This is a genomic window from Lactococcus garvieae subsp. garvieae (assembly GCF_029024465.1).
Taxonomy (GTDB): domain Bacteria; phylum Bacillota; class Bacilli; order Lactobacillales; family Streptococcaceae; genus Lactococcus; species Lactococcus garvieae.
In genome coordinates, this window is the sequence record NZ_CP118950.1 from 1034745 (window position 1) to 1092415 (window position 57671).

Below are 57671 nucleotides of genomic sequence, written 5' to 3' on the forward strand. Positions count from 1 at the left end.
CTATTAATTTAACTTAAGACAAAAAATTATAAGTAGAAAGAATAGAATGAATAATACTACTCTAAAAATGTCACAGCAAGAAATTATGTACGAAATGAAATATGCTTGGAGCAGACAAAAACCCATTCGTATACGCTTTTTGGAAAATTCACAAGAAACGACTTCTCAGGGTAAAATTTTTGGTATTGACTATGATTTGCTTTATATTAAAGAAGGAAATGTGGTGCGGAGAATCGCTTTAGATGACATTTTAAGCATAAGCATGTAATTTTTACATAAATATATTTATGTAAAAATTACATAATAATAAAAACCTCCATTAATTTAGAGGTTTTTATTATTACATTTTTTCAATGATTTGGCTTAAGTCTTCTAATGCTCGCTCAGCAACCTTAGTATAACGTTCTTTTTTATCACGAATACGTGGACCGTCAAGTTCTTTGACAATACCAAAGGTCACATTCATTGGTTGGAAATGTTTACTGTCCGTATGTGTAATGTAATAGGGGAGGGCACCAATAGCTGTTGTTTGTGGGAATATAATCTCTTCTTCACCATTGAAAAGGCGAGCAGCGTTTATTCCAGCAACCAAACCACTTGCTGCTGATTCAACGTAACCTTCTACGCCAGTCATTTGACCTGCAAAGAAAAGATTTTCTTGTTTTCTTGATTGAAAAGTTTGCTTGAGCAGGTTAGGAGAATCCATGTATGAATTGCGATGCATTACCCCATAACGTACAAACTCAGCATTTTCTAGCCCAGGAATCATTTGGAACACACGCTTTTGCTCACCCCATTTAAGATGAGTTTGGAAGCCCACAATATTATACAAAGATGCTGAAGCATTATCTTGACGCAGCTGTACAACAGCATAAGGCGTTTTAAAATCACCATCCCGTGGCCCTGTATATGAATCAGGATATTCTAACCCAACAGGTTTCATTGGTCCAAACAACATTGTTTTATAACCACGTTTAGCCATTTCCTCGATTGGCATACAGCCTTCGAAAACCTTTAAATCCTCAAATGAGTTGAGTGGTGCTTCTTCAGCAGTAATTAAGGCTTGTTGGAAGTTATTGAACTCTTCCTTTGTCATTGGACAATTGATATAGTCTGCTTCTCCTTTATCGTAACGAGATTTTTTATAAACCTTGTCGTAATCTATTGTATTTGCATCAATAATTGGAGCTGCAGCATCATAGAAATAAAAACCATCTCCGCCATTAAACGCATGAATTTTTGCAGCTAAAGCGTCACTTGTTAAAGGTCCAGTTGCAATAATCGTAATCTCTTCATCTAAGTTAGGTAAATCTGTAATCTCACCACGGATCACCTCAATCAAAGGGTTTTCCGAAACAGCTTGGGTAATAAAAGCTGAAAACTCTTCACGGTCAACGGCTAAAGCCCCACCAGCTGGAACTTGTGTTTTTTCTGCAGCTTGCATCATAACAGAATCTAAACGACGCATTTCCTCTTTCAGTAGTCCCACAGCATTTGTAATTGCTGCTCCGCGGAAAGAATTCGAACAAACCAGCTCTGCGAATTTGTCGGTTTTATGCTGAGGAGTTGCTTTAACGCCACGCATTTCGTAAAGTTTGACAGGAATACCGCGTTTTGCAATTTGATAAGCAGCTTCAGAACCCGCAAGACCTGCGCCAATAACGTTTATATGTGTTTTATTCATTATAACTTTCTATATTAAACATAAAATTAATTATGTAAAGTGCTTTTATTTTTGTTTTTCTTCTTTGTAGTCACAAGTTTCATTGCTACATACAACTTGTTTGCCACCGCCACGTACTTTCTTTTCTACCAAATAGTGCTCACATTTTGGACAAGAACGCCCAACAGGTTTATCCCAGCTTGTAAACTCACATTCTGGATATCTGTCACAACCATAGAAAAGACGGTTTTTCTTTGTCTTACGCTCAATGATTTGCCCTTTGTGGCAACTTGGACAAGTTACGCCAATTTCTTTCACAATGGCTTTAGTATTGTGACATTCTGGGAAATTACTGCATGCATAGAATTTACCATATCGTCCCAACTTAATCACCATTGGATGCCCACAAACATCACAATCAAAACCAGCCGGTTCGTCTTTAATGACGATTTTTTCCATTTCAACTTCGGCTTTTTCAAGTTCAACGGCGAAAGGTTTATAAAATTGATCAACAACATCAACCCAACGGCGCTGTCCTTCTTCTACTTTATCCAGATCTTTTTCCATTTCAGCTGTAAATTCCGTATTTACAATGTTTGGGAAAAATTCAACCACAAGTTTATTTACAATTTCACCTAGTTCAGTCGGTTCAAAACGTTTGGCCACTAAACGGGCATAATAACGTTTTTGGATTGTTTCAAGCGTTGGTGCATATGTTGATGGGCGGCCAACTCCATTTTCTTCCAACACTTTAATCAAGGTTGCTTCACTGTAACGTGCAGGCGGTTGAGTAAAGTGTTGTTCAGGTTTAAGATTTGCTTTCTTAACAACATCTCCAGCGGCCATATCAGGAAGCATGTTGTTTTTCTCAGAGTCATTATAGATTGCTAAATACCCATCAAATTTAACTTGTGAGCCATTGGCAATGAAAATCACACCATTTTGCGAAAGGTTAACTTTCATTGTGTCAAAAATAGCAGCAGTCATTTGACTTGCAACAAAGCGATTCCAAATTAAAGTGTAAAGCTTTAACTGATCTTTGTCTAGATATTTCGCAATTGCTTCGGGTGTATTAAGGACATTGGTGGGACGAATTGCCTCATGGGCATCTTGAGCACCAGCTTTATTAGAAACTTTTGAAGAATGTTTGCTATACTTAGCGCCAAAACGATCTGTAATGAAATCTGCAGCCACGCCTTGCGCCACTGGAGAGATACGCGTTGAATCGGTACGCATATAGGTAATCAGCCCTTGATGACCTTGTACCCCCAATGTGAGCCCCTCATAAAGCTGTTGGGCAACCATCATGGTTTTCCGTGTACGGAAATTAATTTTATTCGCTGCATCTTGTTGCATGGAGCTTGTTGTGTATGGCAGCGGCGAATTTCTCCGACGTTCCTTTTTCTCTACTTTATCAACATCGAAATCTGGACCAGACAACCGTGACATCACTTCCATAACATCATCGTTGTTATTTAGTGCTCGCTTCTTGCCGTCAACACCCCAGAAAGCAGCTTTAAACTTTTTAGCTCCTTTTTTAAATTCACCATCAATTGACCAATATTCTTGGGGGATGAAAGCATTGATTTCGTTTTCTCGATCCACAATCAATTTAAGGGCGATAGACTGGACACGGCCAGCCGATAATCCTTTTTTAACTTTTTTCCAAAGGATTGGACTGATTGAATACCCCACTAAACGATCTAAAATACGACGAGCTTGTTGTGCATCGACCAAATCAACATCAATACTGCGGGGTTCTTTAAATGCATTTTTAACGGCATCTTTAGTGATTTCGTTAAAAACAACCCGATTTTTATCTTCCAAAGGAAGACCTAAAATATGTGCCAAGTGCCAAGCAATGGCTTCTCCTTCTCGGTCCGGGTCACTTGCCAGATAAACAGCTTTTGCGGCTTTGGCCTCTTTTTTAAGAGAATTGATCAGTGGCGCTTTTCCACGGATATTAATATATTGTGGCTCATAATCATTGTCGATGTCTACGGACATTGTTGATTTTTTCAAATCACGTATATGACCAACAGATGCCACAACTTTATAGTTTCGTCCTAAATATTTTTCAATTGTTTTTGCTTTAGCAGGTGACTCAACAATTACGAGATTTTTGCCTTTAACAATTTTTGTTTTCTTTTTACTCGCAGTTTTTTTACTGCTCGTTTTCTTTTTTGTAGTTGTTTGTTTTTCACTTGCTTTCGCCATATATTTACCTATTTTTTCAATTTTCAATAGTCTAATAATATAGGCTTTTAGGTCAGATGTCAAGTAATAAAATAAAAAGTGTTTTTCTTATAGGAGAATTAAACATTTATTAAAAGATAAAAAGTGCTTTTAATCGTTGTTTTTACTCATTTTATATGGATTTATAAATTTTCAATTTTTATAAAAAATTAAGGAAGGAAATTACCCTCATATAAATAAAATTCATCCAAAATATCTTGACCATGAGTGATAAGCTTGGCTGCACCTTGCTTGATTAATTGATTACAGCCAGAGGCATTTCTGTTCAAAATATCTCCAGGTACAGCAAAGACTTCTCTATTTCCCTCTAAGGCATAACGACTTGTGATGAGGCTACCGCTACGTTGCTTTGCTTCAACAACGACAATTCCACGAGAAAGACCCGCAATGATTCTATTTCTCTCTGGAAAATGAAACTTAAGGGGCGGCTCTCCTACAAGGTATTCTGATAAAACCAATTCATGAGTTGCTAAATACTCTTGTAATTTACGATTTTCTTTTGGATAACTAATATCTAAGCCGTTACCAATGACAGCAATGGTTGGTGTTTATTGCTTTATAGCAGCTACATGACTAGAAGTGTCAACACCGCGTGCTAACCCGCTCACTATAACAAAGCTTTGTTTTAATTCCTCAATAAGTTTGTATGTAATTTTAGGTGCTTCTTTAGACATCTCACGGCTCCCGACAAATCCGAGTTTAGGGAAATTAAGCAACTTAAGATTTCCTTGATAAAAAAGGAGAGTCGGGGGATTATACATTTCTTTCAGCCATTCAGGATAAATGTCGTCTAAGATGGAAAAGGAGGGGAAGGTCTTATATTGCTCTCGAAGTCGTTTCACATCCTGACTCTTGTAACTCTCAATAAAATTAGGAACAGCTTTGACTTCTGCAATCCTCGCTAACTGTCGTAAAGTAAGTTTTGCTTCATGCCTCTCTTGATAGTCAATCAGTTTCAAAATCCCTAGATTCGACATTCCTGCTTTTTTCAAACGCAATATTTCAAAATTTCTAATCATGAAGCCTCCATTTTTGGTGTTATTCATTAATTAATACGCAAAAAATGGAAACTTTTCACATAAAAAAACTGCATTTCTGCAGTTTTTTTATTCCGCTTGCTCAATATCTTTTTTGAGTTGTTCAAGATTAAATTTGGCTTGGAGGAAATTTTGTGATTTTGTTGGGAAGTTTTGCTCCAAGGCGTCCACCTGGCCTATTTCTATTTTTCCGGAAAAGCCCGTAAATCCTAAAATATGGCCACCAAAATTGCAGGAATCAGCAAGAAAATGCAAATGGTAACCAGCAACACTTACACCATGAAACATTTCGGGTGTCCAAAAGCCTACAATAGTTCCCACGACTTGATGTTCCTTATATTCAGGTTGATTTTCTGCTACTTTAGCAAAGGGTTCTCCTTCCGCTGCGCCTGGGGCCATGCGCACATGCATCATATCAAAATCACCAGTCATTTTAATCGTATAAAAGGTATTTTCACTATTAAACTCATTTTCAATTTTTTCAAAGAGTTCTTCGCTGCCAATTTTTTCTTCTTGTTGGAAAGAAAGTGTTGCATCATGATGCGCTACGGCAGCATAAGGGACAGTTTCATTATCTTCTACTTGTCGTACTTTTTTGTCGCCTGTTGCAATATAAGCTTTGCCGTCCAAGACAATCAACTCGCCATTGATACCTGACAAGGTCCCGATACCAAAGTCACCTTTTTTCAATAGCTCTCCAATCGTTAAAGTCCCTTCATAAAGTCCTGACATCAAAGCTGCAAGGGTGTTGTGTTGAAATAATTTCATTTTTCTTTCCTTTCAAATTTTGGAATTTTCAATACTCTAATTTTACCATATTATCACTGTCACGATAAAAATACGGATTATTTTTTAGGACATCTTCTAAAAAAGACTAAGCATATTGCTTAGTCTTTAATGAACTATGTATTAGTCTTCAAACCATTTATCAACTTGTTCTTTATGAGATTTAATCCATGTTGCTGCTGCTTGTTCTGGTGTTTTACCATTTTGAACATCAAGCATTACAGATTCCATATCTTTTTGAGACCAGTTAAACTTGTCTAATACTTTATAAGCTTCAGGATTATCTTCTTTAAGTCCTTTACGTACAATGGTGTTGATGTCTTCAGCTTTACCCATTGAGTTTTTAGGATCTTCTAAATATTTCAAATCATATTTATTAAACATCCAGTGTGGTGACCAACCTGTGATTACGATATCTTTATGTTGTTTGATAGCTTCACCAAGGGCAACAGTCATCGCACCTGAAGACGATGGTACCAAGTTCCAATCTTTCAAGTTATCATAATCTTTCAGGGCTTTTTCTGTTGCGGCCATAACACCAGCACCAGGTTCAATACCGATAATAGATTTATCCGCTTGATCTTTAAGGTCTTCAATAGAGTTTGCTTTCATGTAGCTTGGAACAACAAGACCAACTTTAGCTCCCTTGAGGTTAGGGCCAAGCAATTCAACAGATTTGCTGAATTTCTTCCATTGTGTTTCATGGGTGTTTGGCAGCCAAGCAGAAACCATACCGTCAGCTTGACCGTTCGCCACAGTTTGCCAAGCAACTGTATTATCTAAAGCTGTCTTCTTAACATCAAACCCATGTTGCTCCATAGCTTGACTCAACACGTTAATAGATGCAACTTCTGAATCCCAATTCATATAGACAAGCTCAACATTTTTATCTGCTGCTGTTTTTTTAAGTGTAACACCAGAAATTCCACCAATGATCAGAACGATAAGAGCTACCAGCGCTCCTCTTTTCTTCCATTTTTTAAGCTGTGGATTGCCTTGTTTTTCAGTTGGGGCAACGTTAAGTTTTTGAGTGAAACGGTCAATGATAATAGCTAAAATAACCAAAGCAATACCGTTTACAAAACCTTTACCGATATCCGCAGATTGAACAGCCGCTAAGACGCCGCGTCCAAGTCCAGGTGCACCGATCATTGAAGCAATAACAACCATTGAGAGTGCCAACATAATTGTTTGGTTAACACCTGCTAAAATTGTTCCTTTTGCCAAAGGAAACTCTAACTTAAAGAGTTTTTGTCTTGGTGTTGAACCAAAAGAATCTGCTGCTTCGACCAATTCAGTTGAAACTTGACGAATACCCAAGTTTGTCATACGAACTGTTGGAGGCAAAGCAAAGATAACAGAGGCAAATACACCAGGAACCACACCGATACCAAAGAAAGCAACGGCCGGAATCAAGTAAACGAAACCGGGCATGGTTTGCATGAAGTCCAATATTGGTTGCACAATCTTAGCAACAAGTTCGGACTTAGCCATCCATATACCTAAAGGAATACCGATAATAATAGAAACTAAACTAGAGAGCAAGACCAATGTTACTGTATTCATCAAGTCTGTCCATAAACCTTGATTGGCAATAAGAACTAAACCTAAGAATGTAAAGATAGGGAAGGCAATTTTACGTCCTGAAACTAAAACTGCCAAGAATGTAACCACAATAATCATTAACCAAAAGGGTACAGCTGTAAGTCCTGCAGTTACTGTATCCATAATTGCTGTACCGGATTTTTGAATAATATCAAAACCAGCACTTAAATTACTTGTAATCCAATCTGTTGCAGTCGAAACCCAATCTGCTAAGGGTATCTTACCTATTGCTAACTCAATCATTATTTACCTCCTCATCGTCTACGTCTGCTAAAGCTTCAAGTACTCGTCCGCGGATGAGAATACCTTTGAGGAATCCTTCATCATCTACCACGGCAACAGGTGTTGGAGAGTCGTATATGATAGGTAAGATATCACTTACTAATGTTTCTTTACCAACTTGTCCAACATCTGTCATGAGAACTTCGCGAAGAGATTTATTTGCTTGTTTTGCTTGAACTGCTGCTTCACTGGTAATAACCCCATAAAATTGACGCTTTTTATCGACAGCCATTAGAGAACTTACTTCTTCTGTTTTCATCTTTTTAAGCGCAACACTTGGACCGTCGATGTCAATATTCGTTGTTAAGGCAGGAATCATAATATTCTCTGCTGTAATAACTTTTGCACGATCAACGTCTTCCACGAAGGTTTTAACGTAATCATTAGCAGGATTAGTAAGAATTTCTTCACCTGTACCAATCTGCATGATTTTACCATCTTTCATGATGGCAATACGATCACCGATACGTAACGCTTCATTAAGGTCATGCGAAATGAAAATAATTGTTTTTTGGAATTTCGCTTGAAGTTCCAAAAGTTCATCTTGCATTTCACGACGAATCAACGGGTCCAAAGCTGAGAAAGCTTCGTCCATCAGAAGGATTTCTGGGTCATTAGCTAAAGCGCGCGCTAAGCCGACACGTTGTTGCATCCCTCCTGAAAGTTGGTTCGGATATTGATTCTTAAAATCAAGCAGGTTGGCATTGTCTAAAGCTTTTTCAGCACGCTTGCGACGTTCTTCTTTTGGTACATTTTGTACTTCTAAACCATATTCTGTATTTTCAAGAATAGTTCTATGAGGGAAGAGACCAAAATTTTGGAAGACCATACTCATCGTTTTACGACGCACTTTCAGCAAATCTTCTTTATTTAACGTCGCAACATCTTCACCATCAATGAAAATCTTGCCACTTGTTGGCTCAATCAAACGATTAAGCAAACGTAATAGTGTGGACTTCCCTGAACCAGAAAGTCCCATAATAACGAAAATTTCGCCTTCATTTACTTCAAAGTTGGCATCGTAAACACCGACGCTCGCACCTGTTTTTCTTAAAATTTCATTTTTCGAATCACCCTGCTCGACCATTGCCAAAGCAGTTTTTACACGTTTACCAAATATTTTGGTTAAGTGCTCAATTTTAATTTTTACTGGCAAAATATTCTCCTTTACTCTTAATAATTAAATACGTTTCATTATTTAATATTCATCAAAGTGACCATTCCATAATAACAAGGTATTGTCACTTTGTCAAATAAGTAAACTTACAAATATCTTAAATCGTCCAAATATGAAAAAAATCCCTCTATAGCACCAGACCTTATTGTAGGTCTCTATAGAAAGATATATTTCAATGTCAAAACTAACTTTTATAAAAGAAATTTTGAATAATTTGTAAAGAATCTGCTCCACCAACAAAATACAAAGTATCGTATTGATTCAATGTTGCATAAGGTCCTGGCGAAATAATTAACTCGTCATTCTGTAAGATGGCAATAACAGTTGCGCCTGTATTTTGCCACAAATTCATTTCTCCGATAGTTTTACCTAAGTTTTCGGAGGGTTCATTGAGCTCAAGTTCAATCGGAGTCATGGGGTTGGATTTTTGAAAATGCGCTGTTTGTCCAACGAGTTTGTCTAAAGTAGATGAGAAGTTGGCAAGTTCCTTTTGCTGACGTGCAACACTTTTCAAAATATCAGCTTGTAAGTCCTGAATTGACTTAACTTCTTGATGTTGGGTCAAAAACTCTTGCGCTTTTTGACGTGAAGCAATAACAACCCCACTTCCATGGATTGAATCCACAATCCCTAAATCACTAAGAATACTCACTGCTTTTCGTGCGGTTTCGGGAGAAACACCAAAAGTTGTTGCTAAGGTGGATCTTGCATAAATTTTTTGACCAATTTTTAATTCGTTGCGTACAATATTTTCCGCAATTAATATGGCAATTTGCTGATATTTCGGTTGTCTAACCTCTTTCACTTCTTCCTCCTTTTTTATTTATCCGTATACTATCATCATATAAAAATGCATTATGCCTTCTATTTTAATGTAAAAATACAAAAAAAGATAGTAAAATTATTTTTAAAGTGTAAAATTTCGAATATATCCTAGTTTGTGTTTTGTCGACTTGTATGATAAATATGTTTCGTGTAAGTAATCTATGATATAATAGTCGGAAAAGTTTAAAAATAGAAAGTGATAATATGAACTGGATTTTTCGATTGATTAAAGGAATGATTATTGCTCTTGGCTTCATTCTTCCTGGTGTTTCTGGCGGGGTTCTTGCAGCCATTTTAGGGATTTATGAACGTATGCTTCATTTCTTGGCTCATATTCGTCAGGATTTCAAGAAGAATTTTCTTTTCTTCCTTCCTGTTGGTATTGGTGGAATTTTAGGCTTAGTTCTCCTTAGTCGACCTCTTGAGTGGGTTTTGGCTCATTATCAGATAATTGTGTTGTGGGGCTTTGCTGGTGCAATTTTAGGGACTCTTCCTTCTCTCTTTAAAGAAAGCACACGTCAAAAAGCTCGTGATAAAAGTGATACTTTTACTTTAATCCTCACATTTATTTTGTCAACACTTATTTTATATATGTTACCTGCCAACGCAGGAACGGTTCCGGCAAACTTCTTTGGCTTCTTCCTTGCAGGTGTTTTAATTGCCTTGGGTGTTTTAGTACCTGGACTTAGTCCATCAAACCTTCTTTTGATTCTTGGACTTTTCTCTCCGATGCTCGAAGGTTTTAAAAACCGTGACATTTTCGGTGTGTTTCTTCCTATTGCCATTGGTGGATTATTTGCTCTGGTAAGTTTTTCAAAATTAATGGAGAAACTTCTGATTAATTTCCACTCCAAAGTTTACAACTTTATCATCGGTTTAGTGCTCTCGAGCACATTACTGATTGTAGTACCTACACAAAGTGCTGAAGCTATCAATTATGCTGGAGCAACAGTTTCAACCTTCTTTATGAGTGCCCTACTCTTTGTAATTGGTCTTGTCTTAGGTCTATGGATGAGTAAGTTGGAAGAAAAATATAAATAAAGATTAATTTCAAAATAAAAAAGACTGGTTATCAACCAGTCTTTTTGTATTAGTCTGTTTCAATTAATCCAATATTCTTATCGGCACGTCGATAAACGACACTTGTACGATTCGTATAGGCGTCCAAGAATACATAAAAATCATGGCCAAGCATATCCATCTGAAGTACTGCCTCTTCCGCATCCATCGGTTTAAGATCAACATGTTTCGTCCGGACGATTTTTACAGTATCTTCATCAATCTCATCTGTGGCGTCTAATGGAGCAAATTCGTCACCAAAGGCTAATCCAGTAGGGACATTCATTTTTGATTTGCGGTTTACACGCGTTTTATACTTACGAATTTGTCGTTCTAACTTTTCTTCTACTAAATCAATAGCTGCAAGTACATCTAAAGTAGTGTTTTCAGCTCTTAAAGTTACATTTTTAGCTGGCACAGTTACTTCAACCTTATTACGCTTATCGGAATAAGATTTAATATTCACGTAGGCCGTAACCTCATGTCCATCATTAAAGTATTTATTTAATTTACCAATTTTATCTTCGATATATGAACGAATTGCATCTGTAATTTCCACATTTTCAGCACGAATACTAAATTTAATCATAAGGTTGTTCCCATGGCATTTCAAAGAAATGCTCTTTCTTTTATTTATTTCTTATTTAATTTTAATATAAAAATAAATATGGGTCAACTAATATCCGAGATTTTCTAGAATTAAAACTCTTGTGCTGCTTTTTCTACTTTACCAAGGAATTCAGCCAAGAATTCTTCCGCTTTTTCAGGTTGGTAAGCATGCCCTTCAACACTAAGTGAAGAGAAGTCTGTACCAATGAATTCAAAGATTGTCTTCATGTACTGGCTACCTGTATCTTGACCATTGTACATCCCACCGCTTGCTTGCAAATGCATAACTTTCTTATCGGTTGCCAAACCTTTTGGTCCTTCTGCTGTGTAACGGAAAGTTTTACCAGCAACATTGACTGTATCAATCCATTTTTTAAGGCTAGCAGGAATCATAAGGTTCCACAATGGACTTGCAATGACTACCTTGTCTGCTGAGAGAAATTGTTCTGTAAAGGCACCAAAACGTGCAACTTTATCTTGTTGTGATTCAGACAAGGCAGTAAAGTCTACACCATTTTGCATCGCAATAAAGGCAGAGGCCATGTCTTGATCAATTTCAGGAATGTTGGCAGAGAAAACATCGAGCACTTCTACTTCATCATCTGCATTTGCAGTCTTATAGGCTGATACGAAAGTATCCAAGCCTTTGATTGAGAAGCTGTCCTCAGCTGTCAAGGGATGTCCTTTTACAACAAGTAATTTAGTCATTAATAAATCCTCCAAGATTTTATTTAATTTACATTTGTAAACAATTTTTACTTTAATATTATAGCAAAAACATTTTGTGAATGCTACAATTTTAGTACGTGAAACTTAGCACAAACTCAAGAGATAATAAAACCATCTTGAGACATTACAAGATGGTTTTAGTTTTAGTGACGAATGATATAGTCAAAGGCACCTAGCGAAGCTGTTGCACCACTTCCCATAGCAATTACAATTTGTTTATAAGCTGAATCTGTACAATCCCCTGCAGCAAATACACCAGGTACATTAGTAGCCCCTTGCTTATCGACAATGATTTCGCCTCGTGAGTTACGCTCTACTACTCCCTCAAGCCACTCTGTATTAGGGACAAGACCGATAAGAATAAAGACACCTGATAATTCGAGGTTTACTTCTTTTTGAGTATCACGCTCGACATAATCTAGACTTTCAACTTTATCTGTCCCATGAATAGCTTTTGTTTCTACATTAGTTAGAACGGTAACATTATCCAAGGAATAGAGTTTTTCTTGTAAAACTTTATCCGCTTTAAGCTCTGGTAAAAATTCTAAAACAGTCACATGTTCAACTACACCAGCTAAATCAATGGCTGCTTCAATCCCAGAGTTTCCTCCCCCAACTACGGCAACTTTTTGACCTGCAAAGATCGGGCCATCACAATGCGGACAATAAGCAATTCCTTTGTTTTTGAATTCCTCCTCGCCCGGGATACCGAGTGAACGCCAACGGGCTCCCGTTGATAATACAACTGTCTTTGATTGAAGGACTGCACCGTTTTCCAGTGTCACTTCAAGCAGATCTTTTTTCTCTAATTTGACTGCCTTTTGCGTTTTCATAATGTCGGCTGGATAGGCTTTCACATGCTCTTCCAGTTGGGCAGCCAACTTAGGACCTTCAGTATAAGTTGTACCGATAAAGTTTTCAATACCTAGAGTTTCTAATGGCTGACCACCGAATTTTTCTGCTAAAATCCCTGTATGTATCCCCTTACGGGCTGCATAAATTGCCGCACTTGCACCTGCAGGACCCCCACCAACAACAAGAACATCATAAGGATCTTTGTCGTCAAATTCTTCACTTCCAGCTTGACCCACGAGTTTATTTAATATTTCTTCAAGACTCATGCGTCCACTTGAAAATTCCTCACCATTAACAAAAACTGTTGGTACAGCCATTACACCACGGGATTTGACTTCGTCTTGGAACATGCCCCCTTCAATCATCGTGTGGGTAATATTTTCGTTAAGAACACTCATGATATTCAAGGCTTGGACAACATCTGGACAGTTGTGACACGTCAAACTGACGTAAGTTTCAAAATGATAAGGCTTATCGATAGCTTGAATACGTTTTTTGAGGTCTTCTTCAATCTTTGGTGCACGACCACTTACTTGTAAAAGTGCCAACACAAGCGAGTTAAATTCATGACCTAAAGGAATACCAGCAAAAGCAATGCCTCTCATTTCTCCCTTGCGGACGACAGAAAAGCCAGGTGCTTTGACTAATTTAGCTTCTTCAACACTTATGCGTGGGGACATTTCAGCAATTTCATTAACAAAATCCCGTACTTTTTTACCATTGGCATCTTCAGGATCTGCTTTGACGCGTAATGCAATATCATTTTCTAAAAGCTCTAAATATTGCTTGAGTTGTGCTTTAAGATTTTCTTCTAACATTTTATCTTTCCATTCTTTTTAGCTTAATAAGGCGAGTAATCTACTTCGCCTTATTAAATTAAATTTTACCAACTAAGTCTAAACCAGGTGTTAGAGTTTCCGCATCTTCTTTCCATTTAGCCGGGCAAACCTCACCTGGGTTTTTGCGAATATATTGTGCAGCACGCACTTTATCTACTAATTGACTTGCATCACGACCGATACCATCTGCAGTAATTTCTACAGCTTGGACAACGCCATCTGGGTCAATGATAAATGAACCACGTTGTGATAAACCAGATTCTTCATCCAATACATCAAAAATACGAGAAATCTTTTGTGAGGGGTCAGCTAGCATTGGATAATCTACTTTCCCAATAGCTTCACTGTGCTCATGCCAAGCAGCATGGACGAAATGTGTATCAGTAGAACATGAATAAACCTCTACACCTAAGTCTTTAAGAATACCGTATTGCTCTTGTAAATCTTCCAATTCTGTTGGACAAACAAAAGAGAAATCCGCAGGATAAAAGACAATGACGTTCCATTTTCCTTTAAGATCATCTGAATTTACTGTCAAGAACTTGCCGTTTTGATAAGCTTCAGTGACGAAATGTTCAACTTCTTTTCCGATTAATGACATGATTTTCATCTCCAATTTTTCTATTAATTTTTATTGCTTCTTTAATAATTATCACAAAATGAATAATGTTAGTCAAAAGATATGTTCAAATTTTCAGAGAAAATAAAGCGCTTAACACTTCTAAATCGTTACACTTTTGGTTTAGGATGCTCAGTACTCCTGTTCAGCCTCATAGAAGATTCTTTCACAGGTTCAAAATATTCCTCCAATAATATATCCAATAATATATAATTAATTTTTAATTGAAAAAATTCTCAACTCTTTCTATTTAAAAATAAAAAAAGCCTGATTGGGCTTTTTATTTTGCAGTCAAAGCTAACGTTTTATCCAGCATAAAGGGACGTAGATAAGCTGTTGCACTACTTGTTGGAAGAATTTCATCACAGAGTGTAATCCCTAATTCCTTTTGAATATAAGCGCGTCTGTTTTGCACGCGCGCCCAAATGTCAGGATATGCTTCCTGTATTTCTTTTCTTAACGATTCATCTGCCATGAAAATTCCACTCTCACAGCTTACACCACCATAACCAGGAACAGATGGAATGATATCAATCTGGAATAGCATACCGCTCTCGATACGTTCTGTTGACTGTGGGTAAACGGGTGAGCTCATCCATTCCTCATCAGCGGAAAGATGACCAGGGTTTAGCGTCCATCCGTATTTTTCTTGTGGTAAAACTTCTTCTATTTTGTTATACAGCTCTTGGCCTTGCATCCCTATTTTTATCGTTTCCAGCCACGTTTTTACAGCATTAAAGTAAGGTTGTGCGACAGCCGAGAGATAATCTTTCTCTTCCTCTGGTAACTCCGAAGCTTGGCTCACAGCATAGCCTCCTCGACTTTGAAGTCCTCCTTTATACCCTGTCGTTAGGGAAAGTTTGTCTCCCCTTTTAATAACTTTATTGCTTGGGTAGATATTGGCCTTTACAAAACGTTCCCCTGTCGCCATTATTGTAACGACATTATGTGCTTGTCCGAGATCAGATAATGCTCTTGCGACTTCCATTTCGGTTTTTCCAAGCGCTATCTGATTCATGGCTTGTAACATGCAGCGGCCTGCTAAGGCGGCACCAAATTCATAATGGGCAAATTCGTTTGCATTATTTGTTGTGCGAACGCCTTTTTCCCCAATAAAGAGCCGTGTCGCATTTTCTAGCTTGGCTTTAGGACATAAGCTTTGGATAGCATGAACTAAGAAATGAGGTAAATCAAAAAGCTGATCATTGTTCTCTTTTGTGCTGGTAAAATTTTTCCAACCCACCAGACCAATCTTTTGCGCGCGCTCTAGGTCACATTGACTTAAGATTTCTTCAACAGTTTCTTGTCGATGCATAGGCTGATTAGGTAGAGAAAAATGTGGCATATGTACAGCTTCTGCCTTTATTCTTGCCTTATCTGCTTTATTTAGGTTTTCATTACCTAAAACAAGATAGGCTTTCCCATCTTTATGAAGTACAAGCAAGGCTTCTTCAAAACGCGGGAGAAACCCTGTAAGGTACTCAAAGTTACTGCCATGTTCCAGGTCCGCATAGATAATTAAGCGCTCAAAATTCTCCTGATTCATTTTATCAAGTAGATTTTGCTTTCTTTGTCTCATTGTTTCGTCTGTCAGCACAACTGGTCTTAAGTTTTCTTCAAGCGTTGGGGGCTTAATTTTTGTGAGTTGAATCATCTTTGGCTCCTTTTGTCAAAATAAGAACTGCCGCTTTAGCAATTCTTATTTCTTACTTTATATTCTATTAATTTTTTAACTCTTGGACAACGGCTTTTAAGCGTGAAAACTGAGAAGGTTCAGATAAAGAAACGGTCATTTCCCAGGCCTTGCTTCCCTCCTCAACCGCTAAAGTCAGGAAAAAACGCTGAAAATAGGATAAGCGATCTGACTGTTGCAGATATTCAATATCATCTTGTGTCAAATAGATTTGATCACGCTGGATAGCTTTATTCAAATAGCGGAGCCAGAGCCTCGCATTTCCTCTTGATTTTTGAGCCGCAGCTTCAAAATATTCTTTCCAATTCATTTATAATAGCCTCAAAAGTTCGGGATTTTCTTTTAAATAATTTTTTAATGCTTCTTCGCCATAAGCGAGACCGTAAGCTTCTAAAACAACTGCAGGATCAGAAGTCCCTTCGGAATAGCTGTTGAGCAAATCAAGGAGTGTATCTGGACGCTCAATGTTTAGCTTCTTCATAATCTGAGCAATATCAGGAATATCTTTGGCTCTTCCGACTTGAATTTTGTCAATCAATACGGACTGCAAGGAAGACAAATAGACGTCGAGATGACTTGCCTCAAAGATTAAAACTTTATCCTCATCAGAAAGTGACATGATATGCCCGATAGAATGACTTAGCCAAGGTTCATTAGCAGTTCCGACATGAAATTCTTGCCCAATCTCAGCAATAATTTCCTCAACTTTCGCAGTGGAGTCATAAAAGGCATCAATATCTTCTGTAGCTTTTAGTCCATGATACTCCAAGACAAAACCACCCACACACTGTAAGCTTAAATGGATATCATTTTCTGCTAATTTTTCATTCAAACGTATAAACAACTTATTGTAATTCATAAATTATATACTTTCTTTTGAAATCTCTCTTCTTGATTATAGCATACCGTGTCTTATAAAAAAAGAGTTTTTCCTCTCTTTTACATAATAAAAAAACACCTCATGGTGTTTTAAGAGTTCATTTTCTCAAAAGCCTTACTCAAGTCTTCCAATAAATCATGGATATCTTCGATACCTGCAGATAGGCGAATCAGTCCATCCTTAATGCCCGCTGCTTCACGAATGTCTTTCGGTATTGAAGCATGCGTCATCACTGCAGGTACTTCAATCAGACTTTCTACACCACCGAGGGATTCAGCTAAAGTAAAGTATTCTAAAGCTTCGACAAAGTCTTTGACTTTACGTTCATCCTTAAGCTCGAAAGAAAGCATTCCTCCAAAACCAGACATTTGTTGGGAAGCAATCTCATATCCTGGATCTTGCGGGAGACCTGGATAATAGACTTTGCTCACTTCCTCTGATGCTTCAAGATATTCTGCAATTTTTTGAGCATTTTTAGCATGAGCCTCCATACGAAGTGCCAAAGTTTTGATTCCTCTTTGAACCAACCAGCTATCTTGAGGACCTAAAACACCACCAATTGAATTTTGCATGAAGGCGATACGTTCAGCCAAATCTTCTTTATCTGTTGTGACAAGCCCTGAAACAACATCGGAATGTCCACCAAGGTACTTCGTGCCGGAATGCAAGACAATATCCGCACCTAAACTTAAGGGACGTTGGAAGTAAGGTGTGGCAAAAGTATTGTCAACGATTGTCAGTAGATTATTTTCCTTAGCAATATCTGCAAGTTTTTGGATATCTAAAACAGTCATCAGAGGATTGGAAGGCGTTTCAAAATATATGGCCTTGGTTGAGGCTTTAATCTTATCTTTTAAAGCAGCAATGTCTGTCAAATCCACCAAATCATATTCTAAACCAAAATTAGACATGACTTTATCCATTAAGCGGAAAGTTCCCCCATAAACATCATTACCTAAAATCAAGTGGTCCCCCGATTTAAAAATAGAAAGAACGGCATGAATACCAGCTAAACCTGAGCCGAAAGCAAAGCCCTGCACCCCCCCCTTCTAAGTCGGCAATAAGTTTCTCTAAAGCATGACGCGTAGGGTTCCCAGATCTTGAATATTCATAGGCTTTGGGCTGACCTAGACCATCTTGCTTATATGTCGACACTTGATAGATAGGAACAGAAACCGCTCCGGTTGTAGCATCTTCACTGATGCCACCGTGAATCATCTTTGTTTTTAATTTCATCTCACGCATATTTCACCTCTTTTTAATTGTTTATTTATTATAATGCAGATTATCTTTCACTGACTTTATGTAATTTTATATCGGACTTTTAATTTTTTTATATCAAGCGGAGATGTAGAATTTATAAGAGAAAAGCCCTTTAAATAAGGGCTTTTAACTTATAGTTTCACTTCATTTGCTGGAGCAAAAAGATCATTTAAAGCTTCACTCATAGTGGGATGTGTGTAAATATGATCTCTTAACATGGTGTAAGGTAATTTTGCTTTTATCGCAAGAGACAAAATATTTATTACTTCATGTGATTCTTCAGCATAAAGAGTTGCACCTAATATTTCTTGTGTTTCTGGGTCTACGAGTGCTTTAAGTAGTTCTTTACTTTGTCCCAGCACAGCAGACTTTGGAATCGCTGTAGCTTCTAAACGGAACAAACGGTACCTGGTACCCTGAGCTTGGGCTATTGTTTCGGTTAATCCTATATTAGACAAGGTTGGTGTGATGAAAACACTGCTTGCCAGTTCACCTCGATTACTTAATGTTCGAGATTTATCGCCATAAAGTTGACTTTCAATGATGCGAAAATCATCCAATGAAGTATAGGTAAATTGTGGTCCACCATGTACATCCCCCAAAGCCCAAATATTTGGAACTGAAGTTTCAAGCTTTTCATTCACTAAGATATGTCCAGCCTCGCCTACCTTGATCGAAGTATTTTCTAACCCTAATCCAGAAGTATTAGGCTTACGACCTGTAGCAAGTAGAATTTTATCTCCATGTATTTCTTCTGCTTGACCCTCTCTTGTAATGTTGAGGATGCTTTCTTCATTACGATCAAAAACACCATTTATCTCATAGCCGAGTTTGAAGACTGCACCGGCATCTTCTAAATCTTGTTTTATGCGCTGCGCAACATCTCTATCTTGTTGTGGTAAAAACATACTGTGGGAGTCAATGATCGTTACTTTTGACCCATAAGACAAAAACATGGATGCGAATTCAAGTCCAATATAACCAGACCCCACAATAAGAAGACGTTCAGGCTTTTCTTGTAAGTCCATCAGCCCTGTCGATGTCACAAGATTTTTACTCTCCGACATACCAAGAATCGAAGGCAGTATAGCACGCGCGCCCGTATTAATAAAAATACGTTCAGCTTGAACCAGCATTACCGGCTTTCCTTCTTCTGAAACCTCCACCTCATGATCAGAAAGAAATCGTGCTTTACCATCAATTACAGTTGCATTGGGCTCATCCGCAATCATATGGTAATTCTTTTTATTCAGCTTTTCAACAAGGCTGAATTTTTGAAGGACTGCCTCAGTGAAAGCTTCACCTTTTTGGCCATTTACAATTAGAGATTTAGACGGAATACAGCCGATATTAATACAAGTCCCCCCGTACATCCGCGTAGATTGCTCGACAATTGCTACGGATTCCCCTTTATTGGCCAATGATTTAGCAAGGGTTTTCCCTGCTTTTCCAAAACCAATAATCAGATTCTTAAATGTCCTTTTCTCCATATTAAAGCTTTCCTCTATAGTCTACGATGAGAAGATTGTGGCTCAAATATTCTCCGTCTGTTTTCAAAGCAATAAGGTTGTAGCTGCCTTCTACTTTAGCATGTAAATCTTGGGCACTCCAGAACATTTCTCCCCATTTTTTGAAGTAAACAGGGCCAAATTCTGAATCCATATGTGCATCAAAAGCCTCTGGCAACTTGCCTTTGTCTATAGCAAGGATACGGTAACGTGAGATGCCGCCCGCACATGCGTCAATAGCTTCATTCTTTTCACTTAACTCGTGGTCGAAATCCAATACAAAATCTGCATTTTCAAATTTTTCTAATTTTTCGCTTACTGTTTTGTCAAATATAATTTTCATGCTTGTTTCCTCCTATGGTTTAAGCAAGTGCCTTAATTTCTTTTCCTAATTGATCCAAGCCGTTTTCAAAAACTGACCAGTCTTGTGTAAGTTTCAGTAGCAAGAGACTCCCCTGTATCGTTGAGATGATATGCTGAGCTTGCGTTTTAGAACGCGCTTGAGTCCAACCTGTGATTTCCATAATCCTCGCTTGAATCAATGCTGTCCACGTCTCCATGAGCTGTCCCAACAACTCACGAAAATCTTTATCCTCACTCGCGCCAAGTTCAACGACGAGGTTTCCTACAGCACAACCATAATGTTGTGTTTCATCCTCATGCACCTGAATTTCCCAGTTTAGCATTGCAAGCAAAGCTTGTTTGGGGTCCTCCATCTGGCGCAATAGAGGATCAAAACATTGTGTTTCCCAGTCGTTACTGTGAGAACGAATCACTTCTAAGCAGATTTCTTTTTTTGATAAAAAATAATGATAAAGTTGTCCTTTTCCAGTACCCGAGTCCTCGAGAATATCTCGGATAGAAGTTGAGGCATATCCTCTTTGACAAAAAAGTTTTTTACTGCTCTCAATGATTTTTTCTTTTGCTTCTGACACTTTACACGCTCCAATCATTTTACCTACCGCTTGGTACAATATTAATATACCAAATTATGGTGCCTTGACCAAATAATTGAACTGGAAATTTTTGTTTCTTAGGATTTATTTTTACTCAATTAAAAATAGTTATAATAGATGAGGATATTAAAAATGTTTATAATTTGTTATACTAAGTATATATTGGATATTAAAACTATATTGGAGGTTTTATGAAAAAAACATTACTTTTCTCTACTGCATTAATAAGTATTTTTGCACTAAGTGGGTGTTCTGACACAACAAAAAAGCACACTCAAATTGAAAATAATCAAGACTCGAGTGTCACAAAAACTTCAAAAAACTCAGCAGAATCTCGTTCGTCAAGCACTAGCGAAAGTACTGTTTCTTCCACAGATACACCTTCAAAAGAAACGGCACAAACTACATCTCCTTCTTTTGAAGGTTATACTGCCGAACAAATTGAATATGCGCGCGTCACAGAGGCAATAATTCATTATTATAAAGGTGATTATCAACCTGTGTCTATTGATGTTACTAAAAATGGACAAAATCACCAGGTTTTCCCTTTTAAAGGCTCTGTAATTATTCCTCAAGAAACTGTCACTTTATCCTTTAGCAAAGATAATACAATGGCTGGGACAACAATTATTACTTATAGCTCTAATCATGATGGTTCAATAAATTTTTATAAAGATCCTAACCATTATCAAGATGAAAGATACCTTAAAGATCCTTCATGGGTTGAGAAGGAATCTCAAAAATTACTAGACAGCAGGCAGGAACTAGACATCCCTGTTTCATATGATCAGGAAGCTGCTCAAATTATTTCCAAAATACAAATAAAATAAAAATGGAAATTTTTGTTTCTATCTCAGCTTTAAAAAATCCCAAAACAAAAACCTACTCTGTTTAAGGCCATATACCTTAAGCGGAGTAGGTTTTTCTGATATGTGTTTTAAATTACCCCAACAAGGATGAAGAGGATAACGATAATCCCAAGTGCAATACGGTACCAACCAAATATTTGGAAGTCACGGCGTTTGATGTAATTCATCAAGAATTTAATAACGAAGATAGATACAACATAAGCAACAACCATTCCAACGATAAGGGCAATCACTTCTGAGAGACTAAAGTGAAGGCCGAATTTCAAGAGTTTGAAGGCTGAGGCACCAAGCATAGTTGGTACTGCAAGGAAAAAAGTAAACTCAGCAGCAACGACACGTGAGACACCGATGAGCAAAGCACCAATAATTGTTGCGCCTGAACGAGATGTACCTGGAATCATTGAGAGAACTTGGAACATCCCGATGATCAGTGCAGTTTGATAGGTGATTTCTTTCATTGTATTGATTTTTGGTACACGTGTTTTATTCCAACGTTCAATCACGATAAAGGCGATACCATAGACAATCAGCATAATGGCAATTGTCAATGGTGTCCCGAAATTTTCTTCTAAGAAATCATTCAAGAATAAGCCAAATACAGCAGACGGAAGGAAGGCAACGACAACCTTAACCCACATGTTAAAGACAGAGCGTTTGATGCGCACACCTTTACCTTCAACATTAACAAAAGGATTCATCTGTGACCAGAATTCCACAATAACCGCAATAATTGCGCCTAATTGAATGACGACAAAGAACATATCTTTGAAAGATTGTGTCATGTCGGTATGAATGAAGGCATCCACTAAAAGCATATGCCCTGTACTTGATACAGGTAACCACTCTGTAATTCCCTCGACGATGCCGAGAAAAATAATTTTCAAAAGTTCAATAAAATTTAAATCCATTTTTCCTTATATCCTATTCATTAATGAGGTAGAAACTGCCATCTGTAACTTCAACCGTCAAAGCTTTCTCTTGATTTCCTGTCTGATAAGGAAACTCTTTTTTGACATGATTTACATAAAGTTCTTCTGCCTCTGCATTTAAGCCTGGCCATTGACTGTTTATCATTTTCAATTGACCATCTTTTTTAACAATTTTGCTGCGCTCTTTCAGACGAAGATTTTCAAAAATAGTTGCACCATCATTTGAAGCAAAATCCATACTTTGTGCTGTTACACGTTTTAAAACAGACGCACCGTCATTAGAAGTTACTTTCAAATGCCCCGACAAAGTCACATCTCGCAACTGCCACGCAGCATCACTAATATTCATGGTGAGCTGGTTTCCTTTAACTTTTTCTAAGGCAAGACCTCCATCTCGAAGATTGATTTTGAGGCTTTCAACTTTCAAGTCACGTAAAGTTTTTTGTCCCGACGTACCGTCAATAATAATTTTTTGGAAATCCATATCTTCTGGTACAGTTACAATTATTTTTTCCTGACCCATTTTACCAAAATTAAGACCTAAATTGAAGTCAAAGGCGCTTTTTTCTAAATACCTATGATCCCACTCTATAAATTAGTTGTTCTATTTTACAGAGGTAGATTGTTTTAATTTATTAAGATAATCAATAGCAAGATTAATTTCATCAAATCTTTTTCTAAAACGTTTCCCTTTAATTGTCTTTTCAACCGTAAACTTAATTTTCCCGCCTTTCCTCTCCCTATATAAATTTGGAATTTCTTCTATGGGGGTATTTCTTCCAGTATCATATGGAATAGTTGAGTAAACTATTTCATTCTTTTTTTGATTTGTCATCTTCTCTTCTTTTAGATTATACACGAGATTAAAATAATCTCCTCGTTGCATGATCTTGTTAACTTTTCTTCTTCTATTCTCAGGAAATGATTCAAATAATTCGTTCAAACCATTGTAAGTTGTTATTTTATTTTCAACAACCGAGACATCCAAAGTTTTTTTCAAGCTCCTTACTTCTTCATTTATTTCCTGTAATATCTCTTTATAGTATTTTTTCAAATGATCACTTGAATCATTTTCTTTCAACATTTTCTCAAAATAATAAATTTCTTTTTCAAGATTCTCAAGTTTTCTTAAATCATTCAACTTATTAAATCGCCTTCCCATAAAAAAGTTTTTTTATTTATTCAATCAATTATATCATTTTAGATTTAGGACTTTGGTTAATTCAGAAAAAATTATCCCAATATAATATCGGAAGAATTTTTTCTGAATTAACCAAAATAAAAGAACTTATTCATATTATTTTTGGCCATATCTAAGAGTGAGATCGCAATTTTTGGTGCAACCGCAAAAGAAATAAGCATTATAATCCCACCGAATAAAGGTTTAGTTTCTTTCTCATGGTCAATTTTACCCTTAACCGGCTTGCCTAACTGATTCAATAATTCTCATTTCAACATTTCATACCCTCTCGTATATCTAATACACTTTTATCATAATTTACCAATAACAAAAGGATGTTTCTGCATCCAAATTGCTTATTATTTCTCAGAAATACGCTCATTTGTATCCTTATTAAAGAAATGAGCTTTATTTAAATTCATCGTAACCACAATTTTATTCCCAGGTTCACGGAAATCACTTGCTTTTGCACGTGAGACAAATTCAATATCATTCTTCCTCAGAAACATCATTGTCTCAGGGTCTAATAATTCCGAAACAACGACTTTAGTTTCAACTTGAGAATAGGGATACGCATCTTCTTGCAAAGTCCCAGCTGAAATATCTTCTGGCCAAACACCTAACCAGACTTTTTTTCCATCATATTCTTGGCTTTTCAATATTTTTTCTTGACCTTCAGGCAATGCAAATTCAAACCCTGATAAACTAGAAACTTTATTACCATTAGCTGATAATAGCAATACGATCCACAAAAGTCATTGCCTCTATCTGATCATGAGTGACATAAATTGTTGTTGCCCCGATTCGACGATGGATTTTCGCAATTTCCGTACGCATAGAGACACGTAGTTTTGCATCTAAGTTCGACAATGGCTCGTCCATGAGGAAAAACCTTAGCATCACGGACAATAGCACATCCCAGTGCAAACTTCTGATTCAACACGTTGCTTTTTGGATTATTAAGATTTACATTCATACTCAAAATACTAAAGTGATTTTTCAAGTTTGAGAAGCACATAATTTATCTAATTATTTATAGCTCATATTTTTTTGCTATTTCCATTACCATAATTTAAATGCTCGCTTAAACCAACCAACACTATTAATCTTTTTAAGTTCTTCCTTTACGGTATTAAGTTTATCCGCTGTCTTTCCCAAGTTTTGTGTCAAAGTCTTATTGTCAGATTCAAGCTTTACATAATACTTTATTTCTTGCTTGTAATTCTCAAGTTTGCTTTCTTCTTCCGTAACCAAATCTTGTATATTTTGAACGTTGCTCTCTGTTGTTTTAAGTAATTTAAGCTCTTCTGACTTTTGAATTTCAAGGTCTTTAATTTGTTTTTTGAGTGGAGCTATACTATAAAAGTAGACACAAATATGTGTGTTATAATCTGTCTAAGAAGACACAAAAATGAAAGGACTTTTATGTCAGGCTTTAAACGTTACGACGAGGAATTCAAACAATCTCTCGTCAACCTCTATCAAACAGGTAAAACTCAATCCGAACTCTGTAGAGACTATGGCGTCTCCGTCTCTGCTCTTGCAAAATGGATTAAGCAGTACTCTCAAGTTCGTCTTGAAGATAATACGGTGTTGACTGCCAAACAGATTCAAGAATTACAAAAAAGGAATGCACAACTTGAGGAAGAAAATCTGATCTTAAAAAAAGCGAGTGCCATATTCATGCAAAACTCCAAGTGAGATTAAAAGCAGTCTATAGACTCCGATTTGAACACACGACAGTTATGCTCTGTCGTGTTTTACATGTCAATCGTTCCACCTACTATAACTTCATTAACAAGAAGCCTTCGAAGCGTGAAATAGAAAATCAACGCTTGAGAAAATTACTCCTTGAGATTTATATGAAAGCTAAGAAAAGAATTGGAACGAGAGCTTTTAAAATCATTCTTCTGCGTGATTATGGCGTTAATATTTCTGAAGGCCGTATCTTACGACTTCTCAAGTCTATGACACTCCCTAAAATGTCGACCATTAAACCTCGGGTTAAATCAAAACACTCTCCTGCATTTTCTTCTGATAATCTCCTTAAACAAGAATTTAATCCGAAGTCCCCGAATCAAGTTTGGACAACTGATTTCACTTATATTTCTATAGGACCTAAGCGTCACGTTTATCTCTGCGCCATTCTTGACCTCTACTCTAGAAAATGCATCGCTTGGAAAGTAAGTGATAAGATTGATGCTAAACTTGCTTGTGACACCCTAGAGATGGCTATAAATAAGAGAAAACCTAAGGAACCAATTATTTTTCATTCAGATCAAGGGAGTCAATTTAAATCAGCTTCCTTTAGAAAAATATTAGATGAGCATCAGTTACTTGCTTCTTACTCTAAACCTGGGTATCCTTATGATAATGCCGTAACTGAGGTCTTTTTCAAGTACCTTAAACAAAGAGAAATTAATCGAAGAACTTATCACACCATTCAAGAGGTTCAACTCTCTTGCTTTGAATACATCGAACAATTCTACAACAACTATAATCCTCATTCTGCCAACAATGGTTTAACTCCAAATCAGAAGGAAGAAAAATATTTTAAGAAAATATAGCTCATTTTATGTCCAATTATTTGACATTAGTCCAATTTTTGTACTTCCCAAGATAATGGACTGCGAATGAACTGTTCCTTCGTTCCCCTTTTCCAAGCAAAAGTAATATGATCCAGTAAAGCCAAATATAAATAATCATTTGCTTTTTGACCTAAGTTTTTTTCCCCGTATTCAACTAAGCTATTAACAAGGCAAATCATTCGTTCCTCAGAATGACTCATTAGATAACTAAAATGTTCTAACCGATCTTTAGAATCAAGTACATATACTTTTTCAATCTCAGAATCTATAATTGGTTGGCCAACCTTTTTTTTAAAAGAAATTCCAGATGAGTATATGATTGATTCATGACCACCCTTATCAATAATTGCAACATTATTATTTAATATCTTTTTAACCTTCAACATTTACTCCTTTCCAGAAAAAAACTCAGACCGTATAGTAAAGCAACCGTGTTAACGGATTTCATTTACTATATGATCTGAGTCCTGCCTGCTTATCAGTTACATTACCCAAAGAGTAACTACATGGTTACCCTTAGTTTTTCTCTTACTTACACATAGAGTCTATCACATACAACATTATTTGTCAACGGTTACATAAACACTTGTAAGAAAATACTGAATATTGTCCTTGTTATAACAAACGGAGTCAAAAGAGGTGCAGACATTAGATGTTTCTTGACAGTAAGATTGGCCAAATAAGCTCTAACACCGAGAAAAGAGGTCTCAATATCATGTTCAAGATATTATATATTGTACAATATGATAATATATGCCATATAAAATATTTGCTGACAAGTGTGAGGCAATAATTTCAAAAGATATGATAAAATAAGTTAAAAATAGAGCGAAGGGAAAGGATCACATGCAAATTATAAAGCTCCGCGACCATGAGGAAAAGCTTGAACAAGCTGCAAACTGGTTTCACCATAAATGGGAGATTCCTCTTTCTGCCTATCAAGAAAGCATGGAGGCTTGCCTTCATGGCTCAGAAACCATTCCTCAATGGTATGTGATGATACATGAGTCAGAAATTATTGCCGGCCTTGGAATTATTGAAAATGATTTCCATAATCGTAAGGATTTATCCCCTAATATTTGTGCTTTGTATGTGGAAAAAGACTTCCGAAGACAAGGGATTGCGGAAAAGTTACTGCAAGAAGCTTGTGATGATATGAAGACGCAAGGAATTCACAAGCTCTATCTTGTCACTAACCATACTCATCTTTATGAACGCTACGATTGGGAATTTATTGGCTTTGTTCAAGCTGAAGATGAGGACGAGAGATTACGTATGTATTCTTACCAAACCTAAAAAAAAACTCCTAATTAGGAGTTTTTTTATTTTTCTTGTGGTCTTTCATATTTTAGTCCCATCGCATTGATTGAGACAACCACAGTTGAGATGCTCATCAATACTGCAGCTGCCAGTGGATCAATAGAGATACCAAAGGTTGGGTAAAGAATTCCTGCCGCAACAGGAATGGCAATGATATTATATCCTGCCCCAAACCAAAGATTTTGTTTCATTTTGCGATTAGAGCGTTTTGCAATCTCAATCAGTGCTAAAACATCACTCGGATGTGAATTGACCAAGACAACATCTGCTGTATTGATGGCGACAGATGTTCCACCTCCGATCGCAATGCCGAGATCACTTGTAGCAAGCGCAGGCGAGTCATTGACACCATCACCGATAAAGAGAACACCGCCTTTTTCTTGATAATTTTGAACAATATTTGCTTTATCTTCTGGCTTTAATTCCGCACGGTATTCAGCAATACCAAGATTTTTTGCAATTTTTGCTGCGGTGGCTTCATTATCTCCGGTCAGCATTACAGGTGTGATATCACGTTTTTTCAACTCTTCAATAAAGAATTTCGCATCTTCTTTTGGTGAATCACCTAAAGCAACAAAGCCGTAAAGTGTTTTATCCGAAACGAGGAAGGAAACCGTTAAGCCTTGATCAAAAACCTTTTGGACTTCTGCTTCATCAATCGTGATGTCATTTTCTTTGAGGTAAGCGTAAGAAACGATACTGTAATTTTTCCCTTGGACTGTCCCTTTCAAGCCCACACCAGGAAGGTTTTCCAGATTTTCTGCTTGTAACTTCAAATCGTCAACAGCATTGACAATGGAGAGGGCAATAGGGTGTGTTGAGCCACTTTCTAATGCGGCCATAACTTGTAGTATATCTACCTTATCATCCTTAGCCAAATCAACAACTTGACGTACACTAAATTTTCCGTCTGTTAATGTACCGGTTTTATCCATCAGCGCATATTTTATTTTACTAATAGATTCAAGGGAGGTACGATTTTGAATCAATAAACCATTTTTAGCCGAAAGGTTGGTTAAGCGTGCCACGACTAAAGGTACAGCCAAACCTAAAGCATGAGGACAAGCAATGACAAAGACGGATACCGCAGTCATGAGCGCAAAGCTCAATGAAGAAGTCATCGTCCAAATGATAAAGGAAGCAAGACCCACGCTCAATGCTGCCCAGAAAAGCCAACCTGCCACACGATCTGCTAAGTTTTCACTGGCAGATTTTTGCTTTTGCGCCTTCTCTACCAATTGCGCAATTTGCGCCAGAAGAGAATCTTTTCCTAGTGAAGTCACTTTCATTTCAAAAGGGAGGTTCTGGTTTAGAGAACCACCGTAAACTGTATCTCCTGCTTCTTTTGCGACCAAACGCGATTCACCTGTGATCATCGATTCATCAATAGACAAATGAGTCGTTTCTGATGTCACAATACCATCAGCTGGAATACGTTCGTTTTCTTTTACGAGAAGAATATCGTCCACTTGAAGCTCAGAGATGGCTACATCTTTTCCCTCTTTCAGATGTGCTTTTTTAGGAATGAGGGATGCGAGGTCCTTAAGAGCATCGCCTGCACGACTCACTGCCCGCATCTCTATAATATGACCTGCCAGCATGATAACAATCAGGGTCGAGAGCTCAAACCAAAAGTCCATTGCCTCCCCACCTGTCCATAATAAGACCGTAGCATAAACAGAGTAAGCATAAGCCACGACAATCCCCATCGTAATGAGCATCATCATCGCCGGTTTCCGGGATTGGAATTCGCCACGTGCGCCGCTAAAGAAAGGAGTGCCACCATAGAAGAAAATGATAGATCCTAAAATAAGTCTGACAATCGAATCGCCTTGAAAGCTAATCAGCTGAAATCCGGCAATACTTGAAATAGCAAGCAAAGGCACCATGAGCGCAATACTGACCTTTAGCTTCTTGCCCATATTACCCATGTGCATCATATGCCCTCCATGGTTCATCATATCGTGTCCGTCATGTTGATCCATTTCTGCCATATCATGCATCTCGTGATGCATATGCTCTTTATGTACATCTTTCATCTCAACCTCCTTAAATTTTTCTGTTCTTTTAATAACTCTACACCTATAGTTTACATATGTAAACTTATAAAGTCAAGTAAAAACTGAAAAATTTCGAAAGAGGAAGCTCCCTCCTTCTGTTTTGCGTAAAATAAAAAGTGGAAATAATTCCACTTCTCTCTTTATTTACTTGTCACTTGACCAATCACCAGGTTGGCAATGACATTCCCCGTTTTTGTAAGGTTGATATTTTCTAAGCGCTCCGCATTTGTAAAAGCAACAATAATTTCTGTTCCTTTACCTGCAGCTTTAATTTTTTGCAGATCCATATCCGCAATCTTATCTCCTTTTTTAAGCACTTGTCCTTCAGAAACAGCCAACTTAAATGGTTCGCCCTTGAGTTCAACCGTATCTAAGCCCATATGTAAAAGAACTTCTAAGCCTGATTCTGTTTGAATCCCCATCGCATGTTTAGTTGGGAAGATATTTGTTATTTTACCTGAGAGTGGTGCAAATACTTCTTCTTTTGTTGGTAATATCGCAAAGCCATCTCCCATCATTTGGGCTGAGAAAACTTGATCCGGTACTTCCGTGATTGGCATAATTTTACCTGTTGCCACAGCAAATATTTCTTGCGTAATTGCTTTAGTTTCTGACTGAACAACCTCTTTTGCTGTTTCTACAATAGGATCCGGAACTTCTCCTGTTTGTTGAATTTTTTTCAATTCATCTGCTACAAATTGGACTTCTGTCCCTACGATGACTTAGACATTCTTCTTATCTAAAACCCGCACTCCAGGTACACCAGTTGCTTTGATTGCAGCTTGATTCACTAAGTCAGAATTTTCGACAGTCAAACGTAATCGTGTCGTACAATTGTCCACAGTTTTAAGATTATCTTTGCCAAGACCTTGATAAATACGGCCGGCAAGGTAAGCAAATTTTTCATCTGCAGAAGATAAATCTGGATCTTCTTCCCCTTCACCGCCTTCTTCACGACCTGGTGTCATCATGTTAAATTTCTTAATGACAAAGTCAAAAGTAAAGTAATAAACGACTGCCATAACCAAACCGAGCACGAGAAGCATATAAGGTTGATTCGCAATAGGCACGCGTAAGCTCAAGATGAAGTCGATGAGACCTGCTGAAAAGTTAAAGCCAGCAGTCCAATGGAAAAGCGCGGCAATAAACATCGAAATCCCTGTTAATACTGCATGCACAACATAAAGTGGCCAAGCCACAAACATGAAAGAGAATTCCAATGGTTCAGTTACACCAGTGAAAAATGAAGCAAATCCGGCAGCAAGCATAAGTGAAGCCGTCGCTTTTTTCTTTTCGGGACGTGCATTACGATAAATAGCATATGCCCCTGCAGGCAAACCAAACATCATGATAGGGAAGAAACCTGCTTGATAACGACCCGTAATCCCTTGAGTTCCTACGTTTTTCCAGAAATTACCAATGTCATTAATACCCGCAGCATCAAACCAGAAAACATTATTGAGCGCGTGGTGCATACCTGTGGGAATTAACAAGCGGTTCGAGAAACCGTAAATCCCAGCTCCTAAAGGACCAAGGTTAACAATAGCTTTACCAAAAGTGGTTAAGCCTCCGAAAACAGCTGGCCAAAGGAAAAGTAAAACAGCTGAAAGTGCAGCCATGATAACCGCAGTAAGTATGGGCACTAAACGACGTCCACTAAAGAAAGACAAGGCCATCGGCAATTTCGTATTGCTGAACTTATTATAGACTGCCGCTGCGATGAGACCCGCTAAAATCCCTATAAAAACGTTCCCGTTATTAATCTTTGTGAATGCAGTATTCACTTTTTCGACATCGATTCTTTGCAAAAGCGCCACAGAATCAGGATTGAGTAAGGTCATAGGCACAAGGAAAGACACTACCCCAGCCAGAGCTGCGGAACCGTCTTTGTCCTTGGACATTCCAAAGGCCAGTCCAACAGCAAAGAGTAAGCCTAAGTTATTCAGAATCGTTTGTCCGGCTTGAATCATAAAGGCTGCCAATACATTATTGGCGCCCCAGCCTGTAGGATCGATCCAATCCCCAATCCCCGTAAATAAAGCTGCAACAGGTAAAGTCGCAACCGGAAGCATGAGCGATCGGCCCATCTTCTGCATGTATTCTTTCATAAATCCTCCAAGAATAGAAAATTAAATAATTTACCAAAATGGCACGTACCAAAATCTCTACTTTTAAGTCTTCGTATCACTACTTCTTATTTCACTAAAGGTAAGAGTTAACTTTGGTTGACATATAAAAAGGCTATTGCCAATGCTTACACAATCGCCTTGTTTTCGTTACGTCTTCAACCTGTTAAAATTTAGGATATTTTCACTTAATAGAAGTAAATTTATTTGTACAGTATTATTTTAACATCTTCTTGGTGATTTTGGGGACTATATATGTGGAGGGGTTTATGACCTGTTAATATAGGACTTGATTTTTGCCTTTAGACTTTGCATCATAAAGTTTCTCATCAACAGTCTTCTTCAATGCTCTCTAATTCAAAATAGCAACAGCCAAACTCAAATAAGTCGCAAAGAGTATCCAGACAAAGTAGGGCAAGAGTAGGATTCCTGACCATTGATTAATTTTGAAAAATTTCTTAATACAGAGATAGACCACAATATCAAGAACAAAAATAACGAGCACGCCAAACCAGAAATAACCTTTGAAAAAGATGATACTCCAGATAAAGTTGAGGAATAGCTGGATAACATAAAGCATGAGGGCAGGCTGAGCTTCACTCTTTCTTAATTTTAAATTTTGAAAAACTATAAAACCTGCTACAGCAATCAAGGCATAGAGAATTGGCCAAACAATACCAAACAGATAATCTGGTGGCGCCAATGGGGGAAGTTGTAAATTGTTATAAATTGATTTGATATCACCAGCTAAAATACCTGATAAACTCCCAATTGCTTCTACCACAATGATAAACAACCCAGCAAGTAATATAGGTTTTAGTTTATTAGAATGTTTCATAATGCTCCTCCTCTTTTTCTAAGTTAACCGTTTTCTTTAGTATTTTCTTAATTTTAACACATCCCCTCTTTTAAAGGCAGTTATTCGTTTGCAAATTTTGCCTATGTTGGGTTGCCTAGAAAGCTTTATTTATACTCTTTACTCTGTATCTTCCTTTGGCATTACCTTATTTTTATTTTTTAAATTTCCTTTTTAATTGAATCGAAAATTAAAAATTGTTATAATAATTATAGCGCTTACATGATTAGTCCGGACATAGTCTTACCACCAACAGGAGGAACTATGATCAAAAATGGAAACACACGTTACTTAAAGATAGCCATAGCGACATTTGCCTTGGCTACACTTGGTTTTACTGGTGCGCATGCTCAAGCAGATGCCGCCGATGAAATGGTCAATCCCACCGATAAGGTTTTAGTCGGTTATTGGCACAATTGGAAATCAACAGGTAAAGATGGTTATAAATACGGAACCTCTGTTGATTTTGACCTTTCACAGACACAAGACGGATACAATGTTATTAACGTATCTTTCATGAAAACTCCTCAAGGAAGTACACTTCCAACATTTAAACCTTATAATAAGACCGATGCTGAATTCAGAGCTGAGGTTGCAAAACTCAATGCAGAAGGTAAATCTGTATTAATTGCACTAGGAGGTGCGGACGCTCACATTGAACTTACTAAAGCGCAAGAGGATGACTTTGTGAATGAGATTATCCGCCTTGTTGATACTTATGGCTTTGACGGTTTGGATATTGATTTAGAGCAATCTGCTATTGATGCAGCTGACAATAATACCGTCATCCCGTCAGCTTTACGGAAAGTTAAAGCACATTATCGTCAACAAGGTAAGAACTTTATGATTACGATGGCACCAGAATTTCCTTATCTTACGACTACAGGGAAGTATGCGCCTTATATCAATGGTTTAGAAGGTGATTACGATTATATTAATCCTCAATACTACAACCAAGGCGGCGATGGATTTTGGGATTCTGACTTAAACATGTGGATTTCCCAATCCAACGACGAGCAAAAAGAAGCCTTCCTCTATGGCTTAACACACCGTCTCGTCACTGGAACCGATAATTTCATCAAAATTCCAGCAAACAAGTTTGTGATTGGCTTGCCTGCAAATGAGGACGCGGCAGCAACAGGTTACGTCAAAAATCCTAAAGCGGTCGAAAATGCCTTAAAACGCCTAAAAGCTTCTGGTAATGAAATCAAAGGCTTGATGACCTGGTCCGTCAATTGGGATGCAGGTAAGAACGCAACTGGTGTAAATTATAACAATTCCTTCGTCAACACCTATGCTCCAATGCTTTTTGGGGACACTGGGGGCGGAAATGAAGCAAAACCAACACTTCCAATAATCACAGTTTCTGATCTTACAGAAACCAGTGCTACAATTCATGCAAAATCAACAGACACATCTGGGATAGCCAACTACGAGATTAAAGTTGGGGGAAAAACTTATACAAGTAAAGATGGATTGCAAGCTATCTCAGGCCTTAAAGCTGCAACGACTTATACCGTTGAAGTCGTCGCAATCAATAATGCTGGCATTCGTTCTGATAGTGCAAGCACGACTTTTAGCACGGCAGGTGACACAGTAACTCCTGAAAATACATGGCTCAAGGATAAAGAATATTGGACGGGTGACCGCGTCTACTACAATGGAAAAGAATACGAAGCAAAATGGTGGACCAAGGGTGATCAGCCTGACTTGTCAGGTGCTTACGGTCCTTGGAAAGAAATATGATGTGCTTTAACAAGCAGAAAGGAGCAAAGTTATGAAAAAAATGTTTATTGGGTTTTTAATCACTTTAGGAGTATTGGGCGCTTCATTGGCTTTCAATACTAAAACGGTCTTGGCTCACGGTTACGTTGAGAGCCCTCCTGCACGTGGTTATCAAGGAAAGCTTGATTATGAAAAATATGGCTGGACAACAGCTTATAATCTCTATGGAAATGTCATCACAAATCCTCAATCACTTGAAGCCCCTAAAGGTTTCCCTGAAAGCGGACCTGTAGATGGACGCATCGCCTCAGCGAATGGCGGTCTAGGACAAATCGCTGACTTTGTCCTAGATAATCAAACCAGCGACCGTTGGAAAAAAACAACAATAAACACTGGTGTCAATCAGTTCACGTGGAAATATACAGCACCACATAAAACAACCAAATGGCACTATTACATGACCAAAACAGGTTGGGATCAAAATGCGCCACTCAAACGTTCGGAGTTAGAGCTCATTGGTACTGTCAATCATGATGGCTCTACTGCTTCTAACAACTTGACACACTCTATCACTGTCCCAAGCAATCGTTCAGGCTACCATATCATCCTTGCTGTTTGGGATGTTGCTGATACACCAAATGCTTTCTACAATGTTATTGACGTCAATGTCCAAAATAATAATATGCTCTTTGGACCATTTGCTGCAGTTGAATAAACAGAAAGAAAAAGAACACTTCTCAAAGCGTTCTTTTTTACTTTTCGGATGTTTGGAGCCACTTGATGAGTTCTGCGGCGATTTCTTCTTGTTGTTTCTCATTTGAGATGTCCGCTTGATTATCACCTTTTTGAGCACCATAGCTGCCAAACCCGGCATGATTACCGCCATCCAGTGTTACATTCACCGTTTGTTGTGGCAGATAGGTTTTTGCCTTTTCATATGAAGACTGGTTGAGCACACCATCTTTTGAACCTACGAGGGATAAGACTTTTCCCTTGTAATCTTTCAAGCTTCCTTTTTGATCAGGATAACTTGCCAGGAAAAAGACACCTTCTAAGGCTGAATTATCTTGATGGCCTGCTGCAAAGCGACTGGCCATAACTCCACCTAGAGAATGACCGCCAACGATATATTGGGAGAGATGTTCATCCTTGATTACTTTCTCAGCCAGATCAGGATTAAAAATGGCAAGATTCAGAGGCTCTTTGAGAAGGTAAACAGAATATCCAGCTTCTGCTACTTTACTGGCCCAAATACTATAGCTTGCATTGTCCACCAAAGCGCCTTGATAAAAGATGATACTGGGTTTATCTGGATTGCCTTTAAAGACCAAAGCATTATCCAACTTCTCGGCTTGACTTGCACTCTTTGCCGCTTGAGGAGTAGGATGATAGGTACTGGACTTTATGTAGATAAATCCTGCAGCCAGAAGGACCAGCAAAATACTTACAACCCAGAGGCCTATTTTTTTGAATTTTTTCATTGGATTTTCCTTTTTAAAATGTTTTTCTTTTTATTTTAGTGAATTATAGTGCTTTGTTCAACTATTTTAATCAAACTAAAAGCCCTCAAAGAAAGGACTTCTAAACATTATTTAAAATTGCATTGAGGAAAAAATAAATTAAAATATATAGTTTATCGAAAGCCTTTATTGCAAGTGAGGACAGAAGCCTCATGCCTCTCGATTTCTGTTTATTTATTTTGTCATCAATTCCATCCTTATTTTATCATTCTTATGAGGAGAATGCTTTAATTCTGCTTATAAATATTCACAATTATATTATAGAAGAAAATATAAGATACAAATTTAATTTTTATCTCTGTAATTACTGGTTCAACTTTTCTTTAACGCTTTTAATGAATTTAGTTTTATCCGCCTTTGCTTGCTCCCATAATTTTAGAACTTCTTGGTCAGATAGACGAGAAGAATCGATACCCTCTTGAAACAATGTAATTCTTGCTTGTCCTAATTCCGACTTGCTACCTTCTGATGTTCGGATGGATTGATTAGAAGACTCAGATGTTTTTTCTTCTCCATCTTTTGTATCACTTTTTGAGCTTTCAGATGGTGAACTCTTTTGTTCATTTTCTTTTGTTTCTGAAAGAGTTGAAGTAGATTGGTTTTCTTTAGGTTTTTCAGTAGTTTTTTGATTTGTACAAGCTACAGTCCCAATTAATGAAAGGCCAGTTACAAGAAATAATAGGTATTTTTTCATTTGTTATCTCCTCGTATAATATATTTTATGGGTATTTTTCACCCCAATTTTCTAACAATTGTTATCGTTTTACTTGACTATTGTGACGTTTCCCAGAATAATTATTCTTAGGAATGGACTCAAAAGGAATATGCTAACTCTCCTTGTTGCTTCGTCTTCTTCATAAGTCTGCGACCCGAGCTGTATCAAATCTTCCAACTCACTAGCTGTTTCCACCGTGATTACTCTGCTCTTAGTAGCGAGCAGGCGGTAAGTAATCGCTGTGATGGGTATTCTAATAAGCGAGGATGAAGGGATACAGAGTTCTGGGGAATCTCTCAGTAGTCAAGTATAGTTTCCTAATCAAATGAAAGGAGGTCCTTCCAAATGAAATGTTTTGTCGGTTTAGACGTCAGCTCTACCAAACTCGATGTGTGCATCATGTCAAATGACACGGAACTTGGAGTCTTGTACGCTGCTTCACTTACCAATGATATGATTGGTGCTTCTGAAATCAAAGAACAAGTACTCTCACTTAACGAAAAGTATGAATTTAATAGAGTCGTCATTGGCATGGAAGCCACATCCCTCTACAGTTTTCATCCTGCAATGTTCTTCCACGAAGACTCGGAGTTAAAGCAGCTCGGAGTCGAGGTCATGGTGGAACAACCAGCCAAAATAAAGAAATATCGTGAGGCATTCGAAGAAAACAAGAATGATACCCTTGATGCTTTCTACATCGCGGATTACTTCCGCATTGAACGCTTTACAAGATCTTATCTTAAAGAAGAAAAGTATCTGGCACTACAACATCTCACAAGAACTCGACTTCAGCTCGTGGAACAATTAGTACGTACAAAACAACACTTCATTGAAAACATCTACTACAAGTGCAATACGCTCTCTGCGGAATTAAAGAATGAAGAATTGAGTACCTCTGTTTGGTCTGCCACAATTATGACACTCATGACCGAAGATTACACGCTAGATGAACTCGCAAATACTCCTCTTGAAGATTTCACGGAACTCATCCAGAAACTCGGGCGAGGTCGCTTCAAAGCTCCTGAGAAACTTGCAAAAGCAATAAAAGCTGCCATAAAAGGAAGTTACCGCTTATCACTCGTCCAACAAGATTCTGTCAATATTGTACTCAGTCTCCTTGCTCGCGAAATACGGAGTTTAGAGAAGATGATTAAAGAAATTGATCGAGCCATTGAAGACATGGTAGAAATTATCCCTGAATACCAATGTTTGACCAGTGTACCTGGTATTGGAAAGGTATTCGCTGCAGGAATTATCGCTGAAATAGGACAGATTGAACGCTTTAAAGACCATCCTCAAGTCGCTAAATATGCTGGCTTGAATTGGAAAGAAACACAATCTGGCAATACCTCATCTCAAAATACTTCTCTTGCAAAACGAGGCAATCGTTATCTTCGCTATTACTTAGTTGAAGCCGCCAACTCTGTACGAAGACATAACGTGGAATACGCAGAGTTTTACAAGAAAAAGAAAGATGAAGTCCCCAAACATAAACACAAAAGAGCCGTCGTTTTAACCGCAAGAAAACTTGTGCGTCTGGTGGATGTGCTACTACGCAACCACCAACTCTATACGCCACCAAGGAGGTTTATGGAAGATAATTAGTTTTATCTGCACAATTCCTTGTCTAGCCTAGTAAAATTTGCCAAATTTTACTAGATTCTTTCGTGCTGTCTTTTTTCAAGATTTTTACTCAGAATCTAGCAACTTATCATTTGACTTAATACCACTAGACTTATTTCACTGCAAATACTGGACGTCCAGCATCCCAATCCATAGGATCGGCTGATGGTTTATTCCAGATAGAAGTCAAGCTTGCTCGACCACTCGGATAAAATTGTCGATTGTAGGGATCAAATACATTCACCGTCCCATTATTATAACCGTAAACAACTACTGCATGCCCTATACCAACATTAATATAAAAAACCAGTGGATAACCCGATTTGAGCAGTGTAATCGCACGATTTTGGCTACTAATTTGTTCTACTGAACGACCATAAGCCTTCACTGTATTTAACAGGTCTTTTCCCGATAAGCCAAAACTTTGGTGACTAATACCATTTGCACGAATTGCAACTGTACCTGGATCAACATTCATTCCATAACTCCCCTTGAATATCATAGCCAAGCTTGTTGGTACGCATCCCGATACACCTACTGTTGAATTATTTAATGGCACACGTGACCAACGTGAATTTAACTGTGAAAAATAAACAGGAGATTTGGCGTGTGGTTTAGGAGGGACTGGGGTTTTAGGTGGTGTATAATCTACAACTAATGGTGTATTACTGCTTTTCCAGGCAATTCCTTCGTATTTCCAACCTTTTGACGTAAGAACTTTCTTTTCATAAGCATCACGAGTTACAAAATGTGCGCCAATACCTGCTTGAGCATTAAAAAGACGATAAACGGATATACCACTATTATCGGAAAAGAATTTTCGTCCTTCATTTTTCCATCCATGTTTCGAACTTAGAACCTTAGCTTCATAGCTATCTTTGGTGTATAGGTGTTCTCCAGATTTTGGATTATAAACTCTATAGACAGACGCTCCTGCAGTTTTAGGAGACATCCAAGCTCCCCCTTCATATTTCCAATCACTATTCATGATTTTGAGAAGTGTGGTCATCTCATTTTTGTCCGTTGTATAAAGATGTTCCATGTTTCGCTTATTATAAAGTCGATATACAGTAATGTATTCTTTCTTTTCTGATGTCGCTTTCTGCTGAGCAGTTGTGGTATCTTTGCTCGATGAATCTGAAATTTTTGATGCTTCATCTACTGAAGGAACAGTGTTTATTTCTTCTTCAGAACTCGCTTCCTCGCTCGTACTTTCTGAAGGAAGTTGGCTTTGGTTAGAGCTAATTGTCTCGCTACTTGATGGGGATGTTGCATCACTACTATGTGATATTTCAGAACTACTCGTACTGTTATCAGTAATATTTACATTTACGGTGTCCTCATCCAGACCTTCCATGGTTTCAGCGCTCAGATGACTGTGAGCCCCCAATAAAAAACTTACCATCACCACAGAGCATGATAAAATAATTTTCTTTTTCATAAATCTCCTTTTAGATACAGAAATACTCCCTTTAAATAATTTTACAATATTATTCTTATATTTTCTATCTCTACCTCTCTTTAACAGATCTATTTAACTATATTTGCCAGAAATGTACAATTTCATCGAGAAGTTATGAAAAGAACCTTTAAAATAGCCGTCTTACTTACTCCAAGAAATTTCCGTAATAGAATCCTCTTTTAAATCCTTATTTTCTGCACTAAGAGTTGCCTGACCAGAGATTTTAACTCTTTCACCCTCAATTTCACAAGCAATCAAGCCACCACGATTAGAGAGTTGTTTGGCGATGAGTTTTGTTTTCTCTAGCTTTTCTCCCCATAATGGTGCCAAGCGTGTATGTGACGAACCCGACACGGGGTCCTCATCTACACCACCATGAGGTGCAAAATACCTGGATACAAAATCAACCTCTGCTCCTTTTGCTGTGATGGTGACTGCATGAGGAGCTAATAATTTAATGATAGCTATCTGTGGTTTTGCATTATTTACTGCTATTTCTGAATCTAGTACAAGCACAAGGTGATCTTTTTCTTGAGTAGTATAAGCTTCTTGAATGATTGCTCCTGGGAAAGATGCTTTCATTTTTTCAGTGATCGGCTTTGGAAAAAGCTGTTGACTTGGAAAGTTTAAGATAAATTGATCATTGTGCATGGCGACAGTCAATTTTCCAGATTTAGATTTAAAGTTAAAAATTTTACGCTCTTTTTCTAACTTCTGTTTGATGAAAAAAGCCGCCGCAATCAGACCATGCCCACATAGTAAAACTTCTCTTTTAGGACTGAACCACTGGATTTCCCATTCATTTTCTAAATTTTTATAGATAAAAGAGGTTTCAGGCAAAGCAATCTTTTGAAGCTGCTCTTTTGGGAGTTGTTGGGTTAAGATATAGACTGCTGCGGGATTTCCTAAACTCTCCTTGCCGGTGAAGGCGTTGATAATGTCGTAGGGCATGAATTACTCCTCATAGTACTGGTTTTAAGTGTACCTTTATTATATACTATAAATTACAATAGGGAGCCATATGAATTAAAAAAACTTGATAATGTCGACATTATCAAGTTTTTACTTATTTTATTCTTTATCTGAAGTTATCAATAAAATTCTTCAGGTAATATTAATTAGTTTTGGAATGCCGTTAAATCAATGTTTTCTGGCACTATTTGGAGAGTTATTTTAATATGAGCATGAAAAGAGCATAGTTTTTCGGCAAGTATGGGCAAGCTGCTTTGAAGTTTTACATTCGCCATACTCTCATTCATTCTAGCAAAATTTATAAGAATTTTCTGAAATAGACAGAGTTCTCTTTTACTTCAAAGTTTTTCTCATTTTGTTAATATTGAAAACTATTTTTATTTACTTTATCAATGTTATCAATTGTAGTGTTGATAATGTCGTTCTTTAAATTTTCATACAACTTTTTGTCACCAATAATATAAAATTCCTCTTTTGCTCTGGTTGCTGCTACATTCATCAGGTTAGGATTAGAAAACACCCATCTAGCAGCTCCCTTGGATGATTCATCTGCACCTAAGACAAAATATACAATCTTAGCCTCTTTTCCTTGGAAAGTGTGAACAGTCCCCACATTAGTTGGCTTATGGGTTTCGTTGTCTCTTTTTGTAAAGCCAATTTTATCTAAGTCCTTTGCTAAATTATAAGCAACATTAGAAAATGGCGTTATAATATATATTTTATCAATCAATTCAGGACTTTCTTCCAATCTCCGTTTGATTTCTAGCTCTAGCCATTTTGATTGTTCTCGAACAAATTTATCGTTAGCATTTCCTGAACAGTCTATCCATTTAGCTTTTCCTATATTATTTTCATCATTTCCCTGAACCATCAAATTATTATATGATATTTCATTGGAAATCGAGAACATAGGATCTTTACATCGCCGATGAACCCACAAAGGTATTCCAATCCATTCAGACTCATTTGTTTGATAGCCATACTGGCTAGTTCTATCAATCAAACTTTGTGTCGAAGCATCAAGAGAAACAAAATTTTCATCAACTTTATGGTGTCTGGCAATCAAAGCAAGCATTGTCGAATCAAGGTTAAGCACAGGTTTGATTTGAGAAGGGTCTCCAACAACCATTATTTTCCTACTTTTGAGTATCGCACCGACACTAGCTTGAGGTAACGCTTGCCCCGCCTCATCAATGAACAAATTACTTATTGAATCTTTCTCTAAAAATCTAAACATCTTACCAAAACTAGCAAAAGTTGTACTTATAACGGGGATAGAAAAATTTATCCATTGCCACGCTTCTCTCAACAACATTTGCCCATGTTCCTTAGCAATATTTTCTTCTTGCATATTCCATGCAAGAATTGCTGAATTTAAATGTTTTGAATTTTCATATAAAAATTGTTCTCGAACTTTAAGTGCTAGTATAAATAATTCCGATTGTTTTATTCTCAAATCATCAGAGAACCAAGGATTTGATTTTTGAAATTCTTCATAGCTTAATTTAGGATTAATACTCTCAATTTGACAATTTTCTATTTCCTTTTTTAAGATTTCAATTTTTGATTTTGCAGTGCTTAATTCCTTTTTACTTGAATCTAGCCACTTTTCGTAATCTTTGACTTTTTTAGTTAAAAAATTTGATTTTCTTTTATAATTATCTGCTAAAATTCCCACTTTTTTGTCCAGTTCCATCTTTAAAGTCTGAACTTCTAGCAATTTATTTGTTAAGTCTCCCGATTTGACAATTGATTCAGATAACTCATTCTGATAATTTTTTACTATCGTTGAATTAAATAATTTTCTAATATTGAAAAACGTGGGCCTTCTTGAAAGCAACAGATTGTATTCTTTTTGATATTGACTATTATTCAAATTTAATGAATCTAGTTCATGAATAATATTTGAATTTTCAAAACTTAACTGAGCTTGTTCTTCTAAATTTAGCTGCAACTCATTTTCAACAATTTCTTTTTGATGAAAAATTTCAGCAGAATTTTGCTCATTCTCAGATTCAAACTTTTCCAACTTATCTTTAAATACAGCTCTTGCTTTTTTCAATTCTTTTAGTGAATCAGCATATTTTTGAATATCACTTATTTCAGCTTTTAAATCGTTATATTTTTGGATAAATTTAGAATAAACATTACTATCAGATTCATATTCAGTAGATAGATATCCTTTTATTTTCTTAATTTGTGCTAGCAGCTTATTGACATTAGACGATTTACCGCCTTCAAGAGAAAATAATCCCCAATATTTTTCATTATCTTTTGATAATTTATCATCTTTGGGTAATTCATATAAATCTTTGAAATAACTAACATATTGAAATTGCCTATCAATATCCTTCAAACGTGGTAATTCTTTTACAATATTTTGAACAGCACTATTATTTGAACTTGCTACTACAATATTCTTATTTGAAATTTCTCTTGGTAAAATTGCTAGGGTTGATTCTTTATAAGCCTTTATACTTCCCTTCAAATTCTTATTTTTGAGTTTAGAAATTTCATAGGCTTGTTGAACAACTAAGTCAGCAAAAATATCTTTTAATAAAGTAGTCTTACCTGTACCAGGAGGGCCATTTACACTTCTAATATCATTTGAATCGTGTAATGCTAGATTAACCGCTACTTGTTGCATAAATGACAATTTATGCTTAGGATTTGTTGGAAATCTCCCAAGAGGATAGAATTTAGGTTGTAAAATTTCTTCAAAAATTCTTTCTGAAAATCCTATACTAGTATTTTGACTATCTAAGTTTTGTCTATTTCCAGAAAAACCTTCAAAATATCTTTCCAAATTTTCACTTGAGACATTTTTTGCTTTTCGAAGATCATTGATAAAAAATGAATGCAGGTTTATAGCATCGCTCTCTAAATTTTTTATAAAACTATATCTACATTTTCCTAAATGAACATTATACACTTTTAAAAGCCAAGAAATAGTTTTATCAAAACTTCCATTTTCAAACTGCTCACTTATTCTATCCCTTGCAGCTATTTCAATTTTATAGAAATCCTCTGGTATCTCTTTTTTATATCTAATATAGCCACTAATAGAACGAAAGAATTTATCCGCTTGAAAATTAAGTTGATAATCGAAATATAAAGCAAAAGTAAATTTATTTGATTGCTTTATTTCCTCGTAAGAAGTAGGGGGAGAAATATGAAACATGTCTCTTATAATATCAATAATTTCTTTAAAATCAAAAATATCAAAGTAAAACACAATTCCAGATTTTTTAAGAGCTCTCTCCGACAAATTCGCCCCCTCTTTTTCAATCACTTTAGCAAAAAGCTGTTGAAAACTTCTTTCACCCTCACTAATTGTTCTTAACCTTTTGTCTTTTAATTTGATGTCTCCTTCAGAAAGTTGTTCTATCAAAATCCATGCATCTAAGATATTATTTTTTTGATTCATCATTTCACGCCACTTTGTGGATTCATTTGTAAGATATTCATAAAAAATTTTCCTTCAATTTCGTAAGTTAACTAATTATATCATGTTAAGCGGATATACTATTTAAAATTTCCTACAAAGAGCTTTTTGTTAAAAGAAATAAAAATCGAAAAACGCTTCCTGAGAGGCATCTCGAATCGATTTTAGAGCAACATTGTAAGGAACCACCTCTCATACCTAAATTCAACCTTCGTATAATAAATTTTGTACGTGTATTGTCTGCACATCAACAGAATAATTTTTATTTTGAAACTTATGGATTATTCCATTGCTGAAATCATGGAAGAAAATGCTTATATGAAATGTTAATATATCCAATAAGGCTCTAACAATTAGAATGGTCTTCTAGTTGTTAGAACCTTATTTTTAACAGCAAAAGTAATTTCCCCACCTATTTCTATCTCACGAATAATAGAATTACACTTGAAAATAATATTTGGTCTATACCCATCCTCTTTCATTATTTCTGTTCATACTCTCACAAGAGCATTTGGCGATTTTCAAAAATGCTCTTAGGCATAAAAAAGAGCATGAAAAATGTTAATCATAGGCAATTTTGGGCAAATAAAAGTATTTTCTAAAGAAATCCAGTTCAATATTTTTCACAAAAAAAAAGACCATGAAACGCAATGATTTCAAGGTCTTCAATAACTATATATCATTCTTTCACAAGTTATCTGTCATTATCAATAAAATTCTTCCGGCAAAAGCGTATCCGCCAATTTGATATTGTCAGAATAATCGATAGGAACGTCAATAACTACTGGTCCTGTGCTCTCAGGGATTGATTCCAAGAGTTCTTTGAGTTCTTCTGCGCTGTGAACACGATAGCCTTTGGCACCCATAGCTTCCGCATATTTCACGTAGTCAACGCTACCGAAGTTTACACCTGCTGCACGGCCGTATTTTTTCTCTTCTTGGAATTTAACCATGTCATAGTGACCATCATTCCAGATGATGTGGATCAATGGCAAGTTAAGGCGAACGGCAACTTCAAGTTCTTGTCCGGTGAAGAGGAAACCACCATCACCAGAGTGAGAATAAACTTTGTGTCCTGGGCGGAGCAAGCCGGCTGTAATACCCCAAGGCAAGGCCACACCTAGTGTTTGCATACCATTTGAGAAGAGCAAGTGACGGGGTTCATAAGAACGGAAGTAACGTGCCATCCAGATATAGAGTGAACCAACGTCAACAGTCACCGTTTCATCATCTTTAACAACTTCTTGGAAAGTGCTTACCAGGTCAAGTGGGTGCAAACGTCCTTCTTCAGCTGCTTCAACGTCAAATTCGTGTTGGTTAATGACGTCACGCAAACCTTTAAGGTATTCAACTGAACCTTCTGGCAAGTTGTAGCCACGAACTGCTGGCAAAAGGTTTTCCAATGTTTGAGCAATATCACCAATCAATTCACGTTCGGGTTGGTAATAGGTATCAATCTCAGCAATGGCGTTGTCAATAACAACAATACGGCTATCAATTTCAGCATTCCAGTTGCGTGCTTCATACTCGATAGGGTCATAACCAACGGCGATGACTAAGTCTGAACGTTTGAGCAACATATCTCCTGGTTGGTTACGGAAAAGACCGATACGACCAAAGAAGGTATGTTCAAGGTCACGCGAAATCACACCTGCACCTTGGAAAGTTTCAACGACCGGAATAGACACGTGTGAAAGCAAGTTACGCAAAGCTTTGGCCACTTTTTCATCTGAACCACCAGCACCAACAAGGATAACAGGTAATACAGCATTTTTAATCGCTTGCGCTAAATAGTTGATGTCATCGATTGAGGCATTACCCATCTTAGGATCTGACAAAGGTTTGATGGCATTCACAGAAACTTCTGAATCTGTCACGTCTTGTGGGATAGATAAGAAGCTTGAACCTGCACGACCACCTTTAGCGATACGGTAAGCATTGGCTACTGTTTCAGAAATTGTTGATGGATCCAAGATTTCTTGTGAATATTTTGAAGCAGGCGCCATCATTTGAGCGTTATCCATAGATTGGTGCGCACGTTTCAAACGGTCAGCACGTTTTACTTGACCACCAATAGCAAGGATCGCATCCCCTTCAGATGTTGCTGTCAAAAGTGGCGTTGCCAAGTTTGATACACCAGGTCCAGAAGTAACCAAAACAACACCAGGTTCCCCCGTGATACGTCCCACAGCTTGGGCCATAAAAGCAGCACCTTGCTCATGGTGAGTAATGATTAATTCTGGCGCTTTTGGATCATGCTCCAAGCGGTCGAATACGCGGTCAATTTTGGCACCAGGGATACCAAAAACATATTTTACATTATGGTTAATTAAACTATCTACAACTAAGTCTGAGCCGAATTTTTTATCAGTCATTTCTTCTCCATTTCAATTAAGATTCACAATCTTCACAATCAATTTTAGCAGAAAACATTTTAATTTACAAAAATCGGGCTTGAAGAATGTATATGTAGTCTGCTTTCACAAGATATTCACACCTAAAACGCTTACATCTCCTCCTATGGAATATTACAGACTTTGTCATCTTACTTCAATAAAAAAACCATTGCTCGATTACTCGAACAACAGTCCTCTCATTTCTTCATCTTCTGGCACGAGCTCCAAATATTGTTTAATATAGGTTTGTGCCTTCTCATTTTGTCCGATTTGCAAAAGGAAATCAACATAATCCTTCAAGAAATCTGAATTATCAGTCAAGGCAGTCGACAAGAGCTCTGTATAGAGGGCTTCTGCTTGTGCATCATTTTCCAGCTCTTTATGAGCTTGTGCAAACAACCACTGCGCCAAGATATGTTCTTCTTCTAACAAATCTTCCAAGCGAATCACAGCTTCAAAGTCTGACTCGTTGAAATAAAGGTTTGCAAGGAGGAACACTGTTTCGTCATGGAGCTCCGCAACATTCAGCGCATCCATCAAGTAACGTTCTGCAGCTGCTTGGTCCTTTTGACTGTAAGCCAGCTTCGAGAGAAAATGCAACAATAAAGCCGAATTCGGGTTTTTCAGTAACCCTTCTTGCGCCACACGAGCAGCTTCATCAAACTGACGGTCTGCTTCCAGTGTTTGGGCATAGGCTAACTCGTAATTGAGCAAATCTGTATTATAGTCTTCAAGCTGTTTGAAATAGCTAATCGCACGGGCTTGATTGTCCAACTCGCTATAAAGTAGCGCAATTTTATAAATCGTATCGGCAGTTTTATCAAACTCCAAAGACTTTTCTAAAAAGGAAATCGCATTTTCAAAATTCCCTAGATGTGCATAGGATTCACCAATACGCTGATAAGTAGAGATTTTGGTTTGCTGTAAAATTTCACGTACAGAAAGCTTGGCGTAGTTTTGGATAGCTTCCTGATAAGCGCCCTGCTCGTAATAACTTTCCGCAAGCGCAAAAGTAATCAATGGCGAATCGGAAAGTTCACGTGCTTCTTCAAGCTTGCTAATGGCCGTCTCAAAGTCGCCTTCAAACTGATACAAATCCGCAATTTGAATCAAAGCAGCCACATAGTTTTCATCTCCAGCAGGAATTTGGTAGAGATAGTTTAAAGCATCATCAATCTGTCCATCATCCTCTGCAATCTCCGCCAGATTAATCAAATAGTCGGTACTTTCAGGATTATCACCCAGAATCTTATCATACACTTGATGGCTCTCATCGATAAACCCCATCATTTGTAAGTATTCTGCTAAATCCGCAAGCATTTCTTCATTATCATGCTTGAGCGCATTGCTCAAAGCATTATGCATCCCAATCAAATCACCTTTATGTAGAAAATCAATGGTATCTTCTGAATAAGACATTAGTTCTCCTCTATTTTTTCAAGTTCACTTGTATTGCCCAAATCAACAGGTTGATAAAGTTCTGAAATTTCACGGTACCAATCATAGATATGTGTGATAATTACTTTGGCTGCTGCATAGAAAGGAATTCCCAGTAGAACGCCCCATAAGCCAAAGACTTTGCCGGCCGTTAAGAGTACAAAGAGAACTGTGATTGGGTGAATGCTCAATTGTTTACCTAAAACTAAAGGCGAAACGAAACGTCCTTCAAGTGTTTGTTCAATGATATAGACAATCAAGACTTTAAGCAACATGATTGGTCCACCTGTTGCTAAACCGATAATCATAGCCGGAATGATGGCCAAGTAGAATCCAAGGAATGGAATCAAGTTAAAGAGTCCAGACAAGATAGCAAGTGTGATCCCGTAACGCAAACCAATGATTGGTAAACCAATCGCAAGCATCAAAGCAACTGCAATCGCAACAATAACTTGACCACGTACGTAGTTTGCAAGTTGTGAGTTCATCTCCGTCAAGATTTTTGAAGTATCTTTGCGCCAGTTTACAGGTAAAAGATGTGTGATATAGCCGTTCAAATTTTTCCCGTCTCGTAAAAGATAAAAGAGGACAAACGGGAAGATAACCAGTGAGATAAAGACACTTGCTGTACGTGTAATCACATCAGTGATTGAGCTAAAAGCAGCAGTTGAAAAGTTTTTCGACCAGTCCACGATATTATTCCCCAGGGAATCCATGAAATTATCCATTTGTGGGCGGAATTGCTCAAAATGACGATTGGTCAAGAGTTTATTTACTTCTTCTTGCATTTGTTCGACATAGTTTGGCACATGCTTAGAGAAACTTGCCACACTGTTTGAGATAGAAGGAATGGCATAAGCCAGACCCCAAACTAACAAACCAGCAATGAGTATAAAAAGTACAATAATACTGGCGATACGTGGCACGCGTTTCTTTTCAAGATAATCAACAATCGGATTAAGCAAGTAATAAAACACGGCTGCTAAAACGACAGGTAATGAAACAATGGTCAGAAAATCGGCAATTGGTGCAAAGATAAAGTTAACTTTGCTGAGTAATAGAATATTAAGTAATAAAAGTAAGACCACCAAGAGCGCCGTCACGACTTTATTATTTACAAACCATTTGAAAAAAACAGAGGCTCTGAAATTTTGTTTTTCCATAGGATTTTTTCCCCTTCTAATGTGTAAAATACTGTTTAAATTATAACATAATCCCAATAATATTGACATAGAAGGCTCTTCGTTTACATAATTTCATTTATGTAAAAAAGCTGTGTTCACAGCTTTTTTAGTTCATAATATTGAATTTGAAGAAAAATTTTGCGCTTTACAATTTTCCAGCCCTTTGCTTGAAAGAGGCTTACCAGCTCTTTAGGGTGATAAACTTTGACATCACCTTCAGTTGAAAAGCGGTTCAGTCGCCAATTATAAAGCTTCGTCACTACGGGGATATGAATTTCCGCGATGACCAATCTACCGTCTTTTTTTAACAAACGGCTGGCTTCATCCAAAAAGCGATCGGGATGAGGGAAATGATGAAAACTGGCTGAACAAGTGATAATATCGAAATCATGCTTCGGAAATGGAACAGCTTCCGCACTACCTTGCTTAAATTCAAACTGAGGATGACGTTGGCTGGCAACCTTAACCATTTCAGAAGAAATGTCTAAACCTGCCCCCGAAATATTTGTCTGCTTACTGAGCATGGACAGAAGGGTACCATTGGCACAGCCAATATCAAGAATACTGGCATCTTTGGGCACTTCCAAATGTTTGACAATAAACTTTTTGAAAAATGAAGCAAGGAAACCATCAAAGGAGTGGTCAAAATGCTGGGCGATATTATCATAGAATTTTTCTGATTCTTTTTCGTAATTGTGATTTTTGTATGGCATTTTGGAGTCCTTTTTGGAATTGAGTCTTATTTTTTCACCAACAATCCCACACACTCCACATGCTTCGTCTGTGGGAAAAGATCAACAGGTTGTACTTTTTCCAAAAGATAGCCTTCTTCTTCAAAGCGGACGACATCACGCGCAAATGTTGCTGGATTGCATGAGATATAGACCACGGCACGTGCTTGGGTTGCTGTGGCGGCTTTGATAAAGCTTTCGTCTAGACCCTTGCGTGGTGGATCAACGAAGATAACATCAGGTTGGATACCGTCTTGTAACCATTGTGGCATTACTTCTTCTGCCGGTCCTACTTCGTACTGCGCATTTGTAATACCATTCAGCGCTGCATTTGTCTTCGCGTTTTCAACTGCTTCTGGTATGATTTCCATACCGTAAACTTGTGCAACCTTATCTGCCATTCCAAGGCCGATTGTACCGATACCGGAATAAGCATCAATCACAACATCTTCGGCTTTCAAATCTGCAAAATCATAAGCCAACTGATAGAGTTTTTCTGCCTGTGCTGTGTTGACTTGATAGAAAGCACGGGCCGAGATTTGGAAGTCTTTACCTAACATGCTGTCCGTAATATAATCTTCACCTGAGAGCAGTTTGAACTTAGAGCCAAAGATCGCATTCCCTGTTGAGGTATTAATACTGAGCTGGAAAGAGTCCACTTTATTGCTGTATTCAGCCACAAGTTCTGAAAGCCCCGCGAATTTCTCTTTAGTCACAACCAAAATCAGCATCATTTGGCCGCTGTGATGACCACGACGAATCACGATATTGCGTACAATGCCTCGTTTTGTTTGCTCATCATAAGGCGGAATATTGAGCTTGATTAAACTCTCCCGCACCTGATTAACCAACTCATCAATTTCTGGATTTTGGATATAAAAATCACGGATTGGCACTAAATCGTGTGAGTTTTTTCGGAAAAAACCCGTCTCTATTTTACCATTGACGCTACGGACAGGGACCTGTGCTTTATTGCGGTATTGGCTTTCTTGCTCCGCACCTAAAGTGTCAAGAACCGGAAAGTCTGGCTTGTGTGCGTTTTTACGCAGTACATCAACAACTTGTTTGTGTTTAAAGTGAAGCTGGGCTGGATAGGTCATGTGCCCAAAGTCAGCTATCCCTGTACGAAGATAGGTCATATTGACATCTTGTACACGATCTGGTGATTGGCTGAGCCATTCTTCAACCTTACCGAAGCCGAAATTCTTTCCGACTTTTAGGACTTTCATTTTTATCTCTTCACCGGGTAAGGCATTTTCAACAAAAAAAGGGAAGTTATCTGCTTTGATAACTCCTTGCCCTTCATGTGTTAAGTCAAGGACTGTTCCTTGAATCACTTCATTTTTCTGGAATTTTTTCATGCTTTTATGATAGCATACCCGCTTGATAAAGTCCAATGTCTTTCATCCTCTACTGTCAAGAATCAACTTATCCAAAAAAGCAGCAATTTTTTCACTCTCTGCAGGTAGATGCTCGTGGCTCACCTGAAGGACTTCTGTGTTATCACCTACAGAAATTGCAAGCTTGGCATGTTGGAGTAGTTTTACATCATTTTTATCATTACCAAAGCCGATATAGTTAGTCTGTCCCATGACTTCCGACAATACCTGATATTTATTGATGTTTCTAGCCGTGATCACCAATTCCTGCACATCAGAATGGTATAAAACAGCCAGTTCTTCATCTGTATTAAATTCCTGATAGAACTTTGGTGTAACACCAAATATGATGATTTTAATCACATCTTCATAACCCAAGTCGACGTTTTGAGCTTTGTGAGCGGTATCCAATTTATTAAGTATGTTTGTTTGAGCAGAAACTTTTGCACTGTAATTCCAATCATAATCTATGACATACTCTAGCCCTCGCAACTGTATAAAAGTTACAATTTTTTCTACACTATTGGGTGTGATGGTTTGTGTGGGGAAAATGTCCTGCTTCATACGTACAATACTGCCATTTCCGCCAATTAAATCATTGTCTGGGAAGTCTTCTAAAAGCGGCAGCATATCGCGTACAGGACGAGCTGAAGCAAAAATTATTTTGACCTTTTCATTCAGTTGACGTAATTTTTCAAGGATATTTGCTTCAATTTCGTAACCATTAAAAACAATTGTCCCGTCCAAATCAAATACGAGTGCATCATAACTTTCTTTCTTAAAATTCATTCTGTTTCTCCATCATTGTCTCTCTCAACTTATTTTAACAGACTTGAGCTTTATTGAGAGCTATGCGAAACCAGATGCAACTTTTATTTGGAAAATGGTTCGGTATTTGTGTTTATAAAATCAAAAAACTTCATGACATGTAAAGTATCATAAAGTTTTGAATTTAAATATCAAAGAAGGGATTGGTATTTTCTTTGCTTTCAATGATTTCAACATCTGTAGCAAAGCTGGCTAGTTTTTCAGCAACTTTAGGGATAAAGAGATGTTCCAAGTAATGACCAGGATCCAGTCCAATAAGCCCCTGCGAAAGCTGGTCATGACCAACGTGATAATATATATCACCCGTAATATAGAGATCTGCTCCTTTGGCTTGAGCTTCTGGCCAGAATTTTCCACCGCTGCCCCCACAGATAGCCACACGTTGAATAGTCTGGCTCAAAGAGCGATCATAAGTCACCAAACGCAGATGATCTAAAGCAAAAGTTTGTTTCATTTTTTCTGAAAAGTCTGCCAAGCTCATCGGTGTGATATTTCCGACACGACCTAAACCTTCCGCTGATAAGATTTCCGTATCTTTAATGTCTAAAAGATCACAGAACCAATCGTTAAGGCCACCATCCACAACATCAATATTGGTATGACTTGTATAAACTGCAATGCCTGCTTTTATCAAATCAAGGACGATTTTTTCCTGACTGTCCGCATCTGTCAAGTTGGCTAGAGGTCGAAAAATAACCGGATGTTTTGCTAAAATCAAATCCACATCCTTTTCAATGGCCTCTAAAACCGTTTGTTCACGAATATCTAGTGTCACCAAGACCTTTTTTACTGGAGCATCGAGCGAGCCTATCTGTAAGCCAACAGGGTCACCTTCAACCGCTAAATCTTTGGGACAAAATTCTTCATACAAGGCCATGAACTCTCTGATTTTCATTGGAGGACTCCTTCTATTTTTTCTTTTTCTGCTTGAACTGTTGCGCGTTTTTCATGATTTTCAGGAAGTCGCTCAAGTATTTTATTTAAAGTATTGAGCTCTTTATGCCACTTTTGACGGAAGACTTCTGATTTTTCTTGTGACAAATACGGTCCAAATTCAAGTTCTGTTTCATTCAGCTCGGCTGTACCGTGTTCTGCCACAATAATTTCGTAGATTTTTCCTGCTTCAAGAAGTATCTTTTCAGAAGTAATTACAAAATTATGTGCCATAAGCCAAGAGCGAAGGCTCTCTTCATGATTATTGGGTTGTAAAACGAGTTGCTCCACTTGGCTCAATTTATCTTTTCCAGCTTCGAGGATTTCGGAGATTAAAATCCCCCCCATACCGGCAATCACGATACTTGTAATAGCATCACTTTCTTCAAAGGCAGCCAGACCATTGGCTAATCTGACTTCAATCTTCTCTTGCAAGTTCTGCTCAGCCACGTGATTTTGAGCGATTTGATAAGGGCCTTTAACCACTTCGCCTGCGATTGCAAAGTCAATCTTTTCTTGCTGAACCAAATAGGCAGGCAAATAAGCATGGTCGCTGCCCACGTCCAGCAGACGGCTATTGGGCTTCACGAGATCTGCAACAGCTTGTAGGCGTTTCGAGAGTTTTATTTCATTCATTTAAGTTTTTCTTTCCAAATTTACAGTATTCAAGCACAGGACATTCCTCACACTTTGGAGCACGTGCTGTACAATGATAACGGCCAAAAAAGATGAGATGGTGATGACTCTCCACCCAACGTTCTTCAGGAATCAGCTTCATCAACTTCTCTTCCACCTCCAAGACGGAGGCTTTTTGTGGCACAATATCCAAGCGTTTTGAAATACGTTCAACATGCGTATCAACGGCTATTCCAGGAATACCATAGGTTTCTCCCAGAACAACATTGGCCGTTTTCCGTCCTACACCCGGCAAGGTTTGTAATAACTTTTTATCTCTGGGCAGTTCACTGTTAAAATTTTCTACCAACATTTGCGAAGTTTTGACAATATTTTTCGCTTTTGTTTTGTAAAGTCCAATCGTTCGGATACATTGTTCGACATCTGCGATATCTGCCTGTGCCAAGCTTTCTGGATCAGGGTATTTAGCAAAAAGTCCTGGTGTCGCCTTGTTAACGCCCTTATCTGTAGCTTGTGCAGATAAAATGGTGGCAATTAAAAGTTGAAAAGGCGTTTCCCATTCTAGTTCACCATGCGCTTCGGGAAACATAGCAACAATGATATCTAAAGCTTCTAAAAATCGTTTCTTACTCAGCATATTATTTTCCGTTCCAGGGCCCATCCATCGGGATATAAAAATCAGTATTTTTATGGTTTTGCGTGGCTTCAGTACGCTCTTCCTTGCGCTGTTCCACAGCTTGGGTACTCATCAAGCCATCATTGCGCCAATTGCGTAAAATGGCTTTGATGTAGTTGAGCGAAACCTTGCGGTTCACCACTGCTTCACGTAGGGCAAGTTTAATGAGCTCAAAATCGTACTTATCTTCAAACAAGAGAATACGAAGCTCTTCGCTTTGCATCGGAGTAATCATGCCCATTTCTGCTTCGAAAATATGGACCAATTCTTGCAGCTGGCTCTTACTTTGTTGTGTTGGTGCAGTTGTTTCTGCATGCTCTTCTTTAGTTAAACCATCTAATTGGTCTAATTTTTTTAAAGCTGGTGTGACATCAAAGATGGTTTCCATATCTCCAGCAATTCCGAGTAAAGTAACCTTTAAAGAGCCGAACTCTTGAAGATTGTCAATACTGCGGTTCACATCGGCAAGTTTTTTTCCTATTTTAGTTGCAATTTCACTTGGCGCTATATCACGATTTTCATATAAATAAAGCCAAACCAAAAAATCCTCTGCTGAAGGAAACACTTGAGCAAAATGCTCCAGCATAGCATGAGGAAGTACAATGTGTCCAGTCATGTAATTTTCATAGTAGGTCATAGTTCTATTTTATCATAAATGCTTCAATCAACCACAGATACATCATCATTGAGATACATATTTAATTTTTAAATTTTTTGACATAGACAAGACGCTCAACAAATGCAAAAATAATAACGATAATTACTGCAAGTGTACCATGAGAATCAACGATTCCTAATATTTTTAGAAGTGCAATAACCACAATTTCAAGTGCAATTAATACAGCGATAGCTCCTAGGTTTTTCATAAATCCCTCTTATAATTCTTTATTTTTAATAATGATTCATGTTATTTTAGCATAAGTGATGCTATAGGATCCTACATCTTGAGACCGATTTATTGATGTTTAGTCCATTTACAAAATATGATATGGAATAAAAAGGAAACTCTCATTACTAAGAGTTTCCTTTTTTATTGGTTGCCAATTTTAATCAAATTCTTCATATTCATTCGGATCTTGACCATCAATACGTCCGTCTGGTTTTTCCAGAGTATTAATCTGCGCTACCTCATCTTCAGTTAATTCAAAATCAAAAATTGCTAGATTTTTTCGTTGATGGATCAGATTTCTAGATTTTGGAATAGGAACAATGCCACGATCTACATGCCAACGTAGCACAATTTGACCAGCTGTCTTCCCATACTTTTCAGCAAGACTTGTGATAATAGGCTCTTCAAGGGCATCGTTTCTTCGCCCTAATGGACTCCATGCTTCCGTAATGATGCCGCGCTCAGCATTTGCTTTTACCATACGCTCTTGCACCCAATAAGGGTGAATTTCAATTTGATTGACGGCTGGAGTAACGCCTGTTTCAGTAATAATTTTGTCTAAATGCTCGGGTTCGAAGTTGGAAACACCAATGGAGCGTATTAAGCCCATTTTTTGAGCTTGAATTAAAGCCTTCCAAGCTTCCACATATAGTCCACGTTTTGGCAGGGGCCAGTGAATCAGATATAAATCAAAATACTCCAAGCCCATACGATAGAGCGATTCTTGAATCATGCCCAAAGCATCTTCATAATGATGATATTTTCCCGGTAACTTCGTCGTCACGAAAAATTCTGAACGCGGAAGACCTGAGCGACGAATGGCTTCACCGACTATCCCCTCACTGTCATAGTTGGTTGATGTATCCAAAAGACGGTAACCACTCTGGATAGCGGTCAAAACCTGATCCAGACCTTCTCCGCCACGGATCTGATAGGTTCCTAGACCCACACTTGGTATCAAATGGCCATCATTCATCGTTATTAAAGGTGTTTTCATTCGTAAATCCTCCTTATAGTTGAATTTCCACAGAAAATAAACACATATTCTCTATATTTTCATTCTAACATAGGACAGAGTTGAAGAAAAAATACCTGTTTATTAATTTTGGGCGATAAACTTTTTAGGTTTTCTTTCCCAAATTATCCTTTGCCAAACAAGGCTTTGTATTCGCCGTAGCCCTCTTCTTCTAATTTTTCAACCGGAATAAATCTTAAAGCCGCAGCATTTATACAATAACGCAATCCTCCTTGATCTTGTGGTCCATCATTGAACACATGTCCTAAGTGAGAATCAGCCTCCTTACTTCTTACTTCCACACGATGCATGCCTAATGAGAAATCAGCTTTTTCTTTGACACCACGTTTTTCTATGGGGTGAGTAAATGACGGCCAACCACATCCAGCATCATATTTATCCGTTGAGCTAAAGAGCGGTTCCCCGCTGACAATATCAACGTAAATTCCCTCTTGATAGAAATCATCGTATTTTCCTGAAAAAGGACGTTCCGTTGCATTTTCTTGCGTCACTGCATATTCTATGTCAGACAATCTTTGCTTGAGTTCTTCTTTTGAAGGTTTTTCCATGATAAACACCACCTTATCTGTTTTTCTCCCTTTATTATAGCACTCTCCCCATAAAAAGTAGTTGGTTCTGTCTGTAATTTCTCCTTAAGCTTTCTTGTTATATTAGCATAAGGAATACCACTTATCTAAGTGGTGTTTCTTCATTTTTGAACCCTACTTTTTAGCAATGTAATGCGTCTCACAATGACATTTTTTAATTTTATCGCGCCCACATTATCCATCACTTCGAGGCAAGCTGTTATAATTTTTTCGCCATTACTTCGACTTTCGAAAGCGTATATATAACATCCTTTTAAAACACGAGCAATCGCCTTACTTGTCAAATCCGATTCCACAGTGAGACTATTCAACCGTGATAAAACAATCCCAGCTTTTGTATCACACTCTGCTTCAATAAATACTAATTCAGCCTTGATCAAAATATTAATCAGCAATGCACGGTATTCATGAAGTGCCTTTAAGTATTTAAAAAAATTTTTATTTTTAAAAAATGTCTCGATAATATTCCAGATCAAATTTAGATTGAGCTGTTCCAACGTGTGGATGAGGATATATAACTCATACTGCCCCCAAAGTGGTCCTACTGATAAAAGAGATTCCACTTCTTGGATTTCTTTTTCCGACAGCTGAGTGTACGTTGCTTTAGCACTTAAAGCAATCATATAGGTAGATTCATTCTCATATTCTAGGTTTTTTTCATACAGATGTTGGAGCTCTGCCTCATCTTGATTATAATATGCATTTTCAATATTTTGAAACTGTGTAATAAAATATTCAGGTAAGCCGTTATTTACAAGCAAGGAATAATCTAAAATAGTAAGATTCATACTTTCTAGAAGCGCTTCAAGTTTGTCAAAAGATACTAAAGATTTACCGTTTTCAAACTGTGAAATCGTTGCTTTAGAAACACCACTTAGTGTATTCAACTCTGATAGACTCATATTTTTTTGTAACCTTAGGTTGCGGA

At 37.5% G+C, this 57671-nt stretch carries 48 protein-coding genes and 6 pseudogenes (1 of these 54 only partly in view); 8 read left to right on the forward strand and 46 right to left on the reverse strand.

Annotation, left to right across the window (positions count from 1 at the left end; all coding sequences use genetic code 11):
- The first annotated feature begins 46 nt into the window (after positions 1-46).
- Complete coding sequence (locus PYW30_RS05135) at positions 47-268, forward strand: hypothetical protein (protein WP_042217747.1); 222 nt, start codon at positions 47-49, stop codon at positions 266-268.
- Between the two features lie 72 nt (positions 269-340).
- Here PYW30_RS05135 and trmFO read toward each other — a convergent pair whose 3' ends face one another.
- From trmFO to PYW30_RS05170, 7 genes and pseudogenes are all read right to left on the reverse strand, one after another.
- Complete coding sequence (gene trmFO / locus PYW30_RS05140) at positions 341-1684, reverse strand: methylenetetrahydrofolate--tRNA-(uracil(54)-C(5))-methyltransferase (FADH(2)-oxidizing) TrmFO (RefSeq protein ID WP_042217745.1); 1344 nt, start codon at positions 1682-1684, stop codon at positions 341-343.
- A gap of 45 nt (positions 1685-1729) precedes the next feature.
- Positions 1730-3880 carry a type I DNA topoisomerase gene (gene topA, locus PYW30_RS05145; protein ID WP_042217744.1) on the reverse strand — a complete coding sequence of 717 codons (2151 nt, stop codon included), beginning with the start codon at positions 3878-3880 and terminating at the stop codon, positions 1730-1732.
- Positions 3881-4068: 188 nt separating this feature from the next.
- Positions 4069-4938, reverse strand: a pseudogene (gene dprA, locus PYW30_RS05150) (DNA-processing protein DprA).
- Positions 4939-5025: 87 nt separating this feature from the next.
- Positions 5026-5724, reverse strand: a complete 699-nt coding sequence (gene budA / locus PYW30_RS05155) for an acetolactate decarboxylase (protein WP_042217741.1) — start codon at positions 5722-5724, stop codon at positions 5026-5028.
- 141 nt (positions 5725-5865) lie between these two features.
- The gene (locus tag PYW30_RS05160) at positions 5866-7590 is read right to left on the reverse strand and encodes an ABC transporter permease/substrate binding protein (RefSeq protein ID WP_004257235.1); all 1725 of its coding nucleotides are present in this window, start codon (positions 7588-7590) and stop codon (positions 5866-5868) included.
- Complete coding sequence (locus tag PYW30_RS05165; RefSeq protein ID WP_014024780.1) at positions 7583-8785, reverse strand: quaternary amine ABC transporter ATP-binding protein; 1203 nt, start codon at positions 8783-8785, stop codon at positions 7583-7585. The genes PYW30_RS05160 and PYW30_RS05165 overlap by 8 nt, the downstream gene beginning before the upstream one ends.
- Positions 8786-8990: 205 nt before the next feature.
- Positions 8991-9611 (reverse strand): GntR family transcriptional regulator, encoded by a 621-nt coding sequence (locus PYW30_RS05170; RefSeq protein WP_004257227.1) that lies wholly within the window; start codon positions 9609-9611, stop codon positions 8991-8993.
- 224 nt (positions 9612-9835) lie between these two features.
- Between PYW30_RS05170 and PYW30_RS05175 the strand changes: the two genes are divergently transcribed.
- Positions 9836-10672, forward strand: coding sequence for a DUF368 domain-containing protein (locus PYW30_RS05175; protein ID WP_042217739.1), 837 nt, complete (start codon positions 9836-9838; stop codon positions 10670-10672).
- A gap of 49 nt (positions 10673-10721) precedes the next feature.
- Here PYW30_RS05175 and hpf read toward each other — a convergent pair whose 3' ends face one another.
- The 11 genes and pseudogenes from hpf to PYW30_RS05230 all read right to left on the reverse strand — a co-directional run bounded on the left by hpf (position 10722) and on the right by PYW30_RS05230 (position 20620).
- Complete coding sequence (gene hpf / locus PYW30_RS05180) at positions 10722-11279, reverse strand: ribosome hibernation-promoting factor, HPF/YfiA family (RefSeq protein WP_004257223.1); 558 nt, start codon at positions 11277-11279, stop codon at positions 10722-10724.
- A gap of 110 nt (positions 11280-11389) precedes the next feature.
- The gene (locus PYW30_RS05185) at positions 11390-12007 is read right to left on the reverse strand and encodes an FMN-dependent NADH-azoreductase (RefSeq protein ID WP_042217737.1); all 618 of its coding nucleotides are present in this window, start codon (positions 12005-12007) and stop codon (positions 11390-11392) included.
- Positions 12008-12171: 164 nt separating this feature from the next.
- On the reverse strand, positions 12172-13701 hold the full coding sequence (gene ahpF, locus PYW30_RS05190; RefSeq protein WP_042217735.1) for an alkyl hydroperoxide reductase subunit F: 1530 nt from the start codon (positions 13699-13701) through the stop codon (positions 12172-12174).
- A 58-nt stretch (positions 13702-13759) separates the two neighbouring features.
- Positions 13760-14323 (reverse strand): alkyl hydroperoxide reductase subunit C, encoded by a 564-nt coding sequence (ahpC, locus tag PYW30_RS05195; RefSeq protein WP_042217733.1) that lies wholly within the window; start codon positions 14321-14323, stop codon positions 13760-13762.
- 298 nt (positions 14324-14621) lie between these two features.
- A complete protein-coding gene (locus PYW30_RS05200; RefSeq protein ID WP_042217731.1) occupies positions 14622-15995 on the reverse strand; it encodes a M24 family metallopeptidase in 1374 nt (457 codons plus the stop codon).
- 67 nt (positions 15996-16062) lie between these two features.
- Positions 16063-16344 carry a hypothetical protein gene (locus tag PYW30_RS05205; protein WP_004257210.1) on the reverse strand — a complete coding sequence of 94 codons (282 nt, stop codon included), beginning with the start codon at positions 16342-16344 and terminating at the stop codon, positions 16063-16065.
- Positions 16345-16893, reverse strand: a complete 549-nt coding sequence (locus PYW30_RS05210) for a DUF6036 family nucleotidyltransferase (RefSeq protein ID WP_042217729.1) — start codon at positions 16891-16893, stop codon at positions 16345-16347. It lies immediately after the preceding gene.
- A 110-nt stretch (positions 16894-17003) separates the two neighbouring features.
- A pseudogene (locus tag PYW30_RS05215) lies at positions 17004-18150 on the reverse strand (cystathionine gamma-synthase).
- Between the two features lie 158 nt (positions 18151-18308).
- Positions 18309-19667 carry an FAD-dependent oxidoreductase gene (locus PYW30_RS05220; protein WP_042217725.1) on the reverse strand — a complete coding sequence of 453 codons (1359 nt, stop codon included), beginning with the start codon at positions 19665-19667 and terminating at the stop codon, positions 18309-18311.
- Between the two features lies 1 nt (position 19668).
- Positions 19669-20028: an iron-sulfur cluster biosynthesis family protein gene (locus PYW30_RS05225; protein WP_042217723.1), complete on the reverse strand. Its 360-nt coding sequence runs from the start codon at positions 20026-20028 to the stop codon at positions 19669-19671.
- A gap of 19 nt (positions 20029-20047) precedes the next feature.
- The gene (locus tag PYW30_RS05230; protein WP_014024790.1) at positions 20048-20620 is read right to left on the reverse strand and encodes a TetR/AcrR family transcriptional regulator; all 573 of its coding nucleotides are present in this window, start codon (positions 20618-20620) and stop codon (positions 20048-20050) included.
- Between the two features lie 212 nt (positions 20621-20832).
- Between PYW30_RS05230 and PYW30_RS05235 the strand changes: the two genes are divergently transcribed.
- Positions 20833-21471, forward strand: a complete 639-nt coding sequence (locus tag PYW30_RS05235; RefSeq protein WP_042217720.1) for a YdeJ family lipoprotein — start codon at positions 20833-20835, stop codon at positions 21469-21471.
- Between the two features lie 107 nt (positions 21472-21578).
- Here PYW30_RS05235 and PYW30_RS05240 read toward each other — a convergent pair whose 3' ends face one another.
- From PYW30_RS05240 to PYW30_RS05260, 5 genes and pseudogenes are all read right to left on the reverse strand, one after another.
- Positions 21579-22418, reverse strand: a complete 840-nt coding sequence (locus PYW30_RS05240) for an undecaprenyl-diphosphate phosphatase (protein WP_004257193.1) — start codon at positions 22416-22418, stop codon at positions 21579-21581.
- Between the two features lie 13 nt (positions 22419-22431).
- Positions 22432-23031, reverse strand: coding sequence for a DUF4097 family beta strand repeat-containing protein (locus tag PYW30_RS05245; protein ID WP_255204093.1), 600 nt, complete (start codon positions 23029-23031; stop codon positions 22432-22434).
- A gap of 12 nt (positions 23032-23043) precedes the next feature.
- Complete coding sequence (locus PYW30_RS05250) at positions 23044-23580, reverse strand: hypothetical protein (protein WP_143467438.1); 537 nt, start codon at positions 23578-23580, stop codon at positions 23044-23046.
- A gap of 398 nt (positions 23581-23978) precedes the next feature.
- Positions 23979-24553 (reverse strand): annotated as a pseudogene (locus PYW30_RS05255) (ATP-binding cassette domain-containing protein); the annotation flags it as partial.
- A gap of 128 nt (positions 24554-24681) precedes the next feature.
- The gene (locus PYW30_RS05260; protein ID WP_170238458.1) at positions 24682-24873 is read right to left on the reverse strand and encodes a hypothetical protein; all 192 of its coding nucleotides are present in this window, start codon (positions 24871-24873) and stop codon (positions 24682-24684) included.
- A 171-nt stretch (positions 24874-25044) separates the two neighbouring features.
- Between PYW30_RS05260 and PYW30_RS05265 the strand changes: the two are divergent.
- A pseudogene (locus tag PYW30_RS05265) lies at positions 25045-26256 on the forward strand (IS3 family transposase).
- Here PYW30_RS05265 and PYW30_RS05270 read toward each other — a convergent pair.
- Positions 26222-26590, reverse strand: a pseudogene (locus tag PYW30_RS05270) (CAT RNA binding domain-containing protein); the annotation flags it as partial. The pseudogenes PYW30_RS05265 and PYW30_RS05270 sit on opposite strands and share 35 nt — an antisense overlap.
- A gap of 463 nt (positions 26591-27053) precedes the next feature.
- Here PYW30_RS05270 and PYW30_RS05275 point away from each other — a divergent pair.
- Positions 27054-27503 (forward strand): GNAT family N-acetyltransferase, encoded by a 450-nt coding sequence (locus PYW30_RS05275; protein WP_042219789.1) that lies wholly within the window; start codon positions 27054-27056, stop codon positions 27501-27503.
- Positions 27504-27529: 26 nt separating this feature from the next.
- Here PYW30_RS05275 and PYW30_RS05280 read toward each other — a convergent pair whose 3' ends face one another.
- The 3 genes and pseudogenes from PYW30_RS05280 to PYW30_RS05290 all read right to left on the reverse strand — a co-directional run bounded on the left by PYW30_RS05280 (position 27530) and on the right by PYW30_RS05290 (position 32551).
- Positions 27530-29566: a copper-translocating P-type ATPase gene (locus PYW30_RS05280; protein ID WP_042219790.1), complete on the reverse strand. Its 2037-nt coding sequence runs from the start codon at positions 29564-29566 to the stop codon at positions 27530-27532.
- Between the two features lie 161 nt (positions 29567-29727).
- Positions 29728-31695: pseudogene (nagE, locus tag PYW30_RS05285) on the reverse strand (N-acetylglucosamine-specific PTS transporter subunit IIBC).
- A gap of 370 nt (positions 31696-32065) precedes the next feature.
- Complete coding sequence (locus tag PYW30_RS05290; protein ID WP_042219793.1) at positions 32066-32551, reverse strand: TspO/MBR family protein; 486 nt, start codon at positions 32549-32551, stop codon at positions 32066-32068.
- A 282-nt stretch (positions 32552-32833) separates the two neighbouring features.
- Here PYW30_RS05290 and PYW30_RS05295 point away from each other — a divergent pair, with 282 nt between their 5' ends.
- Both PYW30_RS05295 and PYW30_RS05300 read left to right on the forward strand, forming a co-directional pair.
- The gene (locus PYW30_RS05295) at positions 32834-34315 is read left to right on the forward strand and encodes a glycosyl hydrolase family 18 protein (RefSeq protein ID WP_042219795.1); all 1482 of its coding nucleotides are present in this window, start codon (positions 32834-32836) and stop codon (positions 34313-34315) included.
- A 31-nt stretch (positions 34316-34346) separates the two neighbouring features.
- Positions 34347-35009, forward strand: coding sequence for a lytic polysaccharide monooxygenase auxiliary activity family 9 protein (locus PYW30_RS05300; protein ID WP_042219796.1), 663 nt, complete (start codon positions 34347-34349; stop codon positions 35007-35009).
- Positions 35010-35046: 37 nt separating this feature from the next.
- On the opposite strand, the gene PYW30_RS05305 is transcribed toward PYW30_RS05300, so the two are convergent.
- Positions 35047-35775 carry an alpha/beta hydrolase gene (locus PYW30_RS05305; RefSeq protein WP_042219798.1) on the reverse strand — a complete coding sequence of 243 codons (729 nt, stop codon included), beginning with the start codon at positions 35773-35775 and terminating at the stop codon, positions 35047-35049.
- 343 nt (positions 35776-36118) lie between these two features.
- The gene (locus PYW30_RS05310) at positions 36119-36508 is read right to left on the reverse strand and encodes a hypothetical protein (protein WP_042219800.1); all 390 of its coding nucleotides are present in this window, start codon (positions 36506-36508) and stop codon (positions 36119-36121) included.
- 366 nt (positions 36509-36874) lie between these two features.
- On the opposite strand from PYW30_RS05310, the gene PYW30_RS05315 reads away from it, so the two are divergent.
- On the forward strand, positions 36875-38134 hold the full coding sequence (locus PYW30_RS05315) for an IS110 family RNA-guided transposase (protein WP_042219922.1): 1260 nt from the start codon (positions 36875-36877) through the stop codon (positions 38132-38134).
- Positions 38135-38264: 130 nt separating this feature from the next.
- Here the strand turns inward: PYW30_RS05315 and PYW30_RS05320 are convergent, their stop codons facing one another.
- From PYW30_RS05320 to PYW30_RS05400, 17 genes are all read right to left on the reverse strand, one after another.
- Positions 38265-39593, reverse strand: coding sequence for a C39 family peptidase (locus PYW30_RS05320; RefSeq protein WP_042218206.1), 1329 nt, complete (start codon positions 39591-39593; stop codon positions 38265-38267).
- A 162-nt stretch (positions 39594-39755) separates the two neighbouring features.
- Positions 39756-40565: a PhzF family phenazine biosynthesis protein gene (locus tag PYW30_RS05325; RefSeq protein ID WP_042218208.1), complete on the reverse strand. Its 810-nt coding sequence runs from the start codon at positions 40563-40565 to the stop codon at positions 39756-39758.
- A 379-nt stretch (positions 40566-40944) separates the two neighbouring features.
- Complete coding sequence (locus PYW30_RS05330) at positions 40945-44016, reverse strand: AAA domain-containing protein (protein WP_042218210.1); 3072 nt, start codon at positions 44014-44016, stop codon at positions 40945-40947.
- A 722-nt stretch (positions 44017-44738) separates the two neighbouring features.
- Entirely contained in the window at positions 44739-46406 is a 1668-nt protein-coding gene (gene alsS / locus PYW30_RS05335) for an acetolactate synthase AlsS (protein WP_014024806.1), read from the reverse strand.
- Between the two features lie 198 nt (positions 46407-46604).
- Positions 46605-47846: a tetratricopeptide repeat protein gene (locus PYW30_RS05340; protein ID WP_042218213.1), complete on the reverse strand. Its 1242-nt coding sequence runs from the start codon at positions 47844-47846 to the stop codon at positions 46605-46607.
- Positions 47846-49027 carry an AI-2E family transporter gene (locus PYW30_RS05345; RefSeq protein ID WP_042218215.1) on the reverse strand — a complete coding sequence of 394 codons (1182 nt, stop codon included), beginning with the start codon at positions 49025-49027 and terminating at the stop codon, positions 47846-47848. Before PYW30_RS05345 ends, PYW30_RS05340 begins: the two co-directional genes overlap by 1 nt.
- Before the next feature lie 116 nt (positions 49028-49143).
- Positions 49144-49761, reverse strand: a complete 618-nt coding sequence (locus tag PYW30_RS05350) for a class I SAM-dependent methyltransferase (RefSeq protein WP_042218217.1) — start codon at positions 49759-49761, stop codon at positions 49144-49146.
- Between the two features lie 26 nt (positions 49762-49787).
- On the reverse strand, positions 49788-51176 hold the full coding sequence (rlmD, locus tag PYW30_RS05355; RefSeq protein WP_042218218.1) for a 23S rRNA (uracil(1939)-C(5))-methyltransferase RlmD: 1389 nt from the start codon (positions 51174-51176) through the stop codon (positions 49788-49790).
- 6 nt (positions 51177-51182) lie between these two features.
- Positions 51183-51947: an HAD-IIB family hydrolase gene (locus PYW30_RS05360; RefSeq protein ID WP_042218221.1), complete on the reverse strand. Its 765-nt coding sequence runs from the start codon at positions 51945-51947 to the stop codon at positions 51183-51185.
- A gap of 163 nt (positions 51948-52110) precedes the next feature.
- Complete coding sequence (locus PYW30_RS05365; protein WP_042218222.1) at positions 52111-52881, reverse strand: Nif3-like dinuclear metal center hexameric protein; 771 nt, start codon at positions 52879-52881, stop codon at positions 52111-52113.
- Positions 52878-53555, reverse strand: a complete 678-nt coding sequence (locus tag PYW30_RS05370) for a tRNA (adenine(22)-N(1))-methyltransferase (RefSeq protein WP_042218225.1) — start codon at positions 53553-53555, stop codon at positions 52878-52880. The genes PYW30_RS05365 and PYW30_RS05370 overlap by 4 nt, the downstream gene beginning before the upstream one ends.
- Positions 53548-54192: an endonuclease III gene (nth, locus tag PYW30_RS05375; RefSeq protein ID WP_004257144.1), complete on the reverse strand. Its 645-nt coding sequence runs from the start codon at positions 54190-54192 to the stop codon at positions 53548-53550. The genes PYW30_RS05370 and nth overlap by 8 nt, the downstream gene beginning before the upstream one ends.
- Position 54193: 1 nt before the next feature.
- Positions 54194-54868 (reverse strand): DnaD domain-containing protein, encoded by a 675-nt coding sequence (locus PYW30_RS05380; protein WP_042218228.1) that lies wholly within the window; start codon positions 54866-54868, stop codon positions 54194-54196.
- A gap of 61 nt (positions 54869-54929) precedes the next feature.
- Positions 54930-55097: a hypothetical protein gene (locus PYW30_RS05385; protein WP_169740174.1), complete on the reverse strand. Its 168-nt coding sequence runs from the start codon at positions 55095-55097 to the stop codon at positions 54930-54932.
- Between the two features lie 180 nt (positions 55098-55277).
- Positions 55278-56117: an aldo/keto reductase gene (locus PYW30_RS05390; RefSeq protein WP_042218230.1), complete on the reverse strand. Its 840-nt coding sequence runs from the start codon at positions 56115-56117 to the stop codon at positions 55278-55280.
- Positions 56118-56260: 143 nt separating this feature from the next.
- Positions 56261-56704, reverse strand: a complete 444-nt coding sequence (gene msrB / locus PYW30_RS05395) for a peptide-methionine (R)-S-oxide reductase MsrB (RefSeq protein WP_019291704.1) — start codon at positions 56702-56704, stop codon at positions 56261-56263.
- A gap of 140 nt (positions 56705-56844) precedes the next feature.
- Positions 56845-57671, reverse strand: the 3' portion of a protein-coding gene (locus PYW30_RS05400) for a helix-turn-helix domain-containing protein (protein WP_080719670.1). The gene runs 28 nt beyond the window's last position; the window shows 827 of its 855 coding nt (coding positions 29-855); the start codon falls outside the window, past its right edge; the stop codon is at positions 56845-56847.

Coding starts and splice junctions, on each gene's coding strand:
- PYW30_RS05135 (WP_042217747.1), top strand. CDS start 47: ATGAATAATACTACTCTAAAAATGTCACAGCAAGAAATTATGTACGAA.
- trmFO (WP_042217745.1), bottom strand. CDS start 1,684: ATGAATAAAACACATATAAACGTTATTGGCGCAGGTCTTGCGGGTTCT.
- topA (WP_042217744.1), bottom strand. CDS start 3,880: ATGGCGAAAGCAAGTGAAAAACAAACAACTACAAAAAAGAAAACGAGC.
- budA (WP_042217741.1), bottom strand. CDS start 5,724: ATGAAATTATTTCAACACAACACCCTTGCAGCTTTGATGTCAGGACTT.
- PYW30_RS05160 (WP_004257235.1), bottom strand. CDS start 7,590: ATGATTGAGTTAGCAATAGGTAAGATACCCTTAGCAGATTGGGTTTCG.
- PYW30_RS05175 (WP_042217739.1), top strand. CDS start 9,836: ATGAACTGGATTTTTCGATTGATTAAAGGAATGATTATTGCTCTTGGC.
- hpf (WP_004257223.1), bottom strand. CDS start 11,279: ATGATTAAATTTAGTATTCGTGCTGAAAATGTGGAAATTACAGATGCA.
- PYW30_RS05185 (WP_042217737.1), bottom strand. CDS start 12,007: ATGACTAAATTACTTGTTGTAAAAGGACATCCCTTGACAGCTGAGGAC.
- ahpF (WP_042217735.1), bottom strand. CDS start 13,701: ATGTTAGAAGAAAATCTTAAAGCACAACTCAAGCAATATTTAGAGCTT.
- ahpC (WP_042217733.1), bottom strand. CDS start 14,323: ATGTCATTAATCGGAAAAGAAGTTGAACATTTCGTCACTGAAGCTTAT.
- PYW30_RS05200 (WP_042217731.1), bottom strand. CDS start 15,995: ATGATTCAACTCACAAAAATTAAGCCCCCAACGCTTGAAGAAAACTTA.
- PYW30_RS05205 (WP_004257210.1), bottom strand. CDS start 16,344: ATGAATTGGAAAGAATATTTTGAAGCTGCGGCTCAAAAATCAAGAGGA.
- PYW30_RS05210 (WP_042217729.1), bottom strand. CDS start 16,893: ATGAATTACAATAAGTTGTTTATACGTTTGAATGAAAAATTAGCAGAA.
- PYW30_RS05220 (WP_042217725.1), bottom strand. CDS start 19,667: ATGGAGAAAAGGACATTTAAGAATCTGATTATTGGTTTTGGAAAAGCA.
- PYW30_RS05225 (WP_042217723.1), bottom strand. CDS start 20,028: ATGAAAATTATATTTGACAAAACAGTAAGCGAAAAATTAGAAAAATTT.
- PYW30_RS05235 (WP_042217720.1), top strand. CDS start 20,833: ATGAAAAAAACATTACTTTTCTCTACTGCATTAATAAGTATTTTTGCA.
- PYW30_RS05240 (WP_004257193.1), bottom strand. CDS start 22,418: ATGGATTTAAATTTTATTGAACTTTTGAAAATTATTTTTCTCGGCATC.
- PYW30_RS05275 (WP_042219789.1), top strand. CDS start 27,054: ATGCAAATTATAAAGCTCCGCGACCATGAGGAAAAGCTTGAACAAGCT.
- PYW30_RS05280 (WP_042219790.1), bottom strand. CDS start 29,566: ATGAAAGATGTACATAAAGAGCATATGCATCACGAGATGCATGATATG.
- PYW30_RS05290 (WP_042219793.1), bottom strand. CDS start 32,551: ATGAAACATTCTAATAAACTAAAACCTATATTACTTGCTGGGTTGTTT.
- PYW30_RS05295 (WP_042219795.1), top strand. CDS start 32,834: ATGATCAAAAATGGAAACACACGTTACTTAAAGATAGCCATAGCGACA.
- PYW30_RS05300 (WP_042219796.1), top strand. CDS start 34,347: ATGAAAAAAATGTTTATTGGGTTTTTAATCACTTTAGGAGTATTGGGC.
- PYW30_RS05305 (WP_042219798.1), bottom strand. CDS start 35,775: ATGAAAAAATTCAAAAAAATAGGCCTCTGGGTTGTAAGTATTTTGCTG.
- PYW30_RS05310 (WP_042219800.1), bottom strand. CDS start 36,508: ATGAAAAAATACCTATTATTTCTTGTAACTGGCCTTTCATTAATTGGG.
- PYW30_RS05315 (WP_042219922.1), top strand. CDS start 36,875: ATGAAATGTTTTGTCGGTTTAGACGTCAGCTCTACCAAACTCGATGTG.
- PYW30_RS05320 (WP_042218206.1), bottom strand. CDS start 39,593: ATGAAAAAGAAAATTATTTTATCATGCTCTGTGGTGATGGTAAGTTTT.
- PYW30_RS05325 (WP_042218208.1), bottom strand. CDS start 40,565: ATGCCCTACGACATTATCAACGCCTTCACCGGCAAGGAGAGTTTAGGA.
- PYW30_RS05330 (WP_042218210.1), bottom strand. CDS start 44,016: ATGATGAATCAAAAAAATAATATCTTAGATGCATGGATTTTGATAGAA.
- alsS (WP_014024806.1), bottom strand. CDS start 46,406: ATGACTGATAAAAAATTCGGCTCAGACTTAGTTGTAGATAGTTTAATT.
- PYW30_RS05340 (WP_042218213.1), bottom strand. CDS start 47,846: ATGTCTTATTCAGAAGATACCATTGATTTTCTACATAAAGGTGATTTG.
- PYW30_RS05345 (WP_042218215.1), bottom strand. CDS start 49,027: ATGGAAAAACAAAATTTCAGAGCCTCTGTTTTTTTCAAATGGTTTGTA.
- PYW30_RS05350 (WP_042218217.1), bottom strand. CDS start 49,761: ATGCCATACAAAAATCACAATTACGAAAAAGAATCAGAAAAATTCTAT.
- PYW30_RS05360 (WP_042218221.1), bottom strand. CDS start 51,947: ATGAATTTTAAGAAAGAAAGTTATGATGCACTCGTATTTGATTTGGAC.
- PYW30_RS05365 (WP_042218222.1), bottom strand. CDS start 52,881: ATGAAAATCAGAGAGTTCATGGCCTTGTATGAAGAATTTTGTCCCAAA.
- PYW30_RS05370 (WP_042218225.1), bottom strand. CDS start 53,555: ATGAATGAAATAAAACTCTCGAAACGCCTACAAGCTGTTGCAGATCTC.
- nth (WP_004257144.1), bottom strand. CDS start 54,192: ATGCTGAGTAAGAAACGATTTTTAGAAGCTTTAGATATCATTGTTGCT.
- PYW30_RS05380 (WP_042218228.1), bottom strand. CDS start 54,868: ATGACCTACTATGAAAATTACATGACTGGACACATTGTACTTCCTCAT.
- PYW30_RS05385 (WP_169740174.1), bottom strand. CDS start 55,097: ATGAAAAACCTAGGAGCTATCGCTGTATTAATTGCACTTGAAATTGTG.
- PYW30_RS05390 (WP_042218230.1), bottom strand. CDS start 56,117: ATGAAAACACCTTTAATAACGATGAATGATGGCCATTTGATACCAAGT.
- msrB (WP_019291704.1), bottom strand. CDS start 56,704: ATGGAAAAACCTTCAAAAGAAGAACTCAAGCAAAGATTGTCTGACATA.